This window comes from Amycolatopsis mediterranei, assembly GCF_026017845.1.
Classification (GTDB): domain Bacteria; phylum Actinomycetota; class Actinomycetes; order Mycobacteriales; family Pseudonocardiaceae; genus Amycolatopsis; species Amycolatopsis mediterranei.
This window is the reverse complement of the sequence record NZ_CP100416.1, coordinates 8698842-8755029: the sequence shown is the minus strand read 5'-3', so window position 1 is coordinate 8755029 and position 56188 is coordinate 8698842. Positions and strand designations below refer to the sequence as shown.

56 protein-coding genes and 1 pseudogene (1 of these 57 running past the window's edge) are annotated in these 56188 nt (G+C 71.7%); 36 read left to right on the top strand and 21 right to left on the bottom strand.

Annotated elements, in window-relative coordinates:
* The 10 genes in view from ISP_RS39395 to ISP_RS39350 are tightly spaced (at most 15 nt apart) and all read left to right on the top strand, a layout consistent with a single transcriptional unit that may run on beyond the window.
* Window positions 1-397 carry the 3' portion of an MCE family protein gene (locus ISP_RS39395; RefSeq protein ID WP_013229371.1) on the top strand. 794 nt of this gene lie to the left of the window's left edge, so the window shows 397 of its 1191 coding nt (coding positions 795-1191); its start codon lies off the left edge, out of view; it ends in the stop codon at window positions 395-397.
* Window positions 394-1410 (top strand): MCE family protein, encoded by a 1017-nt coding sequence (locus ISP_RS39390; protein WP_013229370.1) that lies wholly within the window; start codon window positions 394-396, stop codon window positions 1408-1410. Before ISP_RS39395 ends, ISP_RS39390 begins: the two co-directional genes overlap by 4 nt.
* The gene (locus ISP_RS39385) at window positions 1407-2402 is read left to right on the top strand and encodes an MCE family protein (RefSeq protein WP_013229369.1); all 996 of its coding nucleotides are present in this window, start codon (window positions 1407-1409) and stop codon (window positions 2400-2402) included. Before ISP_RS39390 ends, ISP_RS39385 begins: the two co-directional genes overlap by 4 nt.
* A complete protein-coding gene (locus ISP_RS39380; protein WP_013229368.1) occupies window positions 2402-3400 on the top strand; it encodes an MCE family protein in 999 nt (332 codons plus the stop codon). The genes ISP_RS39385 and ISP_RS39380 overlap by 1 nt, the downstream gene beginning before the upstream one ends.
* Window positions 3397-4368 (top strand): MCE family protein, encoded by a 972-nt coding sequence (locus ISP_RS39375; RefSeq protein WP_013229367.1) that lies wholly within the window; start codon window positions 3397-3399, stop codon window positions 4366-4368. The genes ISP_RS39380 and ISP_RS39375 overlap by 4 nt, the downstream gene beginning before the upstream one ends.
* Window positions 4368-5474, top strand: coding sequence for an MlaD family protein (locus tag ISP_RS39370; protein ID WP_013229366.1), 1107 nt, complete (start codon window positions 4368-4370; stop codon window positions 5472-5474). Before ISP_RS39375 ends, ISP_RS39370 begins: the two co-directional genes overlap by 1 nt.
* Window positions 5471-5968 carry a hypothetical protein gene (locus tag ISP_RS39365; protein ID WP_013229365.1) on the top strand — a complete coding sequence of 166 codons (498 nt, stop codon included), beginning with the start codon at window positions 5471-5473 and terminating at the stop codon, window positions 5966-5968. Before ISP_RS39370 ends, ISP_RS39365 begins: the two co-directional genes overlap by 4 nt.
* Window positions 5965-6540, top strand: a complete 576-nt coding sequence (locus ISP_RS39360) for a membrane protein (protein WP_013229364.1) — start codon at window positions 5965-5967, stop codon at window positions 6538-6540. The genes ISP_RS39365 and ISP_RS39360 overlap by 4 nt, the downstream gene beginning before the upstream one ends.
* 15 nt (window positions 6541-6555) lie before the next feature.
* A complete protein-coding gene (locus ISP_RS39355; protein ID WP_014467657.1) occupies window positions 6556-6720 on the top strand; it encodes a hypothetical protein in 165 nt (54 codons plus the stop codon).
* Entirely contained in the window at window positions 6714-7841 is a 1128-nt protein-coding gene (locus ISP_RS39350) for a KR domain-containing protein (protein ID WP_013229363.1), read from the top strand. The genes ISP_RS39355 and ISP_RS39350 overlap by 7 nt, the downstream gene beginning before the upstream one ends.
* A 108-nt stretch (window positions 7842-7949) precedes the next feature.
* On the opposite strand, the gene ISP_RS39345 is transcribed toward ISP_RS39350, so the two are convergent.
* The 4 genes from ISP_RS39345 to ISP_RS39330 form a co-directional block, all read right to left on the bottom strand.
* Window positions 7950-9143 carry a PucR family transcriptional regulator gene (locus tag ISP_RS39345; RefSeq protein WP_013229362.1) on the bottom strand — a complete coding sequence of 398 codons (1194 nt, stop codon included), beginning with the start codon at window positions 9141-9143 and terminating at the stop codon, window positions 7950-7952.
* A gap of 26 nt (window positions 9144-9169) precedes the next feature.
* Window positions 9170-10534, bottom strand: a complete 1365-nt coding sequence (locus tag ISP_RS39340) for a helix-turn-helix domain-containing protein (protein ID WP_013229361.1) — start codon at window positions 10532-10534, stop codon at window positions 9170-9172.
* A gap of 216 nt (window positions 10535-10750) precedes the next feature.
* Complete coding sequence (locus ISP_RS39335; protein WP_013229360.1) at window positions 10751-11668, bottom strand: alpha/beta fold hydrolase; 918 nt, start codon at window positions 11666-11668, stop codon at window positions 10751-10753.
* 405 nt (window positions 11669-12073) lie between these two features.
* A complete protein-coding gene (locus ISP_RS39330; protein WP_013229359.1) occupies window positions 12074-13276 on the bottom strand; it encodes a helix-turn-helix domain-containing protein in 1203 nt (400 codons plus the stop codon).
* A 178-nt stretch (window positions 13277-13454) separates the two neighbouring features.
* On the opposite strand from ISP_RS39330, the gene ISP_RS39325 reads away from it, so the two are divergent.
* Both ISP_RS39325 and ISP_RS39320 read left to right on the top strand, forming a co-directional pair.
* Complete coding sequence (locus tag ISP_RS39325; RefSeq protein ID WP_013229358.1) at window positions 13455-14687, top strand: helix-turn-helix domain-containing protein; 1233 nt, start codon at window positions 13455-13457, stop codon at window positions 14685-14687.
* 360 nt (window positions 14688-15047) lie between these two features.
* On the top strand, window positions 15048-15665 hold the full coding sequence (locus tag ISP_RS39320; protein ID WP_013229357.1) for a hypothetical protein: 618 nt from the start codon (window positions 15048-15050) through the stop codon (window positions 15663-15665).
* On the opposite strand, the gene ISP_RS39315 is transcribed toward ISP_RS39320, so the two are convergent.
* Both ISP_RS39315 and ISP_RS39310 read right to left on the bottom strand, forming a co-directional pair.
* Window positions 15666-16847 (bottom strand): lipase family protein, encoded by a 1182-nt coding sequence (locus ISP_RS39315; protein ID WP_013229356.1) that lies wholly within the window; start codon window positions 16845-16847, stop codon window positions 15666-15668.
* A complete protein-coding gene (locus tag ISP_RS39310) occupies window positions 16844-17407 on the bottom strand; it encodes a hypothetical protein (protein WP_230468564.1) in 564 nt (187 codons plus the stop codon). The genes ISP_RS39315 and ISP_RS39310 overlap by 4 nt, the downstream gene beginning before the upstream one ends.
* Before the next feature lie 332 nt (window positions 17408-17739).
* Between ISP_RS39310 and ISP_RS39305 the strand changes: the two genes are divergently transcribed.
* The 8 genes from ISP_RS39305 (at window position 17740) to ISP_RS39270 (ending at window position 25703) form a co-directional block, all read left to right on the top strand.
* Entirely contained in the window at window positions 17740-18954 is a 1215-nt protein-coding gene (locus tag ISP_RS39305) for a DUF6801 domain-containing protein (RefSeq protein WP_013229354.1), read from the top strand.
* A gap of 68 nt (window positions 18955-19022) precedes the next feature.
* On the top strand, window positions 19023-20090 hold the full coding sequence (locus ISP_RS39300) for a DUF6801 domain-containing protein (RefSeq protein WP_013229353.1): 1068 nt from the start codon (window positions 19023-19025) through the stop codon (window positions 20088-20090).
* A gap of 34 nt (window positions 20091-20124) precedes the next feature.
* Window positions 20125-21462, top strand: coding sequence for a DUF2252 family protein (locus tag ISP_RS39295; protein ID WP_230468563.1), 1338 nt, complete (start codon window positions 20125-20127; stop codon window positions 21460-21462).
* 158 nt (window positions 21463-21620) lie between these two features.
* Window positions 21621-22823 carry a PP2C family protein-serine/threonine phosphatase gene (locus ISP_RS39290; RefSeq protein WP_013229351.1) on the top strand — a complete coding sequence of 401 codons (1203 nt, stop codon included), beginning with the start codon at window positions 21621-21623 and terminating at the stop codon, window positions 22821-22823.
* Window positions 22813-24456, top strand: coding sequence for a sensor histidine kinase (locus tag ISP_RS39285; RefSeq protein WP_013229350.1), 1644 nt, complete (start codon window positions 22813-22815; stop codon window positions 24454-24456). Before ISP_RS39290 ends, ISP_RS39285 begins: the two co-directional genes overlap by 11 nt.
* A complete protein-coding gene (locus tag ISP_RS39280; protein WP_013229349.1) occupies window positions 24453-24893 on the top strand; it encodes a response regulator in 441 nt (146 codons plus the stop codon). The genes ISP_RS39285 and ISP_RS39280 overlap by 4 nt, the downstream gene beginning before the upstream one ends.
* A 34-nt stretch (window positions 24894-24927) precedes the next feature.
* Complete coding sequence (locus ISP_RS39275) at window positions 24928-25284, top strand: STAS domain-containing protein (RefSeq protein WP_230468562.1); 357 nt, start codon at window positions 24928-24930, stop codon at window positions 25282-25284.
* A gap of 11 nt (window positions 25285-25295) precedes the next feature.
* Complete coding sequence (locus ISP_RS39270) at window positions 25296-25703, top strand: ATP-binding protein (protein ID WP_014467653.1); 408 nt, start codon at window positions 25296-25298, stop codon at window positions 25701-25703.
* 101 nt (window positions 25704-25804) lie between these two features.
* Here the strand turns inward: ISP_RS39270 and ISP_RS39265 are convergent, their stop codons facing one another.
* The 5 genes from ISP_RS39265 to ISP_RS39245 all read right to left on the bottom strand — a co-directional run bounded on the left by ISP_RS39265 (window position 25805) and on the right by ISP_RS39245 (window position 31170).
* Complete coding sequence (locus ISP_RS39265; RefSeq protein WP_013229346.1) at window positions 25805-27427, bottom strand: phospholipase C; 1623 nt, start codon at window positions 27425-27427, stop codon at window positions 25805-25807.
* A gap of 42 nt (window positions 27428-27469) precedes the next feature.
* Complete coding sequence (locus ISP_RS39260; protein WP_013229345.1) at window positions 27470-28714, bottom strand: Dyp-type peroxidase; 1245 nt, start codon at window positions 28712-28714, stop codon at window positions 27470-27472.
* Entirely contained in the window at window positions 28711-29868 is a 1158-nt protein-coding gene (locus ISP_RS39255; RefSeq protein WP_013229344.1) for an EfeM/EfeO family lipoprotein, read from the bottom strand. Before ISP_RS39255 ends, ISP_RS39260 begins: the two co-directional genes overlap by 4 nt.
* A 210-nt stretch (window positions 29869-30078) precedes the next feature.
* Window positions 30079-30855: an ArsR/SmtB family transcription factor gene (locus ISP_RS39250; protein ID WP_013229343.1), complete on the bottom strand. Its 777-nt coding sequence runs from the start codon at window positions 30853-30855 to the stop codon at window positions 30079-30081.
* Window positions 30856-30933: 78 nt separating this feature from the next.
* Entirely contained in the window at window positions 30934-31170 is a 237-nt protein-coding gene (locus tag ISP_RS39245; protein WP_013229342.1) for a hypothetical protein, read from the bottom strand.
* Between ISP_RS39245 and ISP_RS39240 the strand changes: the two genes are divergently transcribed.
* From ISP_RS39240 to ISP_RS39230, 3 genes are all read left to right on the top strand, one after another.
* Window positions 31157-31555: a hypothetical protein gene (locus ISP_RS39240; RefSeq protein ID WP_013229341.1), complete on the top strand. Its 399-nt coding sequence runs from the start codon at window positions 31157-31159 to the stop codon at window positions 31553-31555. The two genes, ISP_RS39245 and ISP_RS39240, sit on opposite strands and share 14 nt — an antisense overlap.
* A 349-nt stretch (window positions 31556-31904) precedes the next feature.
* Window positions 31905-32693, top strand: coding sequence for a hypothetical protein (locus ISP_RS39235; protein WP_013229340.1), 789 nt, complete (start codon window positions 31905-31907; stop codon window positions 32691-32693).
* Entirely contained in the window at window positions 32690-34417 is a 1728-nt protein-coding gene (locus tag ISP_RS39230) for a serine/threonine-protein kinase (RefSeq protein ID WP_013229339.1), read from the top strand. The genes ISP_RS39235 and ISP_RS39230 overlap by 4 nt, the downstream gene beginning before the upstream one ends.
* Here the strand turns inward: ISP_RS39230 and ISP_RS39225 are convergent.
* A complete protein-coding gene (locus ISP_RS39225; protein ID WP_013229338.1) occupies window positions 34395-34817 on the bottom strand; it encodes a hypothetical protein in 423 nt (140 codons plus the stop codon). The genes ISP_RS39230 and ISP_RS39225 overlap by 23 nt on opposite strands.
* A 261-nt stretch (window positions 34818-35078) precedes the next feature.
* On the opposite strand from ISP_RS39225, the gene ISP_RS39220 reads away from it, so the two are divergent.
* From ISP_RS39220 to ISP_RS39205, 4 genes are all read left to right on the top strand, one after another.
* A complete protein-coding gene (locus ISP_RS39220) occupies window positions 35079-35447 on the top strand; it encodes a hypothetical protein (RefSeq protein WP_320109493.1) in 369 nt (122 codons plus the stop codon).
* Between the two features lie 333 nt (window positions 35448-35780).
* Window positions 35781-37547: a chitinase gene (locus tag ISP_RS39215; RefSeq protein ID WP_013229337.1), complete on the top strand. Its 1767-nt coding sequence runs from the start codon at window positions 35781-35783 to the stop codon at window positions 37545-37547.
* A gap of 62 nt (window positions 37548-37609) precedes the next feature.
* Complete coding sequence (locus ISP_RS39210; RefSeq protein ID WP_013229336.1) at window positions 37610-38362, top strand: IclR family transcriptional regulator; 753 nt, start codon at window positions 37610-37612, stop codon at window positions 38360-38362.
* A 73-nt stretch (window positions 38363-38435) separates the two neighbouring features.
* Window positions 38436-39587, top strand: a complete 1152-nt coding sequence (locus tag ISP_RS39205) for a 4-hydroxybenzoate 3-monooxygenase (protein WP_013229335.1) — start codon at window positions 38436-38438, stop codon at window positions 39585-39587.
* Here the strand turns inward: ISP_RS39205 and ISP_RS39200 are convergent.
* On the bottom strand, window positions 39576-41384 hold the full coding sequence (locus tag ISP_RS39200; protein WP_013229334.1) for a sensor histidine kinase: 1809 nt from the start codon (window positions 41382-41384) through the stop codon (window positions 39576-39578). The genes ISP_RS39205 and ISP_RS39200 overlap by 12 nt on opposite strands.
* Complete coding sequence (locus ISP_RS39195) at window positions 41374-42069, bottom strand: response regulator transcription factor (RefSeq protein WP_013229333.1); 696 nt, start codon at window positions 42067-42069, stop codon at window positions 41374-41376. Before ISP_RS39195 ends, ISP_RS39200 begins: the two co-directional genes overlap by 11 nt.
* A 220-nt stretch (window positions 42070-42289) precedes the next feature.
* On the opposite strand from ISP_RS39195, the gene ISP_RS39190 reads away from it, so the two are divergent.
* Complete coding sequence (locus ISP_RS39190) at window positions 42290-42775, top strand: hypothetical protein (RefSeq protein WP_013229332.1); 486 nt, start codon at window positions 42290-42292, stop codon at window positions 42773-42775.
* Window positions 42776-42783: 8 nt separating this feature from the next.
* A complete protein-coding gene (locus ISP_RS39185) occupies window positions 42784-43215 on the top strand; it encodes a hypothetical protein (RefSeq protein WP_230468560.1) in 432 nt (143 codons plus the stop codon).
* A gap of 57 nt (window positions 43216-43272) precedes the next feature.
* Here ISP_RS39185 and ISP_RS39180 read toward each other — a convergent pair whose 3' ends face one another.
* Window positions 43273-45861 carry a glycoside hydrolase family 3 protein gene (locus tag ISP_RS39180; protein WP_013229330.1) on the bottom strand — a complete coding sequence of 863 codons (2589 nt, stop codon included), beginning with the start codon at window positions 45859-45861 and terminating at the stop codon, window positions 43273-43275.
* A 249-nt stretch (window positions 45862-46110) separates the two neighbouring features.
* Here ISP_RS39180 and ISP_RS39175 point away from each other — a divergent pair, with 249 nt between their 5' ends.
* A complete protein-coding gene (locus tag ISP_RS39175; RefSeq protein ID WP_013229329.1) occupies window positions 46111-46521 on the top strand; it encodes a GNAT family N-acetyltransferase in 411 nt (136 codons plus the stop codon).
* Window positions 46522-46530: 9 nt separating this feature from the next.
* Here the strand turns inward: ISP_RS39175 and ISP_RS39170 are convergent, their stop codons facing one another.
* Window positions 46531-47007, bottom strand: coding sequence for an Lrp/AsnC family transcriptional regulator (locus ISP_RS39170; protein WP_071831458.1), 477 nt, complete (start codon window positions 47005-47007; stop codon window positions 46531-46533).
* 143 nt (window positions 47008-47150) lie between these two features.
* On the opposite strand from ISP_RS39170, the gene pdhA reads away from it, so the two are divergent.
* From pdhA to ISP_RS39145, 5 genes are read left to right on the top strand one after another with little or no spacing between them, the layout of a single operon-like run.
* Entirely contained in the window at window positions 47151-48227 is a 1077-nt protein-coding gene (gene pdhA / locus ISP_RS39165; RefSeq protein ID WP_014467649.1) for a pyruvate dehydrogenase (acetyl-transferring) E1 component subunit alpha, read from the top strand.
* Window positions 48227-49222, top strand: coding sequence for an alpha-ketoacid dehydrogenase subunit beta (locus ISP_RS39160; RefSeq protein WP_013229326.1), 996 nt, complete (start codon window positions 48227-48229; stop codon window positions 49220-49222). Before pdhA ends, ISP_RS39160 begins: the two co-directional genes overlap by 1 nt.
* On the top strand, window positions 49215-50390 hold the full coding sequence (locus ISP_RS39155) for a dihydrolipoamide acetyltransferase family protein (protein ID WP_013229325.1): 1176 nt from the start codon (window positions 49215-49217) through the stop codon (window positions 50388-50390). The genes ISP_RS39160 and ISP_RS39155 overlap by 8 nt, the downstream gene beginning before the upstream one ends.
* Window positions 50391-50445: 55 nt before the next feature.
* Complete coding sequence (locus ISP_RS39150; RefSeq protein ID WP_013229324.1) at window positions 50446-50994, top strand: hypothetical protein; 549 nt, start codon at window positions 50446-50448, stop codon at window positions 50992-50994.
* A complete protein-coding gene (locus ISP_RS39145) occupies window positions 50991-51965 on the top strand; it encodes a hypothetical protein (RefSeq protein ID WP_013229323.1) in 975 nt (324 codons plus the stop codon). The genes ISP_RS39150 and ISP_RS39145 overlap by 4 nt, the downstream gene beginning before the upstream one ends.
* Here the strand turns inward: ISP_RS39145 and ISP_RS39140 are convergent.
* Entirely contained in the window at window positions 51962-52582 is a 621-nt protein-coding gene (locus ISP_RS39140; RefSeq protein WP_049878185.1) for a TetR/AcrR family transcriptional regulator, read from the bottom strand. The two genes, ISP_RS39145 and ISP_RS39140, sit on opposite strands and share 4 nt — an antisense overlap.
* An 84-nt stretch (window positions 52583-52666) precedes the next feature.
* On the opposite strand from ISP_RS39140, the gene ISP_RS39135 reads away from it, so the two are divergent.
* Window positions 52667-53605 carry an alpha/beta fold hydrolase gene (locus tag ISP_RS39135; RefSeq protein ID WP_230468558.1) on the top strand — a complete coding sequence of 313 codons (939 nt, stop codon included), beginning with the start codon at window positions 52667-52669 and terminating at the stop codon, window positions 53603-53605.
* A 31-nt stretch (window positions 53606-53636) separates the two neighbouring features.
* Here ISP_RS39135 and ISP_RS39130 read toward each other — a convergent pair whose 3' ends face one another.
* The 4 genes and pseudogenes from ISP_RS39130 to ISP_RS39115 all read right to left on the bottom strand — a co-directional run.
* Complete coding sequence (locus ISP_RS39130; protein WP_013229320.1) at window positions 53637-54158, bottom strand: putative immunity protein; 522 nt, start codon at window positions 54156-54158, stop codon at window positions 53637-53639.
* A 38-nt stretch (window positions 54159-54196) separates the two neighbouring features.
* Window positions 54197-55330: an NAD(P)/FAD-dependent oxidoreductase gene (locus ISP_RS39125; protein ID WP_013229319.1), complete on the bottom strand. Its 1134-nt coding sequence runs from the start codon at window positions 55328-55330 to the stop codon at window positions 54197-54199.
* Window positions 55327-55647, bottom strand: a complete 321-nt coding sequence (locus ISP_RS39120) for a bifunctional 3-phenylpropionate/cinnamic acid dioxygenase ferredoxin subunit (protein ID WP_013229318.1) — start codon at window positions 55645-55647, stop codon at window positions 55327-55329. Before ISP_RS39120 ends, ISP_RS39125 begins: the two co-directional genes overlap by 4 nt.
* A 203-nt stretch (window positions 55648-55850) precedes the next feature.
* Window positions 55851-56188 (bottom strand): annotated as a pseudogene (locus ISP_RS39115) (IS4 family transposase); the annotation flags it as partial.

Below are 56188 nucleotides of genomic sequence, written 5' to 3'. Positions count from 1 at the left end.
CTCGGCGGCGAGCCGGCCGACGCTGGAACTGCTGTCGCGCTATTCGCCGGAGTTCCCGTGCCTGTTCGACGCGGTCAACCGGCTCAAGCCGCTGATGGAGAAGGCCCTCGGCAAGGGCACGAACGAGCCGGGCCTGCACGTGACGCTCACCGTCCAGGACGCGCGCGAGAAGTACGTCCCCGGCCGGGACACCCCGCGGTTCGACGCGACCGGCGGGCCGAAGTGCTACGGCGGCGGAGCGGCGGCTGCCGCCGATGGTGACCTGGGGCCCGCGAACTCGCCGAGTGAGCGGCAGCTCGTCGCCGAGCTCCTGCGGCCGGCGCTGGGTGACGTGCCGGACTGGGCCAGTGTCCTCATCGGACCGGCGCTGCGCGGGACGGAGGTGACCGTCCGATGAGGAGCGTCGCCGGACCCGACGTCAAGGGCCTGATCTTCTTCCTGGTCACCGCGGCCGCGACCGCCGTGCTCGCGGTCACGATCGCCAACTCGAACGTCGGGGCGACGATCGGCTACACCGCCCGGTTCACCGACGCGACGTCGGTCAACCGCGGTGACGAGGTCCGGATGGCCGGCGTCCGGATCGGGCAGGTCGACTCGGTGCGGGTCGTCGAACACCGCCTCGCCGACGTCGGGTTCTCGGTCGGGCGCACGCACCGGCTCACCGCGTCGGCCTCGGTCACCATCCGCTACCGCAACCTCGTCGGGCAGCGGTACCTCTCGGTCGACCCCGGCGCCACCGACACGTCCTCGACGCTGGCCGAAGGCGCGCAGATCCCGCTGGAAAAGACCAAGCCGGCGCTCGACCTCACCGCGCTGTTCAACGGCTTCAAGCCGCTCTTCCAGGCGCTGTCGCCGAACGACGTCAACCAGCTGTCGTTCGAGATCATCCAGGTCCTGCAGGGGGAGGGCAGCACGATCGACAGCCTGCTGCGGCACACGGCGTCGCTGACCTCCACCCTCGCCGGCAAGGACGCGCTGATCGGCCAGGTGATCGGCAACCTCAACACGGTGCTCGACACGCTGAACGCCCAGGGCGACCAGTTCGACACGCTCGTCGACACCACCGCCCAGCTGGTCACCGGCCTCGCCGCCGACGCCCGGCCGATCGGCCAGGCCATCGGCGGCCTCGGCGAGCTGACCACGGCGACCGCCGGGCTGCTCGAGCAGGGCCGGCAGCCGCTCAAGGACAGCGTCGCCGCGCTCGGCGACCTGTCGAAGAACCTGGCCGACAACACCCCGGTGTTCCAGCAGTTCCTCGACAACCTGCCGAAGAAGCTCGACCGGATCGGCACGCTCTTCTCCTACGGCTCGTGGGCGAACTTCTACCTGTGCGCGGTGAAGACCGACGCGAAACCGGCGCCGGGCGGCCCCCCACCCGGCATTCCCGTGACGGCTGCGAGGTGCCGGTGAAGCCGTTCCGCAGCCGCAACCCGATCGCCGTCGGCGCGGTGACCGCGCTGGTCATGGCGCTGATCGGCGGCGCCACGTTCTTTTCCGACGACCTGCCGGTCATCGGCGGCGGCACCACCTACCGGGCCGAGTTCCACGAGGCCGCCGGGCTGAGGCCGAACGACGAGGTCCGCGTCGCCGGGGTGAAGGTCGGCGAGGTCACCGACGTCCGGCTGGCCGGCGACCACGTCGAGGTGCTGTTCCGGGTTCGCGAAACCTGGGTCGGCGACCGGACCACGGCGGCGATCAAGATCAAGACCCTGCTCGGGCAGAAGAACCTCGTGCTCGACCCGGTCGGCAACGGGGAGCTGAACCCCGATCAGCCGATCCCCGCCGAACGCACGAGCTCGCCCTACGACGTCACCGCGGTCTTCAACGACCTGGCGAGCACGGTCGGGGCGATCGACACCGACCAGCTCGCGCAGGCGTTCCGGGTGCTGTCTGACACGCTCGGCGCGTCGGCCCCCAGCGACGTCAAGACGGCGTTCACCGGGATCGCCGCCCTGTCGCAAACGCTGGCCTCCCGCGACGACGAGCTGGTCAAGCTGTTCCAGAACACCAACCAGGTGTCGAAGACGCTCGGGGAGCGCTCCGACCAGATCCAGGCCCTGATCCGCGACGGCAACACGCTGCTCACCGAGCTCAACGCCCGCAAGGACGCCATCGCGAAGCTGTTCACCGGCATCAAGAACCTCGCGATCCAGCTGCGTGGGCTCGTCGCGGAAAACCAGAAAACCCTGGGGCCGGCGCTCGACCAGCTCGACCGCGTGGCCGGGGTGCTCCAGCGCAACCAGGGAAAGCTGGAGGACAGCCTCCGCCTGGCCGGCCCGTTCTACCGGCTGCTCGGCAACGCCGTCGGCAACGGCCGGTGGATCGACACCTACATCTGCGGCCTGATCCCGACCGGCACCACGCCGGGCAGCTGCCAGCCGCCGAAGAACGGGGGACGCTGATGGCGCACCACCTCGCCGACCTGGGCGCTCAGGCGCGCCGACGGACGCGGCTGCGGGCTCTCACCCTCGGCGTCGTCCTCGCGCTCATGGTCTCGGCCGCGTGGCCGATCGCGACCGCCCCGCGTGAGCGGACCCTGACCGCGTACTTCGCCGCCGCCGTCGGTATCTATCCCGACTCCGACGTCCGCGTCCTCGGCGTCGCCATCGGCTCGGTGTCCAAAGTGGAGCCTAACGGCACCGACGTCAAGGTGACCATGACGCTGCGGCCCGGCGTGCCGCTGCCCGCGGACGCCGGGGCCGTCGTCATCACGCCGAGCCTGGTCGCCGACCGGTACGTGCAGCTCACGCCCGTCTACCGCGGCGGGCCGCAGCTGGCCGGCGGCGCGTCGATCCCTCGCGAGCGCACCGCGACGCCGGTCGAGGTCGACGACCTGCTGCACAGCCTCAACCAGCTGATGTCCGCGCTCGGACCGCAGGGCGCCAACAAGGACGGCGCGGTCAGCGACGTCCTGACCCGCTCGGCGGACTACCTGAACGGCACGGGAAAGACCATCGGCACGGCGATCAAAAACCTCGGCGAGTTCGCCCGCACGGCGAGCGACTCGAAGGACGACCTGTTCAATTCGGTGGACAACATCAGCAAGTTCACCGCGATGCTCGCGGCCAACGACGGCCAGGTCAAGCAGGCCATCTCGCAGATCGCGTCGCTCAGCAAGGTACTGGCCGACCAGCGAGACCAGTTCTCCGGCGCGCTGACCGAACTGACCCAGGCGCTGAGCGTCGTGCAGGGGTTCATCAAGGACAACCGCGGCAAGGTCCAGTCCGATGTGGACAAGCTGGCCGACGTCACGAAGGTGCTCGTGAACCAGAAGGACTCCCTCGCCGAGGCGCTCGACGCGGCCCCGAACGCCCTGACGAACCTCCTGGGTGCCTACGACCAGGCGAACGGGACCATCGACGGCCGCGGCAACCTCCTCGAATTCGCGGAGCCGAAATGAAGTCCCTGGTCAAGCTCACCGCCGTGGTGACGCTCGCGCTGGTCACCACCGGCTGCGGCAGCGGGGTGAGCGTCTACGACATCCCGCTGCCCGGCGGCGCCGCGCTCGGCGACCACCCGATCCACGTGACCGCGAGCTTCACGAACGTGCTGGACCTGGTGCCGCAGTCCGGGGTCAAGGTCAACGACGTCCCGGTCGGCCAGGTCGTTCGGGTCGAGCTGGCCCCCGACGGGCACAGCGCGGTCGTCGACCTGCTGCTCAACGGCGACGTCGACCTGCCGGGCAACGCCGTCGCCCGGCTGCGGCAGGCCAGCATCCTCGGCGAGAAGTTCGTCGAACTCGCTCCGCCGGACGACGCGACGCCGTCGGGCCGGCTCCTCGACGGCGCGGCCATCCCGCTCGATCGTTCGACGTTGACGCCCGAGATCGAGGAGGTCTTCGGGGCGCTGTCGCTGCTGCTCAACGGCGGCGGCGTCGCGCAGGTCCAGAACATCAGCCACGAGCTGAACGACGCCCTCGGCGGCAAGGAAACCGCGGCCCGCTCACTCTTGTCCAATTTGGACACCTTTGTGCAAGGGCTCGACGAGCACCGGAACGAGATCACCAGGGCCATCGAGAGCGTCAACAAGCTGGCGGCCACGCTGAACGCGCACACCGACCGGGTCACGACCACGCTGAACGGCCTCACGCCCGGCATCGGCGTCCTCAACCAGCAGCGGGAAGCACTGGTCGGGATGCTCAAGTCGCTGGACGGGCTGACGTCGGTCGCCGTGGACACGGTGAATCGCAGCAAAGACGACCTGGTCGCCGACCTGCGCGCGCTGGAACCGCTGCTGCGGCGGCTGGCCGATGCCGGCGACAAGCTGCCCAAGGCGATGGAGATGATCTTCACCTTCCCGTTCCCGGACGCCGCCCTGGACACGATCCGCGGCGACTACCTCAACGGCTTCCTCGCGGCGGGCCACTGATGCTGACCCGGTTCGTGCGCGTGCAGGTGACGCTCTTCGTCGTCATCGCCGTCGTCGGCGTCGCCTACGTCGGGGCCACCTACGCCGGCCTCGACAAGGTGTTCTTCGACCGCGGTTACACCGTCACCGCGCAGTTCCCGACCGGTGGCGGCATCTTCACCAACGCCGAGGTCACCTACCGCGGGGTGCCGATCGGCCGCGTCGGCGAGCTGCGGCTCACCCCGGCCGGGATGGAAGCCGACCTCGAGATCGACTCCGGGACCGCGCCCGTCCCGGCCGACACCGAAGCCGTCGTCGCCGACCGGTCGGCCGTCGGCGAGCAGTACGTCGACCTGCGGCCGCGCACCGACGGCGGGCCGAAGCTGCACGAGGGCTCGGTGATCACCCAGGCGGACACGAAGATCCCGCTGCCGGTCGACGTCGTTCTGTCTACTGTGGACTCATTCGCGAACTCGGTGCCGAAACCCGCGCTGCGCACGGTCGTCGACGAGCTGTACAACGCGACGTCCGACGCCGGCCCGGCGCTGGACCAGCTGGTCGGCCGCGGCATCGAGTTCGTGCAGGCGGCGAGCGCGCACGTCGCGCCGCTGACCCGGTTCGTCACCGACGCCCACACGGTTCTCGACACGCAGGTGCAGCAGGCCGGCGCGATCCGCGAGTTCGGCGCCAACGCGAAACTGCTGGCCTCGACGTTGAAGTCGTCCGACGGCGACCTACGCACGCTGATCCCGGCGGTCCCCGCGGCCGCGAACGAGGTCAGCGCGCTGATCCGCGACTCCGGCCCGAACCTGGGCGTGCTCCTGGCGAACCTGCTGACCACCGCGGACGTCCTGGAAGCTCGCCGGGACGGCCTGCGCCAGCTGCTGATCACCGCGCCGCAGGCGGTCGCTGCGGCCGGCGCGATCGTGCGGCCGGACGGCGTCCACATCGGACTATCGCTGACTTTCTTCGATCCACCACCGTGCACCACCGGGTACACGACGCCGTACCGCGACGGCCTCGACACGTCGGTCCGGCCACTGAACACGGCCGCGCGCTGTGCGCTGCCGAAGGGCGACCCGACGAACGTGCGGGGCTCGCAGAACGCACCGGGAGGACGGCCGTGAGGATTTTCGCTGCGCTGGCCGCGGTCTTGGCGACCGTCGCGGCCGGGTGGTCGGGGTTCACCTGGTGGCAGGCGGCGCACGACGACGGTGTCGCCCGCGCAGTCGTCCGGGAAGAAGCCTTGCAGGCGGGCCGGACGGCGGTCGCCGGGCTGACCACTTTGGACTACCGGCAGGCCGCGCCCGGGTACCAGCACTGGCTGGACCTTTCCGGTGGCGCGCTGCACGACGAGCTGGCGGCCGACCGGCAGGGCAGTCTCGACCGGATCGCGCAGGCGAAGACGGTCACGACCGGGAAGGTGACCGACGCTGCGGTGACCGAAGTGGACACCGGTGCAGGCACGGCGAAGCTGATCGCCGCGGTCGAACTGGTCGTGGCGCCCGACGGCGGGGACGCCGTGACCAAGCGCAACCGGTTCCAGGCCGACCTGACGCGCGGGCCGGGCGGCTGGCGCGTCACCGGCCTCGGGCAGGTTCCCGTGGGGGAGGCACCATGACGGTTCCGACGAAGAAGCGAATCGTGAAGGTCGCGGGACGGCACCACGAACCGGAACCCGCGCCGGATCCCGAGCCGCGTCGCCGAGCGCCACTGGTGCTCGCCGCGGTCGCCGTCGTGATGGCCGCGCTCGCCGGGTGGTTCACGCTCGAAGCGCGGAGCACGAACGCCGTCGTCGCGCACAACAGCGCGCTGTCCGACGTCGCCGGCACCGCGGACGCCGGAAAGCAGATCAGCGCCGCGCTCGGCACGGTGTTCTCCTACCGCTACGACGATCCGGCCAAGAGCGAACAGGCCGCGAAGGACGTCCTCACCGGGCCCGCGCTCGCGCAGTACGAACAGCTCTTCGGCCAGGTCCGCAAGCTGGCCGCCGAGCAGCGGCTCGTGGTCACCTCCACCGCCGTCGCGTCCGGGGTGAAGCTCCTGGACGGCGACCGCGCGGCGCTGCTGGTGTTCCTCGACCAGACCGGGACGAGAGGGGACGGGCAGCGCAGCACCGGCGCCGCCCAGCTGAGCGTCACGGCCGAGCGCGTCGCCGGGAAGTGGCGCGTCACCGGGATGTCCGCCGACTGAGAAAACCGAGGACACATGACCCTCTTCGAGCTGCGGGCGTGTTACGTCGTCGCGGAGGCAACCGCTCTGGTCGCTTGTGGACACCCGGTCGGCCGGCTGGTCGCGATCGTCGACCGCGACGGACGGCGAGTGCCCGCGCGGGTGTTCTGCGCTCTCGTCACCGGGGACGGCCGGTGGTGACCGGGCCGGCGGAGCGGGCGCTGTCGACGGGCCTCCCGTTCGCCACCTCGTCGTTCGAGGTGACCTGGCCCGAGGTGCCGCTGCCGCCGGTGGCGCCGTACGGGCCGGGCGCGTGGCTGCTGCTCACCGACGAGCACCCGGCGGCGCTCGGCCGGGCCGTCGCGCTGGCACTGGCGCTGGCCGCGGCGGGGGACGACGCGCTGTCGCTGCCGCGTGACGACCTCGACGAGCTGCCCGGGTTCCTGGCCGAACGGCCGGTGCGCGGCGTCGTCTTCCTCACCGGGTCGCCGTACGCCTACCACGATCCCGAGGCCGCGCAGGAGCTGCTGCTTTCGGTGCTGTCGGTGGTCGCCCGCCTCGGTTCCGGCGTGCGGTTCCACCTGGTCACGCAGGCGGCCGGCGAGCCGGGGCTGGTGTTCCTGCGCGGGCTGGTGCGGGTGCTCGCGGTCGAACGCCCGCAGCTGCGGGCCAGCCTGGTCGACTTCGACGCGCGGTCCGATGTGGACGTCCTGGTGCGCGAGCTGCGGTCGGACGCACCGGACGACGAAGTGCGCTGGCGGCACGACGTCCGGTACGCGGCGCGGCTGGCCCGGGTGCCGTTCGCCGTCGAGGTGGCGGCCGGGCCCGGGGCGTACGTGGTCACCGGCGGCCTCGGGCCCACGACCGCGCGGTGGCTGGCAGACACGGGCGCCACCCGGATAGTCCTTTGTGGACCACGCTCGGGCGCGTCCGACGCTGTGGTGATCCCCGGCGACATCGCCGAGCCCGGCGTCGCGGAGCGGCTGATCGCGGCCGCCACGGCGGACGGCCTCCCATTGCGCGGGATCGTGCACGCGGCAGGCGTCCTCACCGACGACCCGTCGGCCGGCTGGCGGCACGGCGTCCTGGGCGCGCGACGGCTGCACGAGGCGACCGCCGAAACTCCGCCGGACTGGTGGCTGCTGGGCACGTCGGCCACGGCCTTGGCGGGCGCCCCGGGCGAAACGTCCCGCGCCACGGCGGACGCCTGGCTGGAGGCCTTCGCCGCCTGGCGCCGCACCCGCGGTCTCCCCGCGACGATCGTCCAGCTCGGCACCGCCCGCCTCCCCGACCTCCCCCGCCCCTACTTCTCCACCCTCTGACCCGTGTCGTCCATCTGCGTACGCGTGTCGTCCGCCTGCGTACGCGTGTCGTCCATCCCGTACCGGACCGGAACGGACGACACGCGTACCTGGACGGACGACACGATGTCAGGGGAGGGTGGCGCGGAGGGCGAGGATCATCTCGAAGCGGTCGTCCGGGTTGCGGAGGTGGTCGGCGAAGAGGGTTTCCAGCTCCTGGGCGCGGGCGCGGACCGTCTGGGGGTGGATCGCGAGGCGGTCGGCGACCTCGCGGACGTTGCCGCACGTCTCCAGCCACGCGAGCAGCGTGGGGGCCAGGCGGTTGTACTGCTTCGGGGTCAACGCCGTCAGCGGGGCCAGGCGGCGGCGGGACACCTCCGTCACGAGGAACGGCTCCTTGCGCAGCCACAGCGTCGCGAGGTGGTCTTCACACCACGTCAGCGGCTCGTCCGGGAGGACGTCGGCCACGAGACGCAACGCCTCCTGCGCCGTCGCCAGCGACCGGCCCGCCTGGCGCGGCGGCACCGGCGGCCCGACCGCCGCCCGGTGGCCGGCCAAGGCCGCCGTCAGCGCGCGGCGGTCCTCGGGTGCCGGCAGCAGCAGCCGCGGGGTCCCGTCTTCGAGGTCCTCGAGCGCGTTCAGCCCGGTGACGTCGGCGGCCCCGTCGAGCGCCACCGCGACGAGCCGGTGCGGCAACGGCCACTCCGCCGCCGTCGCGGCTTCCTGCACCGTCCGTGACGGCGACGGCGGGTCGGCCAGCAACAGGTCCAGCAGCCGGCGGCGACGCCGTTCCAGTGCGCCGGCCGCCCGCGCCTGGGCCGCCGCGTGCCCCTCGATCGACAGCGCGGACAGCTCGTCGATGTAGGCGAAGATCGCCTCGGCCAGCAGGCACAGCGTCGCCGACGGCACGCCGGCCCGCGTGCCCACCTCCGCCATCCGCCGCCAGGTCACCCGCGCGCCGACCCGGTACGCGGCCTGCAGGACGTCGAGGTTGCGGCCCTGCGCGAGCTCGTGCACGCCGAGCCCGACGAACACCTTGCGCCGCTCGTCCGGCACCGGCCCCGACGCGGCGATCCGGTCGATGAACTGCAGGATCGCCGCCTGGACGCCGGCCCGCAGCGCCTTGCCGAACGCCCCGTCGAGGGGCCGCGCGTAGTCCGGGATGGTCCGCTGGATCTCGCGCAGCACCTCGTCGGCGACGTCGAGCAGCCGCGGCCGGAACACCGCGGCCAGCTCGCGGGGGAGCATGGCCCACAGCTGCCCCGGCCGGCCGTCGCCGCTCAGCATCGGCCCGAAGGCCGTCTCGACGGGCGATCCCGTCATTGACCCACCTCGTCGTTGAAGGGGACTCAGGAACCGAGAAGAGCCTCCGCCCGCAGCGCGATCTCCATGTCGAGCCGGTCGTCGGCGTTGTCGAGCCGGTCGCCGAACAGATCGATGAGCTGGTGCATGCGGTACCGGACGGTTTGCGGGTGCACCTTGAGCTTCTTCGCGATTTCGGGGGCGCTGCCGCGGGACTGCAGCCAGATCAGCAACGTCTCGCCGAGCCGCGCCCGCTGCTTCGGCGTCAGGTCCTTGAACGGCTGCAGGCTGCGCGCGCACAGTTCGCGGACGAGGAACTCGTCGGCGAGCAGCCACAGCGTGGACAGGTGGTCGGTGCAGCGGGTCACCGGCGCGTCCGGCAGCACGTCGCGCTGGAGCAGCTTCAGCGTGCGGCGCGCCCAGAGCAGCGAGCGCGGCGCGTCGGTGAGCCGCACGGTCGGCCCGATCACCGCGCGCCAGCCCGGCAGCCGCTCGGCGAGGTTCTTCAGGTGCCGGTCCGGGTCGCCGGTGACCAGGCACGGCTCGCTGCCCTCGAGGTCGACGAGGACGTCGGAGTGCAGGTCCGGCGCGGTCAAGCTGTGCTGGTCGGCGCGGGGTTCGAGGGCGACGACGGTGACTTCGGCCGGCAGCGGCCACTGCGCCGTGGCGGCCTGCGCGGTGATGGTCTGCGGCGCGGACGGCGGGTCGGCGAGCAGCAGCTCCAGCAGCCGTCGGCGGCGGCGGGCGCGGGTGCCCGCGGCGCGCGTCTGCGCCGCCGTGTAGCCCTCGATCGACAGCGCCGAGATCTCGTCGACGTAGGCGAAAATGGCTTCGGCGCTGGTGCACAGCGTGTCCGCGGCGACGCCGGCGGCCTGCCCGAACTCGCTGATGTGCCGCCACGCGACCCGCCCGCCCACCCGGTAGGCGGTCTGCAGGCAGTCGAGGCTGCGGCCCTCGTTGAACTCGATCTTGCCGAGGTTGCGGAACACGGTCGTCCACGTCTCGAGCGGCACCGCGCCGGGCGTGCCGACACTGTCGAGGCACTGGATGATCGACTGCCGGACACCCTGCGTGATGATGTGCCCGAACGCGCCTTCCAGCGGCCGGCGGTACTCGGGCACCGCCCGCTGCACCTCCTGCAGGATGGCACGGGCGAGCGGGTCGACCCGCGGTTTGAAGCGGATCGCCAGCTCGCGCGGCAGGGACGCCCACAGGCCGATCGCGCCGGACGCACGCCCGGGCCGGGGATCCGCCGGGGTGCGCGGCGCGGGCGGGTAGCCGGGCCGGGGCCGGTCGGCCGACACGGACTGCTGCCGGTAGGCCGGTCCGGGCGTGCGCTCGCCGGGGTTCGGCCGTCCGGCCCGCAGGGCGGGGGCGGCGAATCCGGTGTCCACGGTGTCCAACTCGGGCATGTGTTTTATCCTTGCTGGCAACAAAATCGGCCCCGTCGGCGGGAACGCCGATCCGGTTTTTGTGGCTCAGGCAACATAATTTCGCGCGAACGGCACTGTCAACGGGTTGCCCGCTGACTTTGCGGTAACCCGTCCGGACTACACCCGAACGGGTGGAACGTCGCGAGAGGACGTGACACTTCCGGCGCGCGCGAATGGTGCGCGCGTGACAACTTTTCAGCGAGGCCGTTCCGCGGTTGTCAGCCGCGTGACGACGTCGTCGAGGGTCAGCCGGGCGGGTGCGGTCTCCGAGAGGAACTCGTTGAGCAGCGCGCAGAACCGGTCCGGGTCGGCCACGTGCGGAAAGTGTTTCACGTTTTCCAGCACGGTCAAGTGGCTGTCCGGCAGCAGCGCGGCCGTCCGGTGCCCGTGGGCCACCGGGATGAGCGGGTCACGGGCGCCCCAGACCAGCAGCACGGGCACCGCTTCGGCCAGGTAGAGCTTGTCCACGGCGCTCGCGCGCCGGCCCCGCAGGTCGATCAGGCTGCGCGCGATGAACAGGAACGCCCGCCGCCGCGCGGGGTCGGCCGGCGAGCCGAAATGCCGGGCCAGTTCCCGGGTTTCGGGCCCGAGCGAACCGCCGAGCCGCCGTCCGAGCCGGGCCGCGGCCCGGGCGAGGGCGAGCGTCACCCGGTTGACGGCGATGGCCAATGTGGCCGGTGCGCCCGGCAGGGCGGCGGCCCGCAGCGCCGGGCTCACTTCCGGGCCGAGCCCGGCGCTGCCGACGAGCACGAGCCGGTCGCACATTTCCGGGACCTGGTAGGCGAACTGCAGCGCGATGCCGCCGCCGAGCGAGTGCCCGGCGACCCTCGCGTGCCGCACCCCGGACACGGCGAGGACGTCCCGCACGGTGCTCGCCATCGCGCCGAGGCCGTAGTCCGCGCGCGGGGCCTCGGATTCGCCGTGGCCGGGCAGATGGGGCGCCGGCACGCGGCGGCCGAGGGCGGCGCACCGCGCCGGCAGCGGGGCCCAGGTTTCGGCGCTGCCGGCGATCCCGTGCAGCAGCACGACCGCTTCGTCGCCGGCGTCCGCGGAGGGCAGGTGCTCGTGCAGCCGGATGCGGCGGCCGCGCAGGGTGAGGGTCCTGACGGTCATGGGCGGCCTTTCTCGCGGACCCGAAATCAGGCATCCGGCCGACCCCGCGGATGTGGTGAACGCCACCGCCGGGGAATCACGGACGCGGGTGACAAGAAAGATTGCGTAAATATGGCGGCGCATGCGGGTTTTCGCGGCGTCACCGGGAATGCGTATCGACATTCCGGCGGTATCCGGTAATCCTCGGGGCATGGTCGCAATGACGCACCGGACGCGCTGATGTCCTGCCGCGCGAGTTTCCATTTGATTCCCCAGCGGCCGCGCCCGCGGTGGCCGGGCCGCCGGCCGTGGCGGCGGGTGCTGCCGATGCCGATGAGCAGGCTGGCCCGCTGTGCCGGCGTGGCGGTGGCACCGGCCGGCCCGCCGGCGGCGTGCGCTCGCTGACCTGCGGCGGCCCCGTTGTGGTCAGCCTTCCGGGGGCCGGTGGGCGCGCATCAGCCGTTGCGCACGCAGGGCCAGCTGCATGCCCAGCCGGTCGTCGGCGTCCTTCAGCCGGTCTCCGAACAGCTCCTCCAGCTGCCGCAGGCGGTTGCGGACCGTCTGCGGGTGGACGCCGAGACGCTGCGCGATCTCGGGTGCGCCTCCCCGCGTCTCCAGCCAGGCCAGCAGGGTTTCGCCCAGCCTGTCCCGCTGCTTCTCGCTCAGCGAAGCGAACGGGTCCAAGCTTTGCCGGGCCAGCTCGGCCGCCAGGAAGTCCTCCGCGAGCAGCCAGAGCGTCGCGAGGTGGTCGCGGCACCAGATGATCGGGCCGGGGACGTCCGGGCCGGACAGCAGCAGCGCCCGCCGTGCCGTGCGCAGCGCGGCCGGGGCGTCGGCCAGCGGGACCGTCGGGGAGACCGCCGCCCGCCAGCCGTCGAGCTTGGCCGCCAAGGGGGCCAGGTCGGCGTCCGGGTCGCGGGTCAGCAGGTACGGCTCGGGGCCGTCGAGGTCGGCCAGGACGCCGTCGCCGAGCAGGTCGGCGGGGAAGTCCGCCGCGTCGGGGCCGCGTTCGAGGGCCACCATCGCCGCCGTCTCCGGCAGCGGCCAGCCCGCGCCGCCCGCCAGGCCCGCGATGCTGCTCGCCGCGCCTTCCGGGGCCCCGGCGATCAGCTCCAGCAGCCGCCTCCGCCGGACCGGGACGGCGCCGTCGGCCTCGGCCTGCGTCTGCTGGTACCCCTCGATCGCGGTGGCGCACAGCTCGTCGACGTAGGCGAAGATCGCCTCCGCGGCGACCGAGATGACGGCCGGGTCGACGCCGGCGGCGACCACCCCCTGGTGCATCGCGCGCCAGGCCACCCGGGCCCCGATCGTGGCGCTGTCCTGCAGCGCGTCGAGGTTGCGGCCTTCGGTGAACTCGATCCGGCCGCGGCCGCGGTAGAACTCGATCCAGTGCTCGTGGGGCAGCGCCGGCTCGCCCATCGAATCGATGCAGTGCTGCACCGCGAACTGGACGCTCTTCACCAGGACCTTGCCGAACACGCCCTTCAGCGGCTGGCCGTAGGCCGGCACCGTGCGCTGCACCTCCTGGATCATCGAGGCCGCCGCGTGCCCGACGTGCGGGCGCAATCCCGCGCCGAGCGCGCGCGGCAGCGAGGCCAGCAGGCGAAAGCTGCGGTACTCGACCACCAATCCCCCTTCGAGTGCGAGTGTGCGCCGAGCGTATCCGACGCATGTGTCACTGAAAAATCAACGATCGGTTCCCGGAAAGGGTGACGCGCACCCGTCCTTTTGACACGGACGGGTGCGCGTTCTACGCTCCGTGTCAGTATTTTCGGGGCGCCCATTCCAGCGGAGGACTGAATTCCCCATGCGCGGTTCCGCTGGCTCGGACAGTTCCGTGTGGTCGCGGCTGCCGCACGAGCTCGGCGACGCGGTGCGCCCGCGGATCCCGGAGATCGCCCGCGCCTGCGTCGACGCGATCGCCGCCGAGATTCCGGAATATTCCCGGAGATTCGCCGACGGCCCCGGTCGCGCGAGCGCGATCGAGCTGGCACGGCGCGGGATCGAGCGGGACGTCGACCGCGTCGGCACACCCGCGCTGTGGCAGGCCGACCGGCTGGCCGGGTTCCGCGGCCACGGGCGCGACGCGTTCCACAGTGGTCTCAGCCGCGAAGCCGTGCAGGCGGCCGTGCGCGTGTCGAGCCGGGTCACCTGGCGGTGGATCGCCGACATCGTGCGGGAAGCCGGTCTCTCCGGTGACGTCCTGTACGGTGCCGCCGAGGGGATGTTCGCCGACGTCGAGACGTCGATGGCGGCCGTCGCGGAGGGCTACAGCGCCGCGGAGGCCGCGGTGTCCGGCACGGGCGAACGGCACCGCCGTCTGCTGCGCGCGCTGCTCGGCGGCCGGACACCGGCCTTCGGCACCGAGCCGTTCCCGGCCGAGGCGGGCAAAGAGGTGGCCGGCCTGGCGGCGGCGTCCGGGCTGCCGCTGCCCGAGCGGATCGCGGCGGTGGCGTTCCGCGCGCTCCCGGGTGCCCCGGAGTTCCCGCCGGGCCTGCTGCCGGAGCACGTCCCGGCCGACCCGGCAGGCGACCCGCCGGCGGCCCTCACCCCGGCCCCGGACCTGGACCTGATCGGCCTGACGGGACTGCCCCCGGGCTGGACGGCGGCGGTCGGCCCGCTGGTCCCGCCGGCCGAGGCACCGGAGTCGTTCCGGGTCGCCCGCCGCGCGGTCGACCTGGCCGCCCGCGGCCTCCTCGACGCACCGGGCCCGGTGATCTGGTGCCGCGACCACGTGACGACGTTGCTGCTGCTCGCGGACGAGTTCCTGATCGCCCAGCTGGCCTCGACGACGCTGGAGCCGCTGGCGGGGTTGTCCGAGCGCCGCCGCGAGCAGCTGGCGGAGACGCTGCTGGCGCTGGTCCGCACCCGCGGCAGCGCCCCCGAGCTGGGGCGGCTGCTCGACCTGCACCCGCAGACGATCCGGGCGCGGCTCAAGAAGCTGGGTGAGCTGTTCGGGGAGAAGCTGGACGACCCGGCCGAGCGGCTGCGGCTGGAGCTGGCGTTGCTGGCCGAGCGGGCGCTCCCGGACCGCGGCTGACCGGCCCGGGCCCGTACCTGGACGGACGACTCGCGTACCTGGGCGGACGACTCGCGTACCCAGACGGACGACTCGCGCCGTGCCCGCCGGGGTGCCCAGCAGCATCCCGGCGACCCGGCCGAGCCCGCCGCGACCCGCGAACGACCAGCGGCGGGACAGCAGGTACGCGAACGCCGTGGAGACGACCGTGGCGATCGCGAGGGCCGTCACCGGCTTCTCACGGAACACGGTGAGCTTCAGGCTGTAGTCGCCCAGTAGGGTGACCCCGTACGCGGCCAAGCCGACGACGGCAAAGCGGAGCAGCTCTCGCGGCTCGGGCATGGTTCCTCCAGGTGACGCCGAAACGGGTGGAGGTTTTCGATGGCACGCACGGGCGGTGAGGGCGAACTGCCCTCGGTCGCCGAGCTGGTGAACCTTTCGCAGACGAAGCCGCTGATGATCCGTGGCGAACTCGACGCGAAACTCGCCGAAGAGGCAGCGGCCGCCGAGCCCGGACCCACCCACGATCCGCTGGCCGTGCTCGACGCCGAGCTGGCGGCCGGGGAACCGGAAGAAGACGGCCGCCCGCAGGACGCGCCGCCCGCCGACCGGTCCCACCGCGCGAAGCCGTACGTCCTCGCCGCGGGTGCGGCCGTCGCGCTCGGGCTGGCCGCCGTCGTGCTGTTCCAGCCGCACCAGGTGGGCGGGACCGCCGTGCCGCCGCCCGGCGCCCCCGCCCCGGTCGTGCCGCCGCCGGCTTCCAGCGAAGCCGTGGAGACGATGAGCGCCTCCGCCGCCGCGCCGCCGCTCACCGCCCAGGTCCGGCACACCACGCCCGAGACCACCAGCGTGCCGGCCGGTGCCGGGCGCAAGCCCGCACCGGCTCAGCCGCCGACGCCGACGCCCACTTCGGCGTCGCCGGAAGACCAGTGGCGCGAGTACGTCAGCTCGGTGATGAGTTCGTGGCAGCAGCACCCCCGCGGCGGCCGGAACCGCTGATCAGCAGCTCGCCGTGGCCGGCTTCCCGGCGATCCGGTCCTTCACGAAGGCCAGGACGTCGGCGTTGCCGGTGTAGACCAGCGTGATGTGGTCGGTGTCGTAGGTCTTCCAGGTCTCCTGGACCCCGGCCGCGCAGTACGCCTTGTGCAGGCTGTCGGCCTGGGCGAACTGCACCAGCTGGTCGCCGGTCGCGTGGTAGAGGAACACCGGCACCCGCGGCGGGGACCCGCCGAGCTTGTTCTCGGTCAGCCGCGCCACCCACGCGGGCTTGATGTAGCCCGGCCCGGTCGTGTAGTCCGCGATCTTCTGGTTGGCGTAGGTCGTGAGCAGCTCGAACGTGCACGCGCTCTGCTTCATCTCGGCCAGCTTCGCGCGGCCGTTGCCGCTGAGGAACGAGTCCAGCTGCAGCTCGGGATACGCCTGGTCGAGGCCGAGCAGCGCGTAGGCGAACACGCCGAAGCCGAACTTGCCGTCGAGCTGCAGCGTCACCTGGACCAGGTCGGCCGGCACGCCGCCGGCCGCGATGCCGACGAGGTTCAGTTCCGGCGCGTACGACGGCTGCAGTTCGCCCGCCCACGCCGCGGCGCCGCCACCCTGGGAATACCCGCGGAAGACGACCTTCGCCGACGCCGACAGCCCGGCCGCGCCGAGCCGCTGGGCCGCGCGGACCGCGTCGATCACCGCCGGACCTTCGGACCGGCCCACGACGTAGGTCGTCTTCGGCGCCGGCTGGTAGCCCTCGTAGTCCGGGACGGCGACGGCGTACCCCGCGTCGAGCAGGTCGTCCAGGCCGGGCTGCTCGTAGAAGGCGCCGATGGCGATCATCGCCGACGGCGTGCAGGCGAACGCCGGGCCGTGCGTGCCCGGCGCGAACGCGACGATCGGCGCCGTCGCGCGGTCGGCGTTCTTCGGCACCAGCACCGTGCCGGTGACCGCGTCGGGCTGCCCCAGCGCGTTCGTCGACAGGTACATGACCTGCCACGCGTCGACCGATGCGGTGCGCGGGCCGGCGTTCGACGGCCGCCACCGGATGACGTCACCCGGTTTGCCCGCCGGCAAGGGGGACGGCGGCACGGAGAACGCGTCGCCGGGAGGCGCGGGCTCGGCCGAGGCCGCGGCGGGTGCGAAGGCCGTGGTCAGGACCAGGGCCACCAGCGTGGCGAGCACGCGGCGGGCGGTCACGCGCCGGTCCCGTAGACGCGCTTGCAGGTCGCGGACTCGCTGAAGGCCAGGTTCAGCTCGGGGTTCGCCTTGAGGTCCTTGATCGGGCCTTCCGGGTCGGCCAGCCGGCCCATGGTCGAGTCCGCCTCGGAAATGACCTTGCGCAGGCTGGGCTGGTCGGTCACCCGCGTCTGTTCCATCCGGGTCTTCGTCTCGGCCAGCTTGGCCTTCGTCTCGGTGAGGTCGCCGGTCGCCTTGTCCACAACGGACTGTCCATCCGGGACAGGGGGGACGCCCGCGTTGTGCAGGCCACCCGCCATGTCCTCGAGTGCGGAACCGAGGCGGCCCAGGAAATCCACCATCGCGTCCCGGGTCTTCACCGGGTCGGCGTCGTCGACGGACGGCGGCTGCGAGAGCTTCGCCGAGCCCGCGGCCACGCCGGTGCACACCTTGTCGACCCACGCGAGTGCCGCGGGATCGGCGTGCCGGCCCGGGTCGGGCGGGGGGTCCGAAGCGCACGCGGCGCACGACAGAAGCGCGGCCGCCGACATCACGAGCACCGCGCTGTGCATTCTTTTCATGGGTTTCGAAGCTACGCGCCACGCGCGCGGGCGAGCAAGAAGAGAATGGCCGGTTGGCACGTGCGTCAACATTCCGGCGCCGGGATTTGTTACGCGTGTCAGCGGTTCGAAGGTGGCGCTGTGCTGGGGAAACCTTCCCCGCCCTGCTAGGAACCGGGACGGCGTGGCGTGCCGGGGTGACAATTTGCGGTGCCCCGGTGACCTTTTTGCCGAAAGCCCTTGATTGCCGCCATCCGCGCTCGTTAGCTTACTGTTCGGTAGCGATTGCAGGCTATGCCTTTCAAAGAATGCGCCGCCGTTTCGTATCACTGTTGATACACGGAAGGACCATCGTGAGTCACCCAAGAGGCAAGAAGAAGACGGTCGCGGCCGCCGCGGCCGCGGGTGCGGTGGGGCTCATCGCCACCGCGCTCGTCGTGGGGGCGCAGGCCAGCGCCGCCGACCCGATTTCGCTGACGCTGAACTACCACTGCACCTTCCCGCTGGTGGGTTCCCAGTCGCTGAAGGTGGTGATCAACACCGACCTGCCGGCCACGGTGAACACCGGGCAGCCGACCGGCGCGTTCGACATCAAGGCCGTGTCCACCATCAACGCGGACACCGTCAGCGGCCTGAGCCTGATCGGTGCCACGACCCTGGAAGGCACCGCCACCGCGAGCGCGACCGTCGCCGCGCCGAGCCTCAACCTGCCGGTCAGCGTCCCGATCACGCTGGACAAGACGAACATCCCGGCGTCCGGTGAGATGAACATCAACGCGGCAGGCAAGACGCCGTCGCTGACGTTCACCCAGGCCGGCCAGGCGAAGATCACCGTGGGCGACCTGAACCTCAAGGTCACCCCGCGCAAGGCCGACGGCTCGGTCACCGGCATCACGCCGGACGGCACGATCGACGCGCCCTGCACGCAGGACAGCGGGCAGAACAACACCCTCGCCACGATCACCATCAACGGCGGTGGCGGGACGACGACCCCGCCTGCCACCACCCCGCCGACGACCACGCCGCCGGTGACGACCCCGCCCACGACCACGCCGCCGGGCGGGGGCATCAAGTACTCCTTCGGCATCACCGGCCAGACCGCGCTGAAGTCGCTCGGCAGCACCGCGCCGATCACCGGCTCGTTCGACGCCGACGTGGACCTGGCCAACAAGAAGTTCACCGGCAACCTGCAGCTGAACCCGACGCACACCGACTTCAAGCTGTTCGGCTTCCTGCAGGGCAGCTCGGACGTCAAGGTCGTGCAGAACGGCCCGCAGACGGGTGAGCTCGTGGGCACCGGCTTCAAGGCGCACATCAAGTTCGACACGTTCCTCACCACGGTCACCCTGTTCGGCATCCCGATCAGCACCGACCCGAAGTGCGGCACGACCACCCCGTCGACCAGCGAGATGACCACCGGTCCCGACTTCGACCTGCTCAAGGGCGGCAAGCTGTCCGGTACCTACGCGCTGTCCGCGCTGCAGAACTGCGGCCCGTTCAACGACATCGTCAGCGCGTTCGCCAAGAGCGACGGCAACTCGCTGAACCTGGTGCTCGCCAAGAAGTGACCCGGACTGCCGGCCCCCGCCGCGCCGCGGCGGGGGCCGGTGCCATGCCCCTCCAGATGGGAGAGCCTGTGCGGAAAGCCCGGTCGTTGCTCGCGGCGGGTCTCGCCTGCCTGCTCGCGTTCGCCGTCGCCACGCCCGCCCAGGCGTCGACGCCGGTCACCAAGAAGCTGAGCTACACCTGCCCGTTCCCGTTGATCGGGCTGCAGAAACTGGACGTGGCGATCACCGCGTCGTTCGACGTGCCCTCCGCGCCGGGCGGGACGTTCACGACGGCGGACCTCGCGGTGTCGGTGACCGTGCCGGACAAGTCCGCCCGGGGCTTGGCCCTGGTCGGTGCGGCGAGCATCGAAGGGGCGGCGTCCGCAGGGGTCACGCTGGCCAACGGCCCGCTGACGCTGCCGCTGAGCCTCCCGCTGACGGTGGCGAAGACCGCGCTGCCGCCTTCGGGGGCGTTCACCACGAAGGCGTCCGGCTCGGTCCCGCCGGTCCGGCTGCCGAACGCGGGGAAGACGACCCTCACGATCGGCGGCTTCAGCACCCGGCTGACGCCGAAGAAGGCGGACGGCTCGTACACCGGGCTGGGCTCGTTCACCTCGGACTGCACGCTCGACGCCGGCCAGGACCCGGTGCTGCTGAGCTTCGAGCTCGGCAGCACGCAGACGCAGCACCGCTACGCCGTGGCGGGGTCGACGGCGCTCAAGGCGCTGGGCGCGACCGCACCGCTCACCGGGGCCCTCTCGGCCGGCCCGGAGTTCGCCACGGCGTTCGACCGGACCGGCGCGGACTTCAAGGTGTTCGGGTTCGTGCCCGGGCACGCGGACCTGCAGTTCGCCCCGGACGGCCCGCAGACCGGCGAACTCGGCGACGGCGGCTTCGTCGCGCACTCGGCCTTCGCGCTGGCCCTGCCGCAGGTGACGCTCTTCGGGCTGCCGGTCGCCGACGCGGGCTGCCGGGCGAGCGCGTCCATCCCGGTCGACCTGCGGACCGGCCCCGGCTTCGCCCTGGCCACGGGCGGCCCGGTGACAGGCAGCTACGCGATCCCGCCGCTGACCGGCTGCGGCGCGTTCACCGCGTACCTGAGCTCGCTGGTGCAGGGCGGCGGGAACACGTTCGCCCTGACGTTGACTGCGCGCTGACCGCCGCTCACCTCCCGCCGGTATACCTGGCGGAATGCGTCGAACCACGGTGGGGACTCTGGTCGTTGTCACGCTCATCGCCACCGCCGCGCCCGGGGAGGCGGCCGGCCTGAGCCGGGACCCGGTGGCGGTGATCTACGACCGGGACCACGCGCTGCACGTCCTCGACGCCGGTGCGACCGACGACGAGCTGACGCTGCGCACGCAGGCGCTGGCGTCGAACGCGTGGACGTTCTTCCGCGGCACTTCGCCGCTCTACTACCGCGACCTGGGCGAACTGCCGCCGTCCGCCTACGCCACCGCAGGCGGCGACGTGTGGCTGACCGGCGACGCGCACCTGGAGAACACCGGTGCCGACCGCGGGGCCGACAACGAAGAGCAGTTCGCGCTGACCGACACCGACGACGCCTGGCGCGGGTCGTGGACGTGGGAACTGCGCCGCGAAGCCGTGTCGATCGTCCTCGCCGGGCGGGCGGACGGCCGCAGCGCGAGCAAGATCGCCACCGACGTCGACACCTTCGTCGCCGAGTACGCCCAGTGGATCGCGAAGTTCCACGGGAACAACGACGAAGCGAGCTGGCGGCTGACGTCGGGCAACACCTCCGACCTCGTCGCCTCGCTCATCGACGACGCGGCGGCGGACAAGCGGGCCGACCTGCTCGCCAAGTGGACCACGGGCGGCCACTTCAAGGACGACCCGCAGCTCCAAGCCGTCCCGGCGGCGACGCGCACCCAGCTCGTCGACGCGATCGCGGCGTACCGGACCACCGCGGGCGAGCCACTGAAGGCGTCCGAAGCCGTCGTGAAGGACGTGCGGCGGCGGATCGGCGCGGGCACCGGCAGCCTCGGCCGCTTCCGCTGGTACGTGCTCGTCGAGGGCGACACGACCTCGGCGTCGGACGACCGGATCCTCGAGCTCAAGCAGGAGGTCGACCCGGCACCGAAGCCGCTCGCGCCGAGCGCGACGAGCCTCACCGGCGGGCAGCGTCCGGCGCTGGCCCTGCGCTGGCTGGCGAACGAATCGGACCCCCTGGCCGGCTGGGCGAGCGTCGGGAGCACGCCGGTGCTGGTCAAGGAGAAGTCCCCGTTCGCCGAGGACCTGAAGATCGGCGACCTGACGACGTCGGCGATCTGGGACGACACCGTCCGAGACGTCGGACGCCTGCTGGCCGCCGCGCACGCCCGCGCCGACCAGGACATCCCCGGCACCGGGCTCACCTACTCGGCGGACGCGGCGATCGACGGCGCCATCACGTCCGTCTCGGGGCTGCAGGCCGAGACGCGGGCCTTCGCGACGAGCTACGCCGACCAGGTCACCCGCGACTGGCAGGCGTACGTCACCGCGAAGAACAGCGGCCGCCCCTTGTTCTGAGCGTCATCCGAACCGTTATCGATCCGGTGTCACACCGGGGTGCTATAAAACGCTACCCCGATGGGACCGGTTTCACCGCTGTAGGCGGCCGTCACCGGTGACGCTAGGGTTGATCGTCTGGATGTGCTGGCTCAAGAGCAGCCGAACGGGAGACGCCGGTGACCGCCGCGCTCGACTCATCGTGGGATCCCCGCACGCGCCTGCGGGTGCTGCTGATCGAGGACGACGACGGCGACGCCCTGCTGGTCGAAGAGATGCTGGCGGACACTTCCGTGCCGTACACGCTGGAACGCGTCCAAACGCTCACCGCCGCGCTCGACGGCCCGCTCACCGCCGACTGCGTCGTGCTCGACCTGCAGCTGCCCGACGCCATGGGCCTCAGCGGGCTGACCAAGCTCGGGCAGCACGCACCGGGGGTCGCGGTGGTCGTCCTGACCGGGCAGCACGACCAGGCCACCGGGGTCGCCGCGGTCGCCGCCGGCGCGCAGGACTACCTCGTCAAGGACCAGGTCGACGGCCCGCTGCTGGTGAAGGCGCTCCGCTTCGCCCGCGAACGCAAGCGCGCCGAGCAGGTCGAGCAGCAGTTCCTCCAGCAGCAGCTGCTCGCGCGGGAGAACGCGCGGCTCGAACGCGGCCTGCTGCCCAGCCCGCTGCTGCGCGACCCCCACCTCGACCTCGCCGCCCGCTACCGGCCCGGCCGCAACGGCTCCCTGCTCGGCGGCGACTTCTACGACGCGATCGAGCTCGCCGACGGCACGGTGCACATGATGATCGGCGATGTCTGCGGCCACGGCCCGGACGAAGCCGCGCTCGGCGTCGCGCTGCGGATCGCGTGGCGCTCGCTCGTGATGGCCGGCCTGCCGATGGCCGACGTGCTGAGCATGGTCGAGCGGGTGCTGGTGCACGAGCGGATCGAGCCGCTGTTCGCCACCGTCTGCATGGTCGTCGTCGCGCCGGATCGAAGATCCCTGCGCCTTTCGCTGGCCGGGCACCTGCCGCCGCTGCTGCTCACCCCCGGCGACGGGCACCTGCTCTCCGGCGAACGCCTCGGCGTCCCGCTCGGCGTCGTCGAGGGCGCCAAGTGGGACGCGCTGGAAGTGCCGCTGGAGCCGGGGTGGTCATTGATGCTGTACACCGACGGTGTGTTCGAGGGCCGCGTCGGCGCCGGATCCGAACGGCTGGGCCACGAGCGGATGGCCGCGCTGGTGCTCGACATCAAGCGGGAGACCGGGATGCACCACCGGGCCCTGCTCGACGAGCTGATCGCCCGCGCCGAACGGCTCAACGCCGGCCCGCTCGACGACGACGTCGCCCTCGCCCTGCTCAGCCACGACCCGGAAGCCGAGGCTCATGAGCGTTGATGCACGCGGCTGGCCGATCCGCCGCCGGCTGGCGCTGCTCGCGGCCGTCGAGACCGTGCTGCTGGTCGCCGCACTGGTCGCCGGCGGGATCGCGCTGCACAGTCTCAGCGGGGCCCGCGCCCAGCTGCTCGACGTGATCGCCCCCCAGCGCCTGGCCGCCATCCAGCTGTCCACCGCGCTGCTGAACCAGGAGACCGGGGTCCGCGGCTACCAGCTCGGCCGCCAGCCGGCGTTCCTGGTGCCCTACACCGACGGGATCCGCTCGCAGGCCGACGCGGCCGCGCAGCTGCGGCAGCTCGGCGCGGCGCCGGGCACCCGGATCGGCGACGACCTCGACGCCGTGCTGCGGGCGGCCACCACCTGGCAGGCCGCGGCCGCGCCGACCATCGCCGCCGACGCGCCGCCGGTCACCGCCGACCAGGTGGAGCGCGGCCGGATGCTGTTCATCGACGTGCGCAGCGCGCTCGACGCCCAGCTCGACCACCTGACCGGGCTCCGCGACGCCGGCCGCGTCGAGCTGGAAGCGGCGGCGCGCTTCCTGAACGCGATGTTCGTGGTCGTCGCCGGGCTCGTCCTGCTGTTGTTCGCCATGCTGTTCTTCGGCCTGCGGCAGGTCGTCACCCGGCCGATCCTGCGGCTGGCCGGCGAGGTCCGCCGGGTCGCCGACTCGGATGTGCACAGCCCGGTCCACGGGACCGGGCCGCGCGAAATCGCCCAGCTCGGCGCCGACGTCGAGGCGATGCGGCAGCGCATCCTCGACGAAGTCGCCGAGCTGGAGCAGGCGCACGCCCTGCTGGACCGGCGCACCCGGGAGCTGGACCGGCGCACGCAGGAGGCGGAGCGGTCCAACGCCATGCTCGACCGGCGCACGCGCGAGCTGGAGCGGTCCAACGCCGACCTGGAGCAGTTCGCCTACGTCGCTTCGCACGACCTGCAGGAGCCGCTGCGGAAGGTGGCCAGCTTCTGCCAGCTGCTCCAGCGGCGGTACCAGGGGCTGCTCGACGAGCGCGGCGAGCAGTACATCGAGTACGCCGTCGACGGCGCGAAGCGGATGCAGGTCCTGATCAACGACCTGCTGGCGTTCTCCCGGGTCGGCCGGAAGCCGGGCCAGTACGTCATGGCCGACGCGGGTGCGCTGGTCGACGACGCGATCGCGAACCTGGAGGTCGCCCTTTCGCTCAGCGGCGGCAAGGTCGCCCGCGGCGACCTGCCCGAGGTGCGCGTCGAGCCGGCGCTGATGACGGCGGTGTTCCAGAACCTCATCGGCAACGCGCTGAAGTTCAAGGGCGAGACACCGCCGGAAGTGCGGGTCACCGCCGAGCGTGACGGCGACGACTGGGTGTTCTCCGTGTCGGACAACGGGATCGGCATCGACGCGGAGTACGCCGAGCGGGTCTTCGCGCTGTTCCAGCGGCTGCACACGCGGTCGGCGTACCCGGGCACCGGGATCGGCCTGGCCCTGTGCCGCCGGATCGTCGAGCACCACGGCGGCCGGATCTGGCTCGACACCGAGGCCGCGGACACCACGTTCCGCTTCACCCTGCCGGCCGGCGAAGACCCGGCTCTCGAAGCGGTAGCTCATCAAGACGCGGCTCACGAAGACTCGGCTCGTGAAGACGAGGGGGCCGCATGACACCGGCACCGGCCCCGATCGACATCCTGCTCGTCGAGGACGACCCGGGTGACGTGCTGATGACCCGGGAAGCGTTCGCGCACCACAAGATCCGCAACGCGCTGCACGTCGCGGAGGACGGCGTCGAAGCGCTGCGGTTCCTGAAGCGCGAAGGGCCGTTCGGAGCCGCGCCGCGGCCGGGGCTGATCCTGCTCGACCTCAACCTGCCCCGCAAGGACGGCCGGGAACTGCTCGGCGAGATCAAGCAGGACCCCGGGCTGCGCACGATCCCGGTGGTCGTGCTGACCACGTCCGAAGCGGAGGAGGACATCCTGCGCAGCTACGAACTGCACGCCAACGCCTACGTCACCAAGCCGGTCGACTTCGAGAAGTTCGTCGAGGTGGTCCGGAAGATCGACGACTTCTGGGTCACCGTCGTGCAACTCCCGCACCGGTAGCCGATTGCCGGTGAGTCGGGCACCATGGGAGGCCGTGCCCCCTTCGACACCGGATTTGCCCGCCACCGAGCTGGCGGTGACGCTCGACTGGCGCGACCGGGCGGCAGTGCTGGCCGTCGCGGGGGAGATCGACCTGGTCAGCGCGCCGGAGTTCGGGGAAGTCGTCGACGTGGTGCTGGCGCGCGAGCCGGAGAAGCTGGTGGTCGATCTGCGCGAGGTGACGTTCTTCTGTTCGGCCGGGCTGCAGGTGCTCGCGGCGGCCCACCGCAAGCTGGCCGAGCGCGCGTTGTGCGTGGTGAGCGATTCCCCGGTGACGTCGGGCCCGCTGAAGACGACCGGGCTCGACACGTGGATCGGTGTCCACCCGACCGTCGACGAAGCACTTCAGTGAGGCGGGCGCGGATGCCGGAACCGTTCCGCTGCCACGGCGTGCCCGCGGCCCCCGGCGCCCTCCGCCGCCTGCGCCACGACCTGATGGCCTGGGTGCTGGCGGCGGGGGTCGACGAGGACCGGGCGGGCAGCATCGTGCTGGCCAGTTACGAGGCACTGGCGAACGTGGCCGACCACGCCTACGACGGCGGGGAGCCCGGAGTGGTCGACGTCGACGCGGCGGCGCACCCCGGCCGGCTCGAAGTGGTGATCACCGACCACGGCCGGTGGCGGCCGCCGGTCCCGGACACCCAGCCGGTTTCCTTGCGCGGCCGCGGGTTGCTGCTGCTGCGGGCGAGCGCCGACCGCGCGGACATCACCTCGGGCGAGCGGGGGACCGTGGTGACGCTGACCTGGGACCTGGACCCCGTCAAGCCCTGACCCGACCCCCGCCCCAAGCGCCCCAATGTGGCCTTCGGTGCGTTCAACGCACCGAAGGCCACATTGGGTGCGTTGAACGCAACCAAGGCCACATTGGGGCGCTAGTTCTTGACGACGGCTCCGGTCTTCGGGTCGAGGGTCACCTTCCGGGCCTGCGGCCACCAGAAGTCGAACATCCCGTTGAGCGAATTGGCGCGCGTGTCGAACGACGAGTCGCCGATCCGGCCGGTGAACCAGTTGTCCTCGATGAACTTCAGCACCGAGGTCTGGTCCGTGACCGTGTGGTCGACGTGGTTCACCTTGCTGAACGGCGAAACCACCAGCAGCGGCAGCCGCGGGCCGTAGCCGCAGCGGTCGGCGTACGTGCCCACCGTCGTCGGCTTGGCCGTGCACACCGCCTGGTCCTGCGCGGCGTCGTGCGAGCCGTTGACGATCGGGGACTTCTGGTGGTCGTACCAGCCGTCCGAGTCGTCGTACGCCAGGACGATCGCCGTCGAGCGCCAGTCCGGGGACTGCTGGATCTTGTTGATCTCGCTGACCACGAACTGCTGCTCGTCCAGCGGGTCCGAGTAGCCCGCGTGGCCGTCCTGGTACTCCGGTGCCTTCAGGAAGCTCACCGCGGGCATCGAGCCGGCCTGCAGCGCGTCGTTGAAGTCGGAGATGTCGTACTGGTGGTTCGCGCGGTCGGTCTGGCCGATCGCCTGCACCGACGACGGCGGGAGGTGCTTCGGGTTCGCCGTCGACGGGTAGTACTGGAACGGCTCGTGGTGCGGGCTGTAGTCGACGACCGCGTTGCCGCCGATGTTCGTGTGCTTCTGGCCGCAGACCGCGTACCCGTTGGCCGTGTCCGTCGGGCGGAAGCCGCCCTGGAACCAGCCCCAGGTGACCCGCCGCTGGTTGAGCAGGTCACCGATGTTGCGGCCGTGCATCGTGGCCAGGTTGTCCTTGCTCGTGTGGTTCTTGCCCGAGCAGTCGTCCCACGCCGGGTCCGGGTCGTTGATGACCGTGCCGACGCCGTTGGCATCCGGCGACTGGACCGCGTAGGCGTCGCTGACCGGCTGGTGCGTCACCGGGTCCACGGCCTGGGCACCGTGCGTCTGACCCGAGATCAGGTTCAGCGCACCCGGCGTGGACGGGCCGAACACCGTGTTGTACGAATTGTCGTTCATCGCGTAGTGCTGGGCGTAGTTCCACATGCCGGTGACGGTGTTGCCGTCGTAGTAGTCCATCACCAGGCCCGGCTCGCCGAACAGGATCGGCTGGCCGGTGCACTTGTCCGTCTCGGTCTTCTCGACGAACTTGTCCATCTTGCCGCCGTTGAAGGCGGCCTGCTCCGCGCCGTAGTTGTGGTTCTGGTCGCAGGTCATCGCCTGCTGCGGCGTGAGGCGCTTGGGGTTGTAGGCGTTGGGGTTGCCGGTCAGCAGCTTGTGGTCCAGGCCGTTGACCTTCGGGGTGCCGTGCGCGGCGGTGAACGGGGTGCCGTCGGTGTTCGCCGCGTCCGGGTAGGTGCCGAAGTAGTGGTCGAACGAGATGTTCTCGCCGAAGATGACGACGACGTGCTTGATCGGCGTCGACGTCGGGATCCAATGGGCGGGGAACAGGTTCAGCGGCTGGGCTTCCGCGGTGGTCGCCGCGGAGCCGGTGACGACGGCCAGCGTGGCCACCGAGGCGAGGGCCCCGGCACCGAGCAGGCCGCGCCGTCGCCGGCGGGTCTTTCTGTCCACAGTGGATTCCTTTCGTGGTGACTGAAATTTTCGAGAGCGCGCTTACGCGAGCAGGGAGCGCCCGAAGTGGTCGTCCGGGCCGGTGACGCCCGGCAGCGCGAAGAAGTAGCCGCCGCCGAACGGGGAGATGTAGTCGGTCAGGGGTTCGCCGGCCAGGCGCGTCTGGACGGCCTCGAACTGGCGCTCCAGGTCCTGCTGGTAGCAGACGAAGAGGAGGCCCATGTCCAGGTTGCCGTTGCTGTCGATGCCGCGGTCGTAGTTCACCGCGCGGCGCAGGAGCCGGCTCGTGCCGGTCTCCGGCGTGCGCGGGTTCGCCTTCCGGATGTGGCTGGTCAGCGGGATGACGGTGCCGACCGGGTCGTCGGCGTACCGGGGGACGTCGGTTTCCGCGGTGCCGTCGAGCGGGGCGCCGGTGTCGCGGCGGCGGCCGAACATGTTCTCCTGCTCGGCCAGCGAAACGCGGTCCCAGAACTCCACCAGCATCCGGATCAGCCGGATCACCTGGTAGCTGCCGCCCGCGGCCCACGCCGGCTCGCCCTGCGTCCACACCAGACTGTCCACTTCGGAGCCGGTGGGGTTGGCGGTGCCGTCCTTGAAGCCCATCAGGTTGCGTGGCGTGCCTTCCGGGCGGGGTGGTGAGCAGAAGCCGTTGAGCTTCCAGCGCAGCTGCATGCCCCCGCGCGTGGCGCGCGCGATGTCCCGCAGGGCGTGCAGGACGGTGTCGGTGTCGTTCGCGGAGAGGATCAGGCTCAGGTCGCCGTGGCACTGGGCGGGGTCGAGGGCGTCGTCGGGGAATGTCGTCATCGGCTTCAGCTTGGCGGGCTTGAGTTTCGCGAGCCCGTACCGGTCGTCGAAGAGGCTCGCGCCGACGCCGAGGATGACGCCGAGGTCGCTGTCGGGCACGACGGGCCCGAGGACACCGGAATCGGCGGGCGGCGCGGTGATCCCGAGCGAGGCGGGCGCCCCGCCGGCGGTGAGGAACCGGGCCCGGTCGGTGACGGCGCGGAAGAGCTCGGTGAGTTCGGCCTTGGACTCGGCGACGGCGTCGAACGAGGCGACGATGGTCTGCGTCGGCGGCTTGCGGAGGATGGCGGCCTGGTGGGGGCCGTGGAAGGGAACGGGCGAGGTGCCGTCGGTGACGGTCGCGGAGGAGGCACCGAGCCCGGCCCCGGCGGCCACGGTGAGCCCGGCGCCCATCGCGGCCCGGCGCAGGAAGGAACGGCGGGGGAGGCCCGTGCCCGAGGTGTCGGCGGTGTCGGTGGCCGGTCCGTGCGGCGAGTTCGTCACGAGACCCTCCTCGGCTCGGCGATCGCCGCGATCGGGGCCAGCAGTTCCGTCAGCTCGCTCACGTCCGCGTCGATCTTCTGCCGCTGCTCCCGGCTCAGTTCCGCCGGCCGGATCCACGTGCCGTCCGGGCGGTGGGCCGCGTCCAGCGCCTTCTGCGTGCGGTCGAGCCGGCCGTCCACCTTGGACAGCGCCGGGTAGCGCGGTGTCAGCAGCGGCCGCAGGACGTCCAGGACCGCGCGGGTGCCGTCGAGGTTCGCGCGGGCCGTGGCCAGGTTCGTGCCGCTGCCGTAGTCGGTGCGGCCGGTCAGTTCGAACTGCAGCGTGTTCTCCATGATCTCGTGCGCGCGCAGCCCGAGGTCGTTCCCGTCGACCTGGCTGTCGGCGAAGGACGTCTGCAGCGCGCGGGCGTCGGTGTCGAGCCGGTCGGCGACGGCGACGAGCGCGCCCAGGTCCTCGCCGTGCCAAAGGCCCTGCTCCAGGCGGTGGAAGCCGGTGAAACCGGGGTCGGTGGGGCCGCCCGGCAGGCCGTCGGCGGTGCCGTTGAGCGCGCCGTCGGAGTCGCCGAACGCGTCGTAGGCCGCGCCCAGCCGCTCGTACGTCAGGTGGGCGGTCAGCCACGCCGCCTGGCTCGCCGCGCGGTCGCCGCCGCGGAGGGTGTTCTTCAGCGCGTCCGTGTTCGCGACCAGCTCGCCCAGACCCGTCGTGACGTGCTGCTGGTAGGCCTTGAGCGGCCCGAGCAGGTCGTCGTGGGTCACCGGCGCGACGCCCGGCCCGGTCCGCTCGGCGCCGCCGGTGATCCGCACGGACGGCCCGACGATCGCGGCCGCGTCCTCGGGCAGGCAGCGGAACGCGTAGCTGCCGTTGCCCAGGTTCACCTGCAGCGGCCGGGTCGTCGCCGCGCCGAGGCCCTCGACCTCGCCGTAGATCACGCCGGTCGCCGGGTCGATCAGGTCGACCTCGGCCGTCACCGACCCGGTGTTGTGCAGGCGGAACGTCTGCGGCCCGGGCTTCGGATCCGCCCAGCCGGTGCCGCACGCCGAGCGCGAGACCGCGATCTCGGGGTCGACGGCGGCCGCGTCGCCCGGCCAGAACGCCACGACGGCGGCCGCTGCGGCGGCCACGACCACGGCCACCACGATCCAGCGGGTACGCACTGACCCCGGCACGCGCACTCTCCCGTCACTCGATCGGACCATCACCGGTCACGGATTATGCGAGCCTAACGCTCGGAAAACCGCATCGGATGGCGTTGCGCGAGCGAAGTTCACCCGGACTTCAGCCGAGCGCCCACGAAACGGGGAGAATTCAGACTTATCAGCGTGCCAGATCTGTCTGGTTAGAGATGTTAGACCGGTTGGTCGGGGTCAGGGCAGGGGTGAGCCGGTCTCCAGCAGCGTCTTCAGGCTGGACAGCAGCGCGGGCCAGCCCTGGCTGCACATCTCCAGCGTCGTGCTGCCGGCGTCGAAACCGTCGTGGAGCACGGTCAGCTTCACCATTTTCCCGTGCGGTTCGATGGTGAAGGTGACTTTGCTCCGGCTTTCCCGCTGCAGTTTCCCCAACGTTTCTTCGTCGATTCCGTTGGCCGTTGCCCACTCCGCGGTGAAGGTGTGCCAGGTGTAGGACAGTAGTCGGTGGGGTTCCGATTCGAGCACGACCTGTTCGGGATCGCTCGTTTTCGCACCCCGCTCGGCCCACGTCATCGGCGAGCCCTTTTTCCAGTCGGTTTCGAAGGAAACGCCCCAATACCGGCTCGTGAAGGCTGGATCGGTAAGCGCTTGCCAGAGTTTCTCCGGCGTGGTGTCGATGTAGGTGGTGTAGGCGAAATCGTTCATCGGTGCGGACTCCAAAGCTCGTTTGAGATCGGCCAGCGCGCCGGCCCGCCGCCGGTCGTAGCGGGTCATCCAGCGCTCGGCGATCGCGTTGATCGGGCCTGCGTCGAGGTGGTGCAGCTTTTCGCGGCCGCGCCAGGTGGTCGTGATCAGCCCGGCCGCCTCGAGCACGGCCAGGTGCTTGCTCACCGACTGGCGGGCCATGTCCAGGCCCGCGCACAGTTCGCGCAGGGTCTGGCCGTTGCGCTCGTTGAGCACGTCCAGCAGTTGACGGCGGCTGGGATCGGCCAGTGCCTTGAAGACCTCGTCCATCGCGCCTTCCGGAGGAAATGCAGCCGTCCGGCTGCCTGTTGACGATAGGCAGCCGGACGGGTGCATGTCAACCGGGGCTCACCGGAAGCGGATCACCGTGATGCCGGCGAGGACGAAGAACACGAGGATGACCAGCGTGCCGGTCTGCCCGCCGGAGGAGCGGGTCACGACCTGGTCGACGGCGCCGGTCAGCCGGACGCCGCACTCGGCGACCACGGTGTGCCGCCCGGCCTCGATGCGGGTGAACTCGACCGGCGCGGTGAAGGCGCCGGAGCTGTCGGCGAAGGCGCTGCCGACCTCGGTGCCGTCCGACATCAACGTCACCATCCGGCTCGGCAGGCAGCCCGTCCCGGACGCCGAGAGCGGCTCGCCGGGCTTGATGCTCGGCCGGTCGAGCACCAGGTCGCCGGGCTTCGGCGCGGTGCTGGACGTCGTCGGGGTGCCGGGCGTGCTCGTCGGGGTCGCCGGGGTTGTCGTCGGCGGCGTCGTGCTCGTGGTCGGCGTGGGGGGAGTGGGGGTGATCGTCGGCTTGCCCGCGGTCGGGGTCCCCGGCCGGGTCGGGGGCGTGGTCACCGGCGGGGGCGGCGGCGTGGTCGTCGCCGGCGGCGGGGGTGTGGGGGTCGGTGTGGTGACCCCGGTGACGACGAAGGTGCCGCTGGCGGTCTCCGGCTGGCTCGAGCAGGTCGCGGTGACCGTGTAGGAGCCCGGCTTCGCGCCGGCGGGGACGGCGGTGGGGAACTGCCCGCTGGTCGCCGGGGCCACTTTCGAGCCCAGTGCCGTGCCGGCCCAGGAGAAATTGATGATCCGGCAGGTCGGGAAACCGTTCCAGGAAATGGTGAAAGAACTGCCCGCCGGCCCGCTCGACGGTTTCAAACCAACCGTCGGCGGAACTTGTGCGCCGGCCAGGCCCGCACTCGCGAGCAGAAGCAACGTTCCGGCCACGGCGCCTAAAACCAGCCGAACCACGAATCGCATTGGGACGTCCCTCCCCGGTGTGTGCTCGCTGTAGCATTCCGGACCAGTCGGATAACGCAAGTAGGGGATGCCCAATGGGACGTGTCATCGCGGCGGGGGTTGCGTTGGGTTTGTGCGCGGTGCTGCTGGGCGCCCCACCCGCCTCGGCCGCATCCGGCTCGCTCCAGCTGCAGGTCTCGATCGACAAGCGGCCGATCGAGGACGCCACGGTCCCGATCGATCCGGCGAACCAGGTCGAGCTGCAGGTCGTGGCGACCAACACCGGCACCGCGCCGGTGAAGGTCCGCAGCGTGCGGCTCTCGGGCGTCGCGCTCGCGCTGACGTTCTTCGCCTACGACACGACCGCGCCCTTCGAGGTGCCGGCCCGCGGCTCGGTGTCCCGGACGTTCGTCCTCGACCTCGGTGACCTGGCCGGGCAGGCGACCGGGCTGCTGCCGTCGTCGGTCGAGCTGCTCGATGCCGGGCGTGGCACGCTCGGCGAGGCGACGACGGTCGCCGACGTCCGCGGCTCCCTCTGGTCGGTGTACGGGGTCTTCGGGCTGGCGATGCTGGTGCTGACCATCCTCGCCTGGGTGACCGCGCTGCTGGCGCTGGCCCGGCACCGGCTGGCGCCCAACCGCTGGCGCCGCGGCGTGCGGTTCCTGCCCGCCGGCTTCGGCACCGGCCTGGTCGCGGTGATCAGCCTGTCGGTGCTGCGCCTGGTCCCGCCCGAGCCGGCGATCGAGATCCCGGTGGTGCTCGGCGCGGCGGCGATCGCGTTCCTGCTCGGCTACCTGACCCCGCACCCGGCGCCGCCCGCGGTGACCGAGAGTGACGCCACCGTCCAGCTCCCGCTGCCGTCAACGCAGGAATTCACCCGATGAGCGCACCGGCCGAGCTGGTCGCCGCCCTGCCGCAGTACGACATCGGCGAGTCGATCGGCGAGGGCGGCATGGGCGTCGTGTTCGCCGGCGTGCACCGGACGCTGGGCCGCAGCGTCGCGATCAAGCAGCTGCCGTGGGACGTGCTCAACCACGCGGCGAGCAGCGAGCTCTTCGACCGCGAGGCGCGGGTGCTCGCCAGCCTGGACCACCCGCACATCGTCCCGGTGTACGACTACGTGCGGACCGGCCGCGAGCACCTGCTGGTGATGGAGCGTCTCGACGGCGGGACGGTGCACAGCCGCTTCCACGGCGGCGGCGTCAGCGGCGAGCAGGCGTGCGCGATCGGGCTGGCGATGCTGGCCGGGCTGCACGCGGCGCACCGGGCGGGCGTGCTGCACCTCGACGTCAAGCCGCGGAACCTGCTGTTCAGCACGCAGGGCGTGGTGAAGGTGGCCGACTTCGGCATCGCCAGGGTGATCAGCGAGGGCGCCACGTTGGTGACGCACGGCGGCGAGATCCTGGGAACCCCGGCGTACATCGCCCCGGAGCAGGCCATGGGCAACGCCCTGAGCCCGGCGGCCGACGTGTACGCGGCGGGGACGGTGCTGTACGAGCTGTTGTCGGGCCGGCTGCCGTTCGACAACACCCGCGGCGCGATCAGCATGATGCGCCAGCACATGTTCACCGACCCCCAGCCGATCATGGGTGTCCCGATGCCGATCGCCGGAGTGGTGATGCGCAGCCTGGCCCGCGAACTGGACGCGCGGTACCGGGAGGCGGAGTCGTTCGCGGCGGACCTCGCCGCGGCGGCGACGGTGGTCTACGGGCCGGGGTGGCTGGAGCGCGCCGGGGTCCCGGTGCTGCACCTGACACCCCGGGTGATCGCCGGGCTCAATTCGGCGACGGCCCCCGCGTTGCCGGCGGAGGCCCGGACGCGGCCGGTGGTTCGGCCGGGAGCCACGCTGGTCGGCGCGCCGACCAGCCCGCCTCCCAGCCTGCCGCCGGGGCCGGATTCGCCAGTCACGTCGTCGGCTGCTGTCCTTTGGCTGCGGTTGGCCGCCGGGGCGGCCGCGATCGTTCTCGTCGTGCTCGCCCTGCTCAACCCCGCTCGGCTGCCGCACCCGGCGTCGTCCGCGCTGAACCTCGGGGGCGCCTCCGTCTCGGCGCCGGTCGAGGTGGATCTCAGCAAGCCGCTGGTGCTGACCGGGCCCGGCAACCCCGGCCGGGTGGCGCTCGACCTGTCCGCCGCCGGGATTCCGCTCGGGTCCGCGGCCACCGAGGCGAAACCCGACGGCAACGGCTTCACCGCCGCACTCACCCTGCCGGGGATCGCCCGGTGGATCGTCGGGGGCGCCGTCACCGCCGACGTGCGGACCGGTTCGGCCACCCGGACGTTCACCCTGCTCACCAGCCAGCACCCGCTGGCCAGCGCGATGGGCGCGGGCAGCCTCATCCTGGCGCTGTTCGCCCTCGCCTACCTCGAATCGGGGCTGCGCACGATCCGCAGCGGCCACCGCTGGCGGGGCGCGGCGGTCGGCGGGCCGGTGCTGGGCCTCCTGTTCGGCGCCGCCGTGTGGCTGTGCGTTTCGGTGCTGCGCGTGCACGAACCGTCGCCGGGGTTCGGGGCCGGGTGCGCGGTGGCGGGCGCGGTCGCGGCCGGGCTGGTCGTCGCGGCGGCGCGGCGCCGGGCGTCCACAGTGGTCAGTCGACCATCCGGACGGTGACGTGCGGGCTGTAGCTCTTGCGCCGGTTCCACCCCTGCTCGGCGCAGAGACTCAGCTGGATCGCGCGGTCGGCGGGCGCCCAGTAGCCGGTGCGGACGAAGTAGCCCTCCATCGTGTTCAGCGCGCCGAGGCTCTTGCGCGCCGAGCACATCTCCCAGCCCCACTGGCGCCCGGTCTTCTCGACGCCGTTGCGGCGCACGGAGATCCGGGGGTTGCCGACCGCGCGGATGTCGGCGTCACCCTCGGTGACGTAAACGACGCCGTCGATCTTGTAGAACCGGTTGTTGTCCAGCAAGGACACCTGCCCGGAGAGGGCGATCCCGACCCGGGCGCCTTCGTCGCCCGTGAGCGTCCAATCGAGACAGAATTCCTGGACCGGAAGTTCCAGTGACTGGGTCATGACGAGGTTCCCCTGTTCTCACTGAGCGTCCCTTCCAGAAGATAAGGATTTTCCGGACGGCGGGAAGGCTTCGGCGCGATCTTCACCCGAAGCGGTTCCGGGGGTCGGATGGCTTGCGGCGCAGGGGTTTCCGGCAGCGGAGCACGGCGGGTGACCACCGGATTTCCGGCCGGGTGGTCTTCGGTGCACGAACGGTTGCCCGTCACTGTGCGTGAACTTAAGGTAAAGGAACCATTACCTTCGTCGGGACGTTGGCGGGGCATGAGCGAGCCCACTGTCATCGAGCTCGGCCCGCGCGATCTGCTCGTCGTGGCGGGGCTGCCCGGAGCCGGCAAGACGACCATGCTCCGCCATGCTGTGGCGGGGCTGCCGGTGCTGGATTCCGACCAGGTGCGGGCAAGGCTTGGGGCGGTTGTGCCGTCGGTGGTGCCGTACCGGTGTTACCGGCCGGTGGTGCACGCGTGGCACCGGCTGCGGATAGTCGGGTGCGCGCTCGGTCCGGCGTTGCTGTCCGTGGTTCGCTGCCGTGTTCCAGTGACTCTCCATCGACCCGAACGCCGGATTGTTCAGCGGCCGGCACGCCGCGTCAAGGCGGGAAAGCGTACCTTGACCCGGCGTGCCGGCCGCTGATGCGGCTGCGTATCGGTTCGGCAGGGCGGTGTGGTCGGGGGCCGGGCGTCGGGGGCTTGCGGCGGGGCCCCGCCTTCAGCGGTGCGGGCTCGCCCGGCTGGCCGCCGCCAGCCTGTAGGGCTTCCCTTGGCCGGCGCCCGCCTTGCCGGCGCAGTCCGCCGATCCCTGCCAGGGCTCCTCGACCGCCCGTGAGCTGAGCCCCCGGAGGCCTGGGAGCTTCCCGAGCGCTGCGGCACCGAACCTGACCGCGAGCGCCACCGCAACCCTCCTTTTGGTCTGGACAATTTACATATTGGTCTAGACAATAAGGTCTCTCCCTGACTGGAGGACCCGATGAGGCGTTCCCGACTGTCCGCAACCCTCGCCGCCTTCGTGCTTGCTCTCTCGGGGGTGCTCGCCGTCCCCGCTGCAGCCGCCAACCTCCTCGCCAACCCCGGCTTCGAAGCCGGGTCGCTTTCCGGCTGGACCTGCTCCAACGCGACCGCCGTGAGCACGCCCGTGCACTCCGGTGGCTACGCCCTTGCCGGCACCCCGGTCGGCGCCGATTACGCCCAGTGTGCGCAGACCGTCTCCGTTCAGCCCAACACCACCTACACCGTCTCCGCCTGGGTGCGGGGGAACCCCGTCTACCTCGGCGTCACCGGTGGCCCCTCGACCTGGTCCGGTAACCCGAGCGCCTACAACCAGCTGTCCCTCTCCTTCACCACCGGGAACCAGACCTCCGCCCAGCTCTACCTCCACGGCTGGTACGGCGCCGGTACCTACTACGCCGATGACGTCGTCCTCGACGGGCCCGGTGGCAACACCCCCGGTGCGCCCGGTGCCCCCGGTACTCCGCAAGCGACCACCGTTACCACCGGCTCCATCGGCCTGAGCTGGGGTGCGAGCGCCGGCACCGTCGCCGGGTACCGCGTCTACGAAGGCTCGGCCGTCGTTGCCACCGTCACCGGAACGAGTGCCACCGTCGGCGGACTCGCCGCGTGCACCACCCACAGCTACGCCGTCGCCGCCTACAACAGTGCCGGTGAGCCGCCCAAGAGCGGGACCGTCACCGCCAGTACCAGTGGCTGCGTCGACACCGGGCTTCCGAAGCACGCCCTCGTCGGGTACCTGCACGCCAGCTTCGCCAACGGGTCCGGGTACGTCCGGATGGCCGATGTCCCCGCCGCCTGGGACATCATCGATCTCGCCTTCGGGGAACCGACCTCCGTCACCTCCGGGGACATCCGCTTCAATCGGTGCTCCGCCACCGAATGCCCGAACGTCGAGAGCGACGCCGACTTCGTCGCCGCGATCAAGGCCAAACAAGCGCAGGGCAAGAAGGTGCTGATCTCCATCGGCGGGCAGAACGGCCAGGTCCAGCTGACCACGACCGCCGCCCGGGACAAGTTCGTCAGCTCCGTCTCCGCCATCATCGACAAGTACGGCCTCAACGGTCTCGACGTCGACTTCGAGGGCCACTCGCTGTCGCTCAACGCCGGCGACACCGACTTCCGCAACCCGACCACACCCGTCCTCGTCAACCTGATCTCCGCGCTGAAGACGCTCAAGGCCAAGTACGGCTCGGGGTTCGTGCTCACCATGGCGCCGGAGACGTTCTTCGTGCAGGTCGGGTACCAGTTCTACGGCGGCACGAGCGCCGGTGACGCGCGGACCGGCGCCTACCTGCCCGTCATCCACGCCCTGCGGGACTCGCTCACCGTGCTGCACGTCCAGGACTACAACTCCGGCCCGGTCATGGGCCTCGACAACCAGTACCACAACATGGGCGGCCCCGAGTTCCACATCGCGATGACCGACATGCTCAAAGCCGGCTTCAGCGTGGCCAACACCGGGCAGTTCTTTCCCGGCCTGCGCCCGGACCAGATCGCGATCGGGCTGCCCGCCGCCGTCAGCGCGGGCAACGGCTACACCTCGCCCGCCGACGTCCAGACGGCGGTGAACTGCCTGGTCAAGGGCAGTGGCTGCGGTTCGTACACGCTGCGCGGGGGAACCTCGCCCGGCTTCCGCGGGCTGATGACCTGGTCGATCAACTGGGACAAGTACTACGGCTGGGAGTTCCAGAACAGCCACGAGCCGTTCCTCAACGCCCTGCCGTGACCGTCGGCGGTGTGCCCCGCCGCCGCGGTGGGGCACACTGCTGAAGTGGTGCTGGTGACGTTATGAAGCGCGCTCCGGGCGAGTCCGTGCTCTCGCGCGTCGTCCGCATCTTCGAGGCGTTCGGGCCGGACGCGCCGGCGCTGCGCGTCACCGACATCGCGCGGGGGGCGAACCTGCACGTCGCGACGGCGTCGCGGCTGGTCGAGGAGCTGGTCGGGCACGGCTGGCTGCGGCGTGACCCCGATCGGAAGATCCGCGTGGGTGTCCGGCTGTGGGAGCTGGCGTCCCGCGCCTCGCCGACGCTCGGGCTGCGCGAAGCGGCGATGCCGTTCATGGAGGACCTGCACGCCGTCGTCGGGCACCACACCCAGCTCGCGGTGCTGGAGGACCGCGAGGTGCTGTTCGTCGAGCGGCTGTCGGCGCCCGGCGCGGTCGTCAACGTGACGCGGGTGGCCGGCCGGCTGCCGCTGCACGCGTCGTCGTCCGGGCTGGTGCTGCTCGCCCACGCGCCCGCTGACCTGCAAGAACAGGTGCTGGCAGGCCCGCTGGAAGCCTTTCGCCGCACGACGCTGACCGAGCCGGGGCGGCTGCGCCGGTTCCTCGCCGACGTCCGGCGGAACGGGTACGCGTTCTGCGCCGGGTTCATCGACGAGGAAACGACGGGGATCGCGGTACCGCTGCGGGGGCCGGCCGGCGAGGTCGTCGCGGCGCTGTCGGTGATCGTGCCCAACGACCGGAACGCGCGCATGCAGATCCCGGCGCTGCGGGCCGCGGCGCGCGGGATCTCGCGGGCGATGGGGAATTCCTCTCACTGAATGAGAATGCACTGGTGGCGGGCGGTGTCGCCGAGCCATGCTCGGGCCCTGTCGCGGGAAAGGACCTTCTCCAGTGCGCACTCAGGTCGCCATCGTCGGCGCCGGCCCGGCCGGGCTGCTGCTGTCCCACCTGCTCGGTCTCGAAGGCATCGACTCGGTGCTGCTCGAACGGCAGACCGCCGAGTACGTCCAGGCACGCATCCGCGCCGGAATCCTCGAGGCGGGGACGGTGGAACTCCTGCGGGACGTCGGCCTCGGCGCCCGGCTCGACGGCGAGGGCATGGAACACCGCGGCATCCACCTGCAGTGGCCGGAGCACCGGCACCACGTCGACTTCACCGGCCTCATCGGCCGGTCGGTGACGGTCTACGGGCAGACCGAGGTGACCAAGGATCTGATGGCGGCGCGGGAAAAGGCGGGCCGCCCGGCGTACTACTCGGCCGCCGACGTCACGCTGCACGACGTCGCCGGGTCGCCGTCGGTGACCTTCGTGGACGATTCCGGCGCCGCGCGGCGGATCGAGGCGGACGTGGTGGTCGGCTGCGACGGCTTCCACGGCCCGAGCCGGGCGTCCGTTCCGGAACCGCGGGTCTGGGAGCGGGCGTACCCGTTCGCGTGGCTGGGCGTGCTGGCCGACGTCGCGCCGTCGACGGACGAGCTGATCTACGCCTGGCACCCGGACGGGTTCGCGATGCACAGCATGCGCTCGCCGCGGGTGAGCCGGTTCTACCTGCAGGTGGCGCCGGACGAGGACATCGCGCGGTGGAGCGACGACCGGATCTGGGCCGCGCTGTCCGAACGGCTCGGCGTGCCGGGGTGGACGCTGGAGACCGGGACGATCACGGAGAAGAGCGTGCTCCCGATGCGGAGCTTCGTGACGACCCCGATGCGGCACGGAAACCTGTACCTGGCCGGGGATGCGGCGCACATCGTGCCGCCGACGGGGGCGAAGGGGCTGAACCTGGCGGTGGCGGACGTCGCCCTGCTGGCGCGGGCACTGACGGCGTCGTTCCGCGGCGACGACCGGCTCGTGGACGCGTACTCGGAGACGGCGTTGCGGCGAGTCTGGCGCTGCACGCACTTCTCCTGGTGGATGACCTCGATGCTGCACCGTCACGGCGACGGCTTCGACGCCCAGCTCCAGCTTTCCCAGCTCCAGCGCACGGTGACGTCGACGGCCGCGAAGACCGAACTGGCCGAAAACTACGCCGGCCTACCCCTGTAGCCGATCGTCGCCGCCTTCCTCCGCGACGGGGCCCGGCGCCACGCCAGCCGGATCCGCCTTCGGCAGCCGGACGGTGAACGTCGATCCGGTGTCCACTTCGGACTCGACGGTGACCGTGCCGCCGTGCGCCGCCACGAGGTGGCGCACGATGGCGAGGCCGAGCCCGCTGCCGCCGGTCTGGCGGCTGCGAGACTTCTCGGCCCGCCAGAACCGGTCGAACACGTGCGGCAGGTCCTCGGCGGCGATGCCGGATCCGGTGTCCGCCACGGCGAGCGTCACCTCGTCCACAGTGGACGACACCCGGATCGTCACCCGGCCGCCGGGCGGCGTGTGCCGGATCGCGTTCGTCACCAGGTTGCCGACGACCTGCCGGAGCCGGACCGGGTCGGCGGGCAACGTGGCTTCGCCGAGCGCTTCGACGGTGAGCGTGACCCCGCCGGCGGCGGCGCGGTCGGCGTGCGCGGCGGCGACGTGGCCGGCCAGCTCCGCCGCGTCGAGGGGCTCGGGGTGCAGGCGCAGCTGCCCGGCGTCGGCCGCGGCGAGGTCCTGCAGGTCGTCGACGATGTGCTGCAGCAGCACGGTTTCCTCGAGCAGTGACGCGCTCAGGGCCCGGTCGAACGGGAGGTGCCCGTCTTCGGCGGCCTCCAGCCGGCCGCGGATGACGTTGAGCGGGTTGCGCAGCTCGTGGGCGATGTCGCTGACCATCGCCTTGCGCTGCTCCTCGATGCGCTCGCGCCGCGCCGTGAGGTCGTTGAACGCGGCGGCGAGGTACCCGACCTCGTCGCGGGACTTCACCGGGGCCGGCCGGTCCTGCTGCGCGGCCTCGGTCAGCGCCCGCAGCGGACGGGACAGCCGCCGCGCGACGAGCGCGGTGAGCGCGACGGCCAGCACCAGCACGCCACCGGTCACCGCCAGGATCCGGGTGAGGTTCTCCCGCGACAGCGTGAACGTCGGCAGCGGCGACCCGCCCGGGCCGAGCGTGAACAGCAACGCGGGCGGCGCGACGTACGGCGCGAGCTGCTCACGGCGGGCCGAGTCGAGGCAGTCCTCGATCGGCCGTTGATCGGAGACGTCGAGGACCTCCAGGTCGAGGCCGAGCTTCACCTGCCCGCCACCCTGGTTCTGCAGGCAGCGGTTGACGGCGTCGTTCAGGCTCGTCAGCGCGGCCTGTTCGGTCGGGGTGGGGGCGGCGAGCTCGAAGAGCCCGCACTTGCCCGCGTAGTAGCGGGCGGAGAGCGGTTCGAGCCCGGTGAGCTGCGGCCGCCCGCTCGGCGAGTCGCGCACCTGACCGGGCAGGCCGAACGCGGCGAGGCAGGCGGTGGCCTTCTTGGCCAGCGCGGTGAGCTCCTCGCGTTCGGACGGGGGCAGCTTGAACGGGCCGGCCGCGCGCGGGTCGATACCGCTCGTCCCGGCCTCGGGCAGCAGCACCGGGTCCACGTGCAGGGGATCGACCGACGCGGTCGCCTTGACCGGCAGGGTGACCGGAGCGCCGCCGGAATCGCCGAGCACGCGCCGGTCGAGGGTGGTCAGCACGACCCGGCGGCCGGTCTGTTCCGACAGCGCCCGCAGCCGGGGGCCGACCTGGTCCCACGTGTGGTTCACCGCGGCGAAGCCGAGCAGCTCGGTGTAGATCGTCGCGTCGCCGGAGAGGGCCTGGCCCTGCTCCTGCTGGATCGCGCGGGTGGTGGTCTGCACGGCCAGCCAGGCGGTCGCCGCGATGGAGGCGAGCGCGATGAGCAGGGAGACGGCGGTGAGCCGGACGACCAGGCTGCGCCGCCTCGGGAAGCTACGCCCCATCTTCCGCCGTCAGCTTGTAGCCGACCCCGAAGACGGTCCGCAGGTGGACGGGCTTCTGCGGGTCCGGCTCGATCTTCTTCCGCAGGTTGAGCACGTGGACGTCGATGATCCGGGTGCTGACGAACCGGTCGTCGCCGCGGGTCAGTTCGAGCAGCTGCCGCCGGGTGAACACCCGGCCCGGTTGCCGGATCAGCGTCTCGAGCAGCTGGAACTCGCCCGGAGTGGTGTCCACCGGGCGCCCGTCGACCGACACCTCGTGCCGCACCGGGTCGAGCCGCAGGCTGCCCGCGCGCAACGCGGTGTCGGGCGGCTCGCGGCGCCCGGCGGTCCGCCGCAGCAGCGTCCGGACCCGGGCCATCAGCTCGCGCGGGCTGTACGGCTTGGTCAGGTAGTCGTCGGCGCCGAGGTCGAGGCCGAGCAGCAGGTCGTCCTCGGTGGCGCGGGCGGTGAGCATCAGCACCGCGACGTCGGACTCCTGCCGCAGGATCCGGCAGACGTCGAGACCGTCGACGTTCGGCATCATCACGTCGAGGACCAGCAGGTCGGGGCGGTCGCGCCGGGCCTCGTCGAGCGCCGCCCGGCCGTCCGGGGCCAGCACCACGGTGTGGCCTTCGCTTTCGAGGTAGAGCCGGAGGACCTCGGCCTGCTTCTCGTCGTCTTCCGCGACCAGTACACGTGCGCACACGGCGTCGAGGGTAGGCGTCCTGACACCGTTCCCACCGCATCCTGACCGGATCTTCACACCTTGGCGTGCGTTCGTGACTCCGGGCTACGACCGTCGCCGCGATGACGGCTTTCGGCATTCCCGGCAGGAATTGTCGGGATAACGCTTGCGTCCCGGTTCTCCGGACTCGTTGCGGATCCCGCCGGCCGCCCGATTCCAGGGGCGGACACGGAAGGACGTGATGGCCGTGAACGCGACCAGAATCGCCGTGGCCGCCCTGGTGCTGCTGGGCGCGGCCGCGTGCGGGATTCCCGTGACCGGCGTGCCGGTGCCGGTCACCGTGGTTCCACCGGCCCCGGTGACCAGCACCGCGACGGTCGCGGTGCCCGCACCGGTGTACGTCCAGCCGCCGGTTTCCCCGCCACCGAGGCAAACCACGGAAGCGGGCGTGGTGGTCGCGTACTACGACGCGATCAACCGGCGTGACTTCGCCACCGCCTGGTCCCTCGGCGGCAGCCGCGTCGCGGGCAGCGGCGGGTACGCCAAGTACGCCAACGGTTTCGCGACGACGGCGTGGGACACGCTGACGGTCACCGACGTCCGCGGCGGCACGGTGTACGTGGTGCTGTCGGCGGCCCAGACCGACGGCACCACCCGCACGTTTTCCGGCACGTACACCGTTTCCGGCGGCGTCATCGTCGGCAGCCGCATGACCAGGACGGGATGAGGACCGCCATGCGTACACTTCGGACAGTTGCGGCGCTTGGCACCGTGCTCGCGCTCGCTTCGTGCGGCTTGCCGCACACGGTGGCCGGAAACGCTTCCCAGGCACCGGTTTCGACCGCGACGGTGACGGCGCCGAGCACCCCGGCGGTGACCGCGCCCGTCCCGCAGACCGTCTTCGTGCCACCGCCGCAAACGGTGACCGCCGCCCCGGCGGGCGTCGCCGCGTCGAGCCAGTGGTACGCCCAGCAGAGCTGGATCAACGCCCAGCCGGGGGTCGCCATCACCCCGGCGGCCGGCCAGACGCCCTGCCAGTGGCTGTTCGTCAGGGGGTACAGCTACGCGCAGGCCTACGCCGCCTGGGCCCGGAACGGCTACCCGGCGAGCTGGTCGGCGACGAACGACGGCTACCCGTGCCAGAAGTCCTACGGCATGCAGCACTGAGCGACCCAGGTTGCGAAACCGGGCCGAGAGCGAGGTGCGCTCCCGGCCCGGTCGCCGTCAGGTCAAGCTCGAACAGGATCTCGCGTCCGGATCCTGAGCCCCCTTCGGGACCCACCGCACGTTCGCGAACGACGCCTGGAACGTGCCGTCGGTGTAGACCAGGAACGGGGTGTTGATGTGCTCGAAGTCCAGCCCGTTGTTGAAGCAGGACACCGGGATCTTCACCGTCGTCTTCGGGCCGCCCGCCAGGTCGGTGAACAGCTTGGTCGCGTTCACCTCGGAGAAGCACGGGTAGACGCAGTGCATGCTGATCACCGTCCGGTTGGCCGGTGCCTGCTGCACGACCGTGTCGAACTCGAGGGCGGCGTCGGCGTTCAAATAACCGCGCAGGTCGTTCGTGCCCGCCGTGTTCTGCATGTACAGCTGGGCCGCGCCCGCGCCGGTCCAGGTTGCCTTCAGGCCGTCGGCCTGCACGTTGACGTCCGCCGGGACGACGTTGATCTCGCTGTGGGCCGCCGTGCCGTCCGGGCCGATCACCGTGCCGCCCCAGTTCTCCGCCGAGCCGATCTGGCTCGTGTACGGCGGGACGTCGGTGCGGTCGAAGATCGACAGGTCCTCGGTCGCGGTCCCGCCGCCGCCGGTCGAGGTGCAGGACGCCGGCCCGGAGGTCTCGTCCAGCGGCCCGACCGTCGCGCGCTGCCCGGTCTTGAGACCGTAGCCGAGCTTGAACAGCGGGTCGTAGCCCGGCGACCAGGGGTTGAGCGGCGTCTGGCACGCGCTCTTCGGCCACGAGTACGACAGCGTGCCCTGGTAGCCGGTCCCGTCCTTGCCCTTGACCAGCATGTCGGCGACGCCGCCGCCCTCGGTGCCGGGCAGCCAGGCCGCCACGAACGCGTCGGAGCGGTTGATCTCCTTGTTCATGTACAGCGGACGGCCGCCGACGTACACGGTGACGACCGGGGTGCCCTTGCCGCTGACCTTGTCCAGCACGGCCAGGTCCTCGGGGTAGAGCTTCGCCGCCTCGAGCGACTTGCGGGTCAGGTCGCCGACGCCCTCGGCGTACGGCGTCTCGCCGATGACGGCGATGACCGCGTCGAAGCCCTTCGGGTCGACGGTGCCGGTGGCGTCGAAGGTGACGTTGGCGTCGCCCAGGTCCTGCTTGATGCCGGTCAGGATCGAGGTGGCGTTCGGGAAGTCGGCGTTCGTGTTGCCGGTGCCCTGCCAGCTCAGCGTCCAGCCACCCGTCTGGTTCGTGATGTTGTCGGCGCTCTTGCCGACGACCAGGACCTTCGACGCCGGCTTGAGCGGCAGCACGTTGCCGTTGTTCTTCAGCAGCGTCTGCGACTCGCGGACGGCGTCGCGCGCCAGCCAGTTGTCCTTCAGCGCCTCGTCGGAGTTGGCGTAGGAGCGGTCCGACGGCTTCTGCGACTCGAACAGGCCGTCACGCAGCTTGACGCGCAGGATGCGGGTGACGGCGTCGTCGATGCGCGCCATCGGGATCTGGCCGCTCTGCACCTGGGCGACGGTGTTGGTGATGAACGCCTTCCAGTCGTTCGGCACCATCACCAGGTCGATGCCGGCGTTGATCGCCTGCGGGCACGAGGAGTTCGTGCAGCCGGGGACCTGGCCGATGGCGTTCCAGTCGGACACGAGCAGGCCGTCGAAGCCGATCTTGCCCTTGAGGATCTGGTTCAGCGCCTTGTCGCTGCCGGTCAGCTTGCCCTCGTTGATGCCGAGGTCGGCGTTGGTCCAGCTGTTGAACGACACCATCACGGTCTGGGCGCCGGCGGCGAGCGCGCCGTAGTAGCCCTGGCCGTGGATGTTGATCATGTCCGCCTCGGACGAGGGGTTGACGCCCTGGTCCTGGCCGTTGATCGTGCCGCCGTCGCCGATGAAGTGCTTGGCGGTGGCGATCACGCCGTTGTAGCCGATGCGCTTGGTGGCGCCGTCCTGGAGGCCGTCGATGGCTTCGAAGCCGTACGCGCGCGTGATGCGCGGGTCTTCGGAGAAGCCTTCGTAGGTGCGGCCCCAGCGGTCGTCCTGGACGACGGCGAGGGTGGGCGAGAAGGCCCAGTCCTGGCCGGTGGCGCGGATCTGCCGGGCGGTGGCGCCGGCGACGTCACGGACCAGGCACGGGTCGTGCGCCGCGCCGAGGCCGATGTTGTGCGGGAAGACGGTGGCGCCGTAGACGTTGTTGTTGCCGTGCACGGCGTCGATGCCCCAGATGACGGGGACCTTCGTGCGGCTCGTCTTCGAGGCGTTCCAGTAGGAGTCGGCGAGGTTCAGCCAGTCCTGCTGGGTCGCGTGCTTGTTCGCGCCGGGCCACGAGCCGCCGCCGTTGAGGACCGAGCCGATGGCGTACTGGCGGACCTCGTCGGGGGTGATGGCGGCGATCTCGGGCTGCGTCATCTGCCCGACTTTTTCCTCGAGCGTCATGCCCTTGAGGATCTCGGCGATCCGCTGCTCGTCGCCGTCCTTGCCCTTGAGGCGGCTGTCGACCTTCGGCCAGTCCGCGAGGGTCGGCAGGGTCTTCTCGATCTTGGCGCAGCCGTTCTTGTCCTTGGCGGGCTGCCCGATGACCGGCTGGGGCACTTCGGCTTGGGCCGGCGTCGCCTGGGCGATCCCGCCCAGCAGGCTCAGGCTCATCAGCGTGACGAGCGAACTTCGGCGCGCACGAGACCACGTGCGGGATCTTCTGGCCATGGGTCTGGTCCATTCTGCGATGAACGGCGGACCGGCCGATCCTCACCGCGCAACGGGAGGGCGTCAAGGGTTTCGATTGTTTGGAGGGCGTGTTAATTCTCGACATAAACTAAGAGTCGGCCGGTGGCGCGGCCACGTCTAACGCGTAACGCTGTTGCGGTCAAGGGCACTGACGGGCAAGGGTTTTGCCCCATGGACATCCGCCGTGTGGTCTCGCTCGATCCGCTCTTGGCGGCCGGGCACCTGTTCGACGATCCCCCGCGGCCGGACGCCGCCGAGCGCTTCCTCGCTTCCGAAGGCCACCACCTGCTGGTCGCGTACGTCGACGAGGTGCCCGCGGGCATGGTGACCGGGGTGGAGACGACCCACCCGGACAAGGGCACCGAGATGTTCCTGTACGAACTGGGTGTCGACGCCGCCTTCCGCGGGCAGGGCCTCGGCCGGTCGTTGGTGACGGCGCTCGGGGACCTGGCCCGCGAGCGCGGGTGTTACGGCATGTGGGTCGTCACGGAAGGGGACAACGCCCCGGCGAAGGCGACCTACCGCGCGGCCGGCGGAGTCGCCGAGGAGGGGCAGGCGGTCTTGGTCTGGACGTTCGGCTGAGCGCGCGGCTCAGCTCAGCACCGAGCCCGGCAGTTCCTCGAAGATCAGCCACGTCCGCGTCGATCGCACGCCCTCCAGCGCCTGCAGCCGCTCCAGGACGACGTCCCGCAGGGTCGAGTTGTCCGGCGTCCGGACCAGCAGCAGGATGTCGAAGTCGCCGCCCACCAGTGCCACGTGGTCGACGTACGGGATCTCGTGCAGGTCCGTCGCCATCGTGCGCCACGACGTCTGCTCGACCGTCACCATGATGTACGCCGACGTGCCCAGGCCCGCCCGGCGCGGGTCGATCCGCGCGCCGAAGCCCGTGATGACCCCCTCCGCCATCAACCGCTCCAGCCGCGCGTACGCGTTCGTGCGCGAGATGTGGAGTTTTTCCGCCAGCGCGCGCACCGCCAAGCGGCCGTCCGCGGAGAGTTCGGCCAGCATCGCCCGGTCGACGTCGTCCAGGGCCGGGACCGTTCGTCCCGGCAGACCGCCGTGAGCCAGGACACCGGTGGACGTTTGGGTGCCAGCAGGCCCCGGAGAAGACAGTTTGTCGCTCATTTCCGCCAACCCTTGAACACAACACCGCCGAGAACGACCATTTCAGCATCATATGTCTGGGAGAGGTGGTGCGCGTCATGGCTGTGATGTCTTCGGAGACCCTGCTGCCGTCCGCTACCCCGGTGCGGTTCGTCGCCGAAGACGGGAGCCGGGCCGATGAGCACGGTGGGTACGGCGAGCCCACCGGAGACCGGCTCAAGGAGGCCTACCGGCTGATGGTCCTGGGCCGCCGGTTCGACGTGCAGGCGACCGCGCTCACCAAGCAGGGCAGGCTCGCCGTCTACCCCTCCAGCGCCGGCCAGGAGGCCTGCCAGGTCGCCGCGGCGCTCACCCTCGAAACCCGGGACTGGCTCTTCCCGACCTACCGCGACTCCGTCGCCCTCGTCGCCCGCGGCCTGAAGCCCGGCGAAGTCCTGACGCTGCTTCGCGGCGACGCGCACTGCGGCTACAACCCGGTCGAGACGCGCGTAGCGCCTCAGTGCACTCCGCTGGCGACGCAGACTCTGCACGCCGCCGGGCTGGCGCACGCGATGCAGCGACGCGGCGAAGACGCTGTCGCGCTCGCGCTCATTGGGGACGGCGCCACCAGCGAAGGCGACTTCCACGAAGCGCTCAACTTCGCGGCCGTCTTCAAGGCGCCCGTCGTGTTCTTCGTGCAGAACAACCGCTTCGCCATCTCGGTGCCCTTCGAGAAGCAGAGCGCCGCGGCCGCGCTGGCGTACAAGGGCGTCGGCTACGGCATGCGCTCGGAGCAGGTCGACGGCAACGACGCCGTCGCCGTCCTGGCCGTTCTCGACGACGCGGTGAAGCACGCGCGCGAAGGCAAGGGACCGGTCCTCGTCGAGGCCCACACCTACCGCATCGACGCCCACACCAACGCCGACGACGCCACCCGTTACCGCGACGCCGAAGAAGTCGCGAAGTGGCGCGAAGCGGACCCGCTCAAGCGGCTCGAGACCTTCCTCAAGAGCCGGAACCTGCTGCAGGACACCGAAATCGAGCGGTTCGCGGCCGCCGCCGAGGTGTTCGCCCAGTCCGTCCGCGACACGCTCAACACCGAGCCCGAGCTCGACCCGCTGTCGCTGTTCGACCACGTCTACGCCGAACCCACCCCCCAGCTGCGGCGGCAGCGGGCGGCCCTCGAAGCCGAACTGGAGGCCTGATGACGACCACCATGGCGCAGGCGCTCAACGCGGCCCTGCGGGACGCCCTCAAGGACGACGACCGCGTCCTCGTGTTCGGCGAGGACGTCGGCACGCTCGGCGGCGTCTTCCGCGTCACCGACGGCATCACCGCCGACTTCGGCGAGGAGCGCTGCTTCGACACCCCGCTCGCCGAAGCGGGCATCGTCGGGTTCGCCGTCGGGATGGCGATGGGCGGGTTCCGCCCGGTCGTCGAGATGCAGTTCGACGCCTTCGCCTACCCCGCGTTCGAGCAGATCACCTCGCACGTGGCGAAGCTGCGCAACCGCACCCGCGGCGCGCTCTCGCTGCCGATGGTCATCCGCGTGCCCTACGCCGGCGGCATCGGTGGCGTCGAGCACCACTGCGACTCCAGCGAGGCCTACTACACGCACACGCCCGGCCTGCGCGTCGTCACGCCGGGCACCGCGCAGGACGCCTACGACCTGCTCCGCGACGCCATCGAGTCGCCCGACCCGGTGGTCTTCCTCGAACCGAAGTGCCGCTACTGGTCGAGTGAAGAGGTCACCTTCACCCGCTCCGGCCCGGCCATTGACCAGGCCGTGGTCCGGCGGCACGGCAAGGACGTCACGCTCATCGCGTACGGCCCGATGGTCGCCACCGCGCTGGAAACCGCCGAAGCGGCGAAGGCCGAGGGCTGGGACGTCGAGGTCGTCGACCTGCGGTCGCTGTCGCCGTTCGACGACGAGACCGTCACCGCTTCGGTCCGCCGCACCGGGCGGGCGGTGGTGGTCCACGAGGCCGCGGGCTTCGGCGGCTACGGCGCCGAGGTCGTCGCGCGCGTCACCGAGCAGTGCTTCCACCAGCTCCACGCGCCCGTCCTGCGGGTCACCGGGCTCGATATCCCGTACCCGGCACCGAAGCTGGAGCGCCACCAGCTGCCGGACGTCGACCGGATCCTCGACACGATCGCGCGCCTGCAGTGGAACGACACGCCGGTGGTGGCCGGTGCCTGACTTCCTGCTGCCGGACCTCGGCGAAGGCCTGACCGAGGCGGCGATCGTGGACTGGCGGGTCAAGGTCGGCGACACCGTCGACGTCGACCAGGTCGTCGTCGAGGTGGAGACGGCGAAGGCGGCGGTCGAGGTGCCGGTGCCGTTCGCCGGCGTGGTGTCCGCGCTGCACGGCGAGCCGGGGCAGCTGCTGCCGGTCGGCGCGCCGCTGCTGAGCGTCGGCGGGTTCGCCGAGCCCGGTGTCACGACGTCATCCGGGAGCGGAAACGTCCTGATCGGCTACGGCACCGCGCCCACCACCCGGCGCAAGCGGGTCCGCCGCGTCGAAACGCCCGCCCCGAAGGCCAAGGCGCCCGGCGTGATCTCGCCGTTCGTCCGGAAGCTGGCCGCCGACAACGGGATCGACCTCGCGAAGGTCACCGCCACCGGCGCGGACGGCATCATCCGCCGCGCGGACGTCGAGGCGGCGCTGAAGAAGCCGGTCGCGAAGGGCAAGCGCATCCCGTTGACCGGGGTTCGCAAGGCCGTCGCCGACAAGCTCACGACGTCCCGCCGGGAGATTCCCGAGGCGACGGTGTGGGTGGACGTCGACGCGACCGAGCTGGTCGCCGCCCGCGCGGCGCTGAACGCCAAGACCGACCGGCCGGTCAGCCTGCTCGGGCTGATCGCGCGGTTCGCCGTCGCGGGGCTTCGCCGGTACCCGGAGCTGAACTCGCGCGTCGAAGGCGGCGAAATCGTCCTGCTCGACGAAATCCACCTCGGGTTCGCGGCGCAGACCGACCGCGGCCTGGTCGTGCCGGTGGTGCGCGACGCCGGGGCGCTCTCCACCCGGGACCTGTCGGCGGCGATCGGCGAGCGCGCCCGCACCGCCCGGGACGGCAAGCTCGCGCCCGCGGACCTGACCGGCGGCACCTTCACGGTGAACAACTACGGCGTCTTCGGCGTCGACGGCTCGGCCGCGATCATCAACCACCCCGAGGCGGCCATCCTCGGCATCGGCCGGATCATCGACCGGCCGTGGGTCGTCGACGGCGGGCTGGCGGTGCGGAAGATCTGCGAGCTGACGCTGGCCTTCGACCACCGCGTCTGCGACGGCGGCACGGCGGGCGGGTTCCTGCGGTTCGTCGCCGACTGCGTGGAGTCACCGGTCACCGCGCTGGGAGACCTCTGACGACTCACCGGCCGCGTTGGCCGGTGGTGCCGGTGGTCGCACTTAAAGTGGTTGCGTGACGACACCGGCCCAGCACGACCGCGATCTGGCGGAGGGCCGCGTGGCGCGGCTCAAGCAGGACCTGCGGGACGGCCTCGCGACCCCGCCCGCGGACGTCGACGAGATGGACGGGCTCGTGGCGACGGCCCACCGGCTGCTCGACGCCGAGCTGGTGTTCGACGAGGCCAAGCGGCGCCTCGCCGACGCCGAGCTCGAGTCCCGGCACGCGGCGACGCAGCGCGCGGTCGTCTGGTTCGCGGCCCCGGCCGTCCTGGTGTCGCTGGCCGCCGCGGCGCTGGTGCTGTTCGAGGTGCTTTCGCCGGTGTGGCTGCTGGTGCTGGTGCCGCTGTTCGGCGCGGGCCTGTGGATCGGCTTCGCCCCGGTCCGCCGGGCCGGGGCCGTGATCCGCGAGCGCACGCGCGCGGCGTGGGCGGGCGGTGTCACGGCGTTCGCGCTGGCCGGTGCCTTGCTCCCGTGGGCCGCGGCCGTCGTCTGCACGATCCTGACGGCAGTGGGCGCCGTGGGCACGATCGCGCTGCTGTGGCGGGAAAGCCGGATCCCGTGAGCCACGGCTACGTGACCTACGGCGACGATCCCGAGTTCTCGGAGGAGTACCTCGAGTCCGCCGATCCGGCGCGCCGCGACCTCGACGAGCTGTTCGCGGCGGTCGACGGGCTGCGCGCGGCCGACGACCGCTTGGGTCAGGACGTCGCCGAACTGACCGAGCGGCTCGAAAGCGGCGGCCCGGACCGCCACGACGACCGGATCGACCTGCTCGCCCGGCAGCTGGAGCGGCTGCAGCAGCAGGTCCGCGTCCTGGAGCGCGCGGTGCGCGTGGCCGACGGGGTGCCGCAGGCGGACCTCGACGACGTCGGCGCGGAGACGCGCGCGCTCGCGGCCGAGGCGGCGCGGTGGGACGACCTGCACAAGGAGCTCGTCACCAAGGAGCAGCGGGCCCGGCACGCGGAGGAGATCGCGCACCTGGACGCGGTCCGAGGGGCGCTTTCGCAGTGCGACGCCGACTTGGTGGCCGTCATCGGCGTCTTGGCCGCGACGGACCGGGGCTCCCGGGCGCGCGGCGACGCGGAGTCGCGCCTGCGCGCGCTGGCGACACGGCGCCGGACGGTGCTGGACGAGGAGATCCCGGCGGCCGCGGCCGCGGCGGAGAAGGCGCGGCTGGCGTTGCGCGAGGCGGACGCCGTCGAGGCGCGGGTGGTGCCGCAGCTGGAGCGGGCCGAACGAGCGTGGCACGACCTGCAGGTGCGGCTGCGGACGCGGATCACCGACGCGCTGGGGTCGAACGTCCTGCTGCCGGCGTGGTTCGGGAACGCGCTGGGGGTGGCCCCGCCGTCCGGCACCTCGGGTGACGCGTGGATCCGGACGGCCGCGTCGGTCTTGGCGTACCGGGTGACGTTCGGCGTGACCGATCCGGCGCTGCCGCTGGGCCCGCCGGCCTCGGAGGCCGCGGACACGACGGAACGCCGCTGGACCTGGCGAGCCCGGCTCGAGTCCGATTTGGACGAACTCGCCCTCTAGTTGTGCCCGGGGAGGCCGACCGCCCGAGACGATGATCCGCCGCTCGGTTTTCCGGGGACACGGGCGGCGGCTGCGGCGACGGTTTCCAGGTCTTCGTTCGAGAAGCCGGCGCGGCTCAGCACCGCCAGGGACTTGTTCGTCGCCAGCGTGCACAACGCCAGCTCTGCCGCCTCCTGCCCATCGGCCCCCGCCGCCAGCAGCGCCTGCTCCAGCATCGCCCGCACACCGTCGATCATGGCGCGGACCATCGCCTGGCCCTCCGCGTCGAGGGCCGGGAACTGCGCGGCCGACACCGTGAGCAGGCAGCCGTCCGGGACCGTCGGGTCGGCGATGCGGTTCAAGGTGACCCGCAGGTAGGCGGCCACCACGGCGCTCGGGCTCGGATGGGGGCCGGACAGTGCCCGGTCGTAGCGCGGGTGGTAGGTCTGCGCGTACCGCTCGAGGCTTTTGCGGAAGAGGGTGCTCTTGTCGCCGAACGTGCCGTAGAGCGAGCTCCGGCCCAGGCCCGTGCCCTCGGTCAGGCGGTCGATCGAGGCCTCCGAATAGCCCCAGCGCCAGAAGACGTGCATCGCCCGTCGTAACGCCTCGTCCACGTCGAATTGCTTGCGGCCCGCCATGGTTCATCAGCCTACGCATCTTGCACCGATCGTTTCAAGATGCGTAGAGTCCCCGACATGACAAGTTGCACCGATCGTTCCACGATGAGTACGGCCGACGGCACGACAAGCTTGAGTTCGCTGCGGCTGCCCGACGGGTTCACCGACGTCTTCACCAGCCGGCTCGTGGAGCTGAACGGGCTGCGGCTGCACGCGGTCACCGGCGGGGACGGCCCGCCGCTGCTGCTGGTCGGCGGGTGGCCGCAGACCTGGTACGCCTGGCGGGAGGTGATGCCCGCGCTCGCCCGCGAGCACACCGTCGTCGCCGTCGACTCGCGCGGGGCCGGGCTCTCCGACAAACCCGACGACGGTTACGACGCCGGCACGCTGGCCGCCGATCTGGTCGCGCTGATGGCCGCGCTCGGGCACGACCGGTTCGACGTGGCCGGCCACGACATCGGCATGTGGACCGGATACGCCCTCGCCGCCGACCACCCCGAGCGGGTGGGGCGGCTCGCCGTCGTCGACGCCATCATCCCGGGTATCACGCCGACCCCGTCGGTCTTCGGCCCGGCCGCGGTCAACCAGCGGCTCTGGCACTTCGGCTTCAACCGGCTCACCGACCTCAACGAGGAGCTGGTCCGGGGGTGGGAGCGGCTGTTCTTCGGCTACCAGTTCGCCACCAAGGCCGCCACCCCGGACGCGATCCCCGCGTACGTCGTCGACGTCTACGTCGATGCGATCGTCGCGGATCCTCGCGGGCTGCGGGCGAGCTTCGCTTACTACCGGGCGCTGGACGAGACGATCGCGCAGAACGAGCAGCGCGGGAAAACCCGGTTGACGCTGCCGGTGCTCGCCGTCGGCGGCGCGCGGTACAGCGGCGCGCTGGTCGCCGAGACGATGCGGCCGGTGGCCGGCGATGTCACCGGGGTGGTCGTCGACGACTGCGGCCATTACGTGGCCGAAGAGCAGCCGGCGCGGTTCATCGAGATCCTGCAGGATTTCCTCGGTGGCAAACCGGGAGCAGGCGTGCCGCACGGCTGACCCGTTCGTGGTGGAGTACCGCGGCGTGGCATCACGGGTGACGTCCGTCGCGGGGTGCTCGGAGGGCGGACTCCAACTGGCGATGCAGCTCGCCCAGGCGGGTCTTGCCCGGGTTGCCCGGCGGGAAGCGGTGCAGGAGGGTGCTCACCTCCGGTGGGGCCTGCGAAAGTGCCCATTCGATCTCCGCCTCCGCGGAACCACCCGCCAGTTCGCGCGCCAACGCTGCCTGCTGGGCCGGGCCCACGATGTGCTTCACCTGATGCGGCGACGCCAGGGGATGCAGGTAGGCGGCCCCGGCCGCGCCGACCGCCGCACGCGCCGCCGCCGAAGCTGCCGGATCGGCTGCCTCGCCCGCCGCGGCCAGGGCTGCCCACGCCGCCGTGCGCAGGGCCTTGGTGCGCGGGGCGCCCGCGGCGAACTCCTCGGCCGCCGCGATCGCCGCGCGGGGGCGGGCGTCGGAGGGGATGCGGGACTCGTACAGCGGCAGGACCCGGGAAGCGCAGGCCGCCGCCCAAGCCGTCAACGCCCGGAGTTCGGCGAGAGTCAGCTCCATGTGGGTGAAGCGTATCCTTGAAAGCCCGATTGAGACTTTCAGACGGTCGCCGGGCGGCGCAGGGCCTGCCGGCGGAGGCGGTTGAACAGCTTCGGGTTGTTCAGGGCGAAGACTCCGACCGTCGAGCCGTCCCGGGAGAACGTCGCCACGAACGATGACGACGCCGGGTCGCCGTCCACGAACGACAGCGTGTCGTCCGGACGGGGGTGCCCGGCCAGCTGCAAGGTACCCGAATACTGGTCCGACCAGACGTATCCGCTGGGGGTGTAGGTCCGCGCGCTGTGCCCGGCCAGGAGGTTGGCCACCGCCACCGGCGCCTGCTCGGACGCGTTCGTCCAGTGCTCGTGCCGCCGTCCCCCGTACCGGGCCACATCGCCCACCGCCACGACCTGAGGCAGCGACGTGACCAGCCCCGCGTCCGTGTGGACGCCGTTGCCGACCTTCAAACCCGAGCTCGCCAGCCACTCGGTCGCCGGTGTCATCCCGACGCCGACCACGACCACGTCGGCCGGGACGAGCGCGCCGGAAGCCAGCTCGACGCCGGCCGGGGTGAGGCCGGAAACCTGGACGCCGCAGCGCAGGTCCGTGCCGTGGTCGAGGTGCAGCCGGGCGCACACGGCGGCCAGCGAAGGCCCCAGCACCGGCGCCAGCGGGGCGGCCAACGCTTCCAAGACCACCACGTCGAGGCCCAGTGACCGGCACGTCGAGGCCACCTCGGCGCCGATGAACCCGGCCCCGACGATCACCACGCGCGCGCCGGGTACCAGGCGAGAACGCAGCGCCACCGCGTCGTCGACCGTCCGCAGCGTGTGGGCGCCCGCGAAGCCCGGCAGCGTGCGCGCCCGGCCGCCGGTGGCGATCACGACGCCGTCCGCGTGCACCGAGGTGCCGTCGGACAGCAGCACGCGCCGGTTCGCCGGCTCCAGCGCCGTCGCCCGGACGCCGAGCCGGAAGTCCAAGGCCAGCGACGCCAGGTCACCCGTGTCGAGCAGCGCCAGCGACTCGCGCGAGGCCGTCCCGGCCAGGAAGGCCTTCGACAGCGGCGGCCGGTCGTAGGGCAGGTGCGGCTCGTCGCCGATCAGCACGATCCCGCCGTCGTACCCCTGCGCGCGCAGCTCCTGCGCCGCGCGGACCCCGGCGAGCGACGCGCCGACGACCGCGACGCGCTTCACGCGGCGTCCTCGTCGGCCACGCCCTGGACGTAGATGACGCCTTCGTCGACGACCACGCCGTAGGTGCGCACCGGGTCCTTCGCCGGCAGGCAGGTCGGCATGCCGGTGCGCAGGTCGAACAGCGCCGCGTGCAGGGGGCACTCGACGAAGCAGCCTTCGAGCCAGCCGTCGGCCAGGGAGGCGTCCTGGTGGGTGCACGTGTCGCCGATGGCGTACAGCTCGCCGTCCTCGGTGTGGAACACCGCGATGGCGGGCGGTCCGGGGATCCGGAGCGACTCACCGGGGGGCAGCTCGTCCACCGTGCACGCGCGAATCATGGGTCCTCCGAGGCTGTTGCGCATGGGGGAACATCGACTGTGATACGCAACAAGTCTGAGTCCGGTGCGGAGCCGCGTCAAGGGGATACGCGTGGGTAGTTTCGTTGCCGGTCAACGGAGAACGCGGGCACGCCGAAGGCCCGTACCGGGGATGGCGGTACGGGCGCGACGACGCCGGAGGGGCTAGTTCCAAAGCCGTTCAGTTAGGCCGGTGGCTGGGTTGTCAAGGTTGCTTCTATCTCGATGGTGATCGTGGCGGGGTGGCTGGGGCCGCGGTGGCGTCCTTTGGCGGTGCTGGCGACGTATTTGGAGATTGCGCGTTTGACGACTCGGGGGTTGGTGCGGATCCGGCGGGCGGGTAGTAGCTGGTCCAGGATGTGGCGGCCGATGGCCCCGACCAGGTCGATCGCGGTGTCGGCGATGACGCCTGCGGCGGCGATGAGCTGGTCGCGGGCGGCGTGCAGGGCGACGGTGAAACTGCCGCGGTCGGGATCGATATCGGCGCGGTCCAGGGTGGTGTCGCTGATCGCGATCCGCAGCG

Bases quoted from the DNA above. Each gene is read 5' to 3' on its own strand.
- ISP_RS39390 (WP_013229370.1), top strand. From the start codon at position 394: ATGAGGAGCGTCGCCGGACCCGACGTCAAGGGCCTGATCTTCTTCCTG.
- ISP_RS39380 (WP_013229368.1), top strand. From the start codon at position 2,402: ATGGCGCACCACCTCGCCGACCTGGGCGCTCAGGCGCGCCGACGGACG.
- ISP_RS39375 (WP_013229367.1), top strand. From the start codon at position 3,397: ATGAAGTCCCTGGTCAAGCTCACCGCCGTGGTGACGCTCGCGCTGGTC.
- ISP_RS39370 (WP_013229366.1), top strand. From the start codon at position 4,368: ATGCTGACCCGGTTCGTGCGCGTGCAGGTGACGCTCTTCGTCGTCATC.
- ISP_RS39360 (WP_013229364.1), top strand. From the start codon at position 5,965: ATGACGGTTCCGACGAAGAAGCGAATCGTGAAGGTCGCGGGACGGCAC.
- ISP_RS39355 (WP_014467657.1), top strand. From the start codon at position 6,556: ATGACCCTCTTCGAGCTGCGGGCGTGTTACGTCGTCGCGGAGGCAACC.
- ISP_RS39345 (WP_013229362.1), bottom strand. From the start codon at position 9,143: ATGACGGGATCGCCCGTCGAGACGGCCTTCGGGCCGATGCTGAGCGGC.
- ISP_RS39340 (WP_013229361.1), bottom strand. From the start codon at position 10,534: ATGCCCGAGTTGGACACCGTGGACACCGGATTCGCCGCCCCCGCCCTG.
- ISP_RS39335 (WP_013229360.1), bottom strand. From the start codon at position 11,668: ATGACCGTCAGGACCCTCACCCTGCGCGGCCGCCGCATCCGGCTGCAC.
- ISP_RS39325 (WP_013229358.1), top strand. From the start codon at position 13,455: ATGCGCGGTTCCGCTGGCTCGGACAGTTCCGTGTGGTCGCGGCTGCCG.
- ISP_RS39320 (WP_013229357.1), top strand. From the start codon at position 15,048: ATGGCACGCACGGGCGGTGAGGGCGAACTGCCCTCGGTCGCCGAGCTG.
- ISP_RS39310 (WP_230468564.1), bottom strand. From the start codon at position 17,407: ATGAAAAGAATGCACAGCGCGGTGCTCGTGATGTCGGCGGCCGCGCTT.
- ISP_RS39295 (WP_230468563.1), top strand. From the start codon at position 20,125: ATGCGTCGAACCACGGTGGGGACTCTGGTCGTTGTCACGCTCATCGCC.
- ISP_RS39285 (WP_013229350.1), top strand. From the start codon at position 22,813: ATGAGCGTTGATGCACGCGGCTGGCCGATCCGCCGCCGGCTGGCGCTG.
- ISP_RS39280 (WP_013229349.1), top strand. From the start codon at position 24,453: ATGACACCGGCACCGGCCCCGATCGACATCCTGCTCGTCGAGGACGAC.
- ISP_RS39270 (WP_014467653.1), top strand. From the start codon at position 25,296: ATGCCGGAACCGTTCCGCTGCCACGGCGTGCCCGCGGCCCCCGGCGCC.
- ISP_RS39250 (WP_013229343.1), bottom strand. From the start codon at position 30,855: ATGGACGAGGTCTTCAAGGCACTGGCCGATCCCAGCCGCCGTCAACTG.
- ISP_RS39245 (WP_013229342.1), bottom strand. From the start codon at position 31,170: ATGTCGGACGGCACCGAGGTCGGCAGCGCCTTCGCCGACAGCTCCGGC.
- ISP_RS39235 (WP_013229340.1), top strand. From the start codon at position 31,905: ATGGGACGTGTCATCGCGGCGGGGGTTGCGTTGGGTTTGTGCGCGGTG.
- ISP_RS39230 (WP_013229339.1), top strand. From the start codon at position 32,690: ATGAGCGCACCGGCCGAGCTGGTCGCCGCCCTGCCGCAGTACGACATC.
- ISP_RS39225 (WP_013229338.1), bottom strand. From the start codon at position 34,817: ATGACCCAGTCACTGGAACTTCCGGTCCAGGAATTCTGTCTCGATTGG.
- ISP_RS39220 (WP_320109493.1), top strand. From the start codon at position 35,079: ATGAGCGAGCCCACTGTCATCGAGCTCGGCCCGCGCGATCTGCTCGTC.
- ISP_RS39215 (WP_013229337.1), top strand. From the start codon at position 35,781: ATGAGGCGTTCCCGACTGTCCGCAACCCTCGCCGCCTTCGTGCTTGCT.
- ISP_RS39210 (WP_013229336.1), top strand. From the start codon at position 37,610: ATGAAGCGCGCTCCGGGCGAGTCCGTGCTCTCGCGCGTCGTCCGCATC.
- ISP_RS39200 (WP_013229334.1), bottom strand. From the start codon at position 41,384: ATGGGGCGTAGCTTCCCGAGGCGGCGCAGCCTGGTCGTCCGGCTCACC.
- ISP_RS39190 (WP_013229332.1), top strand. From the start codon at position 42,290: ATGGCCGTGAACGCGACCAGAATCGCCGTGGCCGCCCTGGTGCTGCTG.
- ISP_RS39185 (WP_230468560.1), top strand. From the start codon at position 42,784: ATGCGTACACTTCGGACAGTTGCGGCGCTTGGCACCGTGCTCGCGCTC.
- ISP_RS39180 (WP_013229330.1), bottom strand. From the start codon at position 45,861: ATGAGCCTGAGCCTGCTGGGCGGGATCGCCCAGGCGACGCCGGCCCAA.
- ISP_RS39175 (WP_013229329.1), top strand. From the start codon at position 46,111: ATGGACATCCGCCGTGTGGTCTCGCTCGATCCGCTCTTGGCGGCCGGG.
- pdhA (WP_014467649.1), top strand. From the start codon at position 47,151: ATGTCTTCGGAGACCCTGCTGCCGTCCGCTACCCCGGTGCGGTTCGTC.
- ISP_RS39160 (WP_013229326.1), top strand. From the start codon at position 48,227: ATGACGACCACCATGGCGCAGGCGCTCAACGCGGCCCTGCGGGACGCC.
- ISP_RS39140 (WP_049878185.1), bottom strand. From the start codon at position 52,582: ATGGCGGGCCGCAAGCAATTCGACGTGGACGAGGCGTTACGACGGGCG.
- ISP_RS39135 (WP_230468558.1), top strand. From the start codon at position 52,667: ATGAGTACGGCCGACGGCACGACAAGCTTGAGTTCGCTGCGGCTGCCC.
- ISP_RS39130 (WP_013229320.1), bottom strand. From the start codon at position 54,158: ATGGAGCTGACTCTCGCCGAACTCCGGGCGTTGACGGCTTGGGCGGCG.
- ISP_RS39120 (WP_013229318.1), bottom strand. From the start codon at position 55,647: ATGATTCGCGCGTGCACGGTGGACGAGCTGCCCCCCGGTGAGTCGCTC.